Source organism: Glutamicibacter sp. V16R2B1, assembly GCF_005774635.1.
Taxonomy (GTDB): Bacteria; Actinomycetota; Actinomycetes; order Actinomycetales; family Micrococcaceae; genus Glutamicibacter; species Glutamicibacter creatinolyticus.
On record NZ_VATX01000003.1, the window covers coordinates 1 to 57671 of the forward strand.

Below are 57671 nucleotides of genomic sequence, written 5' to 3' on the forward strand. Positions count from 1 at the left end.
CGTCGCTGAATAACAGCACGAGTCATGAACCGGCCTGAAGGTCGGGGCTCCCGGGGAACGGCAAGGCGACCACGCGCCCATTCGGATGCGGGGTCGCCTTGTTCTGCCTATCTTGACAAAGTCAGCAACATATCAGTCGCGGGTCAATACTCCGCGCCCGACCAGGACCGCTGGGCCGCTGAGGATGACATCGTCGGTGCCATCCTCGTTCTTGCGGAAAGCCACCCCCACTTGTCCGCCGGGGATGTTCACCACCCAGTCATCGATTACCGTGGTCGAACCGGCCCAATAGCGGACCGCCGCCGCTGCGGCACAGGCTCCGGTGCCGCACGAGAGCGTCTCCCCGACCCCGCGCTCGTGAACCCGCATGGTCACGGCCCCAATCCCTTCGGAGACCAACGGCTCGGCCGGCACCACGAATTCCACGTTCGTCCCGTGTTCGGGCACCGGATCCACCGCGGGCGCGACGCTCAGATCCAGGGCCGAGAGCTCCTGCATCTCGGCCAGGGCCACCACGGCGTGCGGATTGCCCATGGTGATGGACAAGGCCGGGCGCCCCTGCTCCCAGCCGTGGGCTCGCACCAGGCTGTCCAGCGCGTTGTCGTTGGCCTGTTCGGAATGGATCAGCCCCCAGGGACCCAGGTTGACCGCATACCCGTCCTCCAGCCGGGTCACCTGCTTCACCCCGGCACGGCTGCCAATCTGTAGGGTGCTGCCCACCGGCAGGTCCACCAGCTGCTCCTGGATCAGGAAATGCACGAACAGGCGCACCCCGTTGCCGCACATTTCCGCGATGGACCCGTCGGCGTTGCGGTAGTCCATGAACCAGTATGCGTCGGGCTGCGCCTCCACCTGGTAGGCGTACTCCTCCACCGCTGCGGTGGGCACGGCACGTATGACCCCGTCACCGCCGAGCCCGAAGTGCCGGTCGGCCAGCGCGGCCACGTGCTCGGCCTGCAGCACCAGCTGGTCCTGGGGATCGGAAATAAGCACGAAGTCGTTGCCGGTGGCGTGGCCCTTGGCATAGGACAGGCCGGTGAGCTGATCAAGTGCATGAGCCATGGGGGTGTCCTTTGCTGGCGGTGGTTTCGCTAGTGCGCGGCGGCGTCGCTGGAGACAAGTTCCAGCGCCCGCTCTATGGTTCCATCCTCGGTGGGGTCCAGCCAAGTAACCCGGTCATCTGCCGAAAACCAGGTAATCTGGCGACGGGCGAACTTGCGCGTGGCCACAATGGTGGCGTCGATGGCCTGCTCGCGGGTGAGCTTCCCATCGATCAGGTCAATGTACTGCTGGTAGCCGATGGCCCGGGACGCGGTTTTCCCCTTACGCAGCCCCCGATCAAGCAGGCCACGCACCTCATCTTCCAGGCCCTGTGCATCCATGTGATGCACCCGGGCGGCCAGACGTTCATGCAGTGCCGGCCGGTCCAGGTTCAACCCGATTTGGATGGCCGGCTGGAAGTACTGGCGTTGGGGCATATAGGAGCTGAACGCACGCCCGGAGATCTCATGGACCTCCACGGCGCGGATGGCGCGGCGCAGGTCCAGGTTCCGAGCCGCCGAAACCGGGTCCACCGCGGCCAGGTGCGCGCGCAGCGGCGCTTCACCTTCGTGATCCACCTGCTCTTCCAGACGCCGGCGCACCTGCGGATCAGTGGGCGGGAAGTCGATGACATCCAGTGCCGCACGCACATAGAGCCCGGAGCCGCCGACCATGACCGGCACCCGGCCGCGGGAACGGATCTGCTCAAAGCAGATGCGCGCCTGTTCCTGGAAACGGGCCACCGATGCCTCCTCGGTGATGTCCATGATGTCCATCAGGTGGTGTTCGATGCCGCCGCGCCCCCCCAGTGGCAGCTTGGCGGTGCCGATGTCCATCCCACGGTAGAACTGCAGGGCGTCGGAGTTGACGATCTCCCCGCCCAGCTGTTGGGCCAGGGCGATCGCCAGATCCGATTTTCCGGTGCCGGTGGGCCCGACGACCGCGATCACCGGCAGGTATGCTGCATCCACGTCCCGGCTACTTGCGCACCATCAGGGTGGGCATGCCCAGGCTGGTCTTGCCCGGGGTGCTGTTGCCGCCGGAGGCCGGCACCCCGCAGCTTTCGGCCTGAGCGCGGTCCCATGCGTCCCCGGCCCGCGAACGGCGCAGCGAGTACTGTTCCAGGCTGGGGTCGGAGATCAGGTGGAATGCGGCGGCCTCGGTGATCGGCAGGGTCACCAAGTCGCCCGGGCGCGGGCTCTGGGCACCTTCGGGCACCGAGAAGTGCACCAGACGCTGGTCCTGGGAACGCCCGGCCAGACGGTGAGTTTCCTCGGACTTGCGCCCAGACTGTTCGGTGACCAGTACCTCCACGGTGCGGCCCAGTTGCTTGGCGTTCTCTTCCTTGGCGATGCGGTCCTGCAACGCGGTCAAACGTTCGAAGCGTTCCTGGACCACGGCCTTGGGCAGCTGCTCCTCCATGGTGGCCGCAGGGGTGCCCGGGCGCGGCGAGTACTGGAAGGTGAACGCGGAGGAGAACCGGGAGGCTTCGACCACGTCCAGGGTGGCCTGGAAATCCTCTTCGGTTTCACCGGGGAAACCGACGATGATGTCGGTGGTGATCGCCGCGTGCGGGATCCGCTCGCGCACCTTGTCCAGGATGCCCAGGAATTTCTTGGAGCGGTACGAGCGGCGCATGTCCTTCAGCACCTTGTCCGAACCCGACTGCAGCGGCATGTGCAGCTGGGGCATGACGTTCGGGGTTTCGGCCATGGCCTCGATGACGTCATCGGTGAACGCGGCCGGGTGCGGGCTGGTGAAGCGCACGCGTTCCAGGCCCTCGATCTCACCGCAGGCGCGCAGCAGCTTGCCGAAGGCCAGCCGGTCCCCGAACTCGACACCGTAGGAGTTCACGTTCTGGCCCAGCAGGGTCACCTCGATGGCGCCGTCGGCGACCAGGGCCTTGATTTCTGCCAGGATCTCCCCGGGACGGCGGTCGCGCTCCTTGCCGCGCAGGGAGGGAACAATGCAGAAGGTGCAGGTGTTGTTGCATCCCACGGAGATTGACACCCATCCGGCATACACGGATTCGCGGCGGGTGGGCAATGTGGAGGGGAAGACGTCCAGGGTCTCCAGGATCTCCAGCTCGGCCTTCTTGTTATGGCGTGAGCGAGCCAGCAGGGTCGGCAGTGAGCCGATGTTGTGGGTTCCGAAAACCACGTCCACCCAAGGCGCCTTCTTCAGGATGGTGTCCCGGTCCTTCTGGGCCAGGCAGCCGCCGACGGCGATCTGCATATTCGGGCGTTCGCGTTTCAGCGGGGCCAGGCGTCCCAGGTTGCCGTAGAGCTTGTTGTCCGCGTTTTCGCGCACGGCACAGGTGTTGAAGACGATCACGTCGGCCACGTCATCGACCTGCTCGTCGGGTTTGCGGCTCAACCCGGCATCTTCGAGCAGGCCGGAGAGCCGCTCGGAATCGTGCACGTTCATCTGACAACCGAAAGTGCGCACCTCATAGGTGCGGGGCAGGTTTTCGTCGTCAATCGGGGTCAGGGTTGCTTGCTCAGTCACCATTCAAGGTTACCGAATCTTACCGGTCTGGACATCTTAGCCTTGGCTGTTCTGAGCGCCGGCTAAGACGTCGGTAGCCGTCGGGGGCCGCGGCTGCGTATCCGCGCGTTGGCCCTAGTGTTCGCCGAAGCGGGCGTCCCATTCCTCACGCGCGACGCGGAAGGCCATGGATCCGTTGTAGCCCTTGCGCCCTAGCATCCCAACCAGTCGGCGCAGTGCCTTTGCGCGGTCTACCCCCATGGATGCCGGACGGAGTTTGGTCCGGGCCAATTCGCGGGCCCGCTCTTCCTCGTCCGCGTCATCCACTTGTTCCAGGGCCATCTGGGTGATTTCGTCATCGACTCCCTTGGACCGCAGTTCATGCTTCAGCGCCTGGCGAGCCAGCCCCCGGGTTCGGGTGCGGGCGCGGACCCAGGCGTCGGCGAACTTTTGGTCATCCACCAGGTCAACCTCGATGAAGCGTTCGATGACCTCATCGGCGATGGCCTCGGGACACTCCTTGTCCAGCAGCTTGTCCTTCAGCTGCTTCGCGGACTTGTCGCTGGCGGTCAGCTGGCGCAGCAGGATGGCGCGCGCCTTCTCCCGCCATTGGTCATCGCTGAGTTCTTCGGGTTCTTCGGTTTCCCGCTGTGCCGTGGACAGGCGCTTGGCGGAGCGCTTCTTTTTTTCGGCCTTCCGCGGCGGAGCGGGTGATTGCATGATCCGCTCCATGGAGGCACGCAGCTCCTCCACCGTGGCTGGCGACCCGTCCTCCGCACCAGCCACTTGCGCGGACGCGAGTGGACCGGACGTCGCGGTGGAAGGTGTGCCTGCGGAGGCATCCGCCGCAACAGAATCGTCGTCTACGTCCTGCTCGTCGGGGTCGGGTCTGGCCCAGTCGGGCATCTCCTGCGGGTCACCGAAGAACTCATCGGATACGCGCTCGGCGCCGTACCCGGAAGAGTTTCCGGGTACGGCGCCGCGTTTCTTGCGTGGGGGCACTGCTACTTACTCGCCTTCGACGACGCGCAGGCCTTCGGTGTCCTCGCCCTCGGCCTCTGGCATTTCCACAATGCCCAGCTTCTGCTTGATCTGCAGTTCCAGCTCGTTGGCCAGGTCCGGGTTGTCGCGCAGGAAGCGGCGGGCGTTCTCCTTGCCCTGCCCCAGCTGGTCGCCGTCATAGGTGAACCAGGCACCGGACTTCTTGACCAGCCCGTGCTCCACGCCCATGTCGATGAGGCTGCCTTCACGGGAAATACCCACACCGTAGAGGATGTCGAACTCGGCCTGCTTGAACGGCGGGGCCATCTTGTTCTTCACGATCTTCACGCGGGTACGGTTGCCGACCGGGTTGGCGCCTTCCTTCAGCGTCTCAATGCGGCGGATGTCCATGCGCACCGAGGCGTAGAACTTCAGCGCCTTACCACCGGTGGTGGTTTCCGGGCTGCCGAAGAACACACCGATCTTTTCACGCAGCTGGTTGATGAAGATGGCGGTCGTCTTCGAGGCGGAAAGGCGACCGGTGATCTTGCGCAGCGCTTGGGACATCAGGCGTGCCTGCAGACCCACGTGGCTGTCGCCCATTTCGCCTTCGATTTCAGCCCGCGGCACCAGGGCGGCCACCGAGTCGATGACGATGATGTCCAGGGCGCCGGAGCCGACCAGCATGTCCATGATTTCCAGGGCCTGCTCACCGGTGTCCGGCTGGGAGACCAGCAGGGCGTCGGTGTCCACGCCCAGCTTCTTGGCGTATTCGGGATCCAGGGCGTGCTCGGCGTCGATGAACGCCGCGATGCCGCCGGCCCGCTGCGCGCTGGCTACGGCGTGCAGGGCCACAGTGGTCTTACCCGAGGATTCCGGGCCGTAGACCTCCACCACGCGTCCGCGCGGCAGTCCGCCAATGCCCAGGGCCACGTCCAAGGCGACCGAACCGGTGGGAATGGCTTCGATGGGCGCGCGAGTGTCATCGCCCAAACGCATGACCGAGCCCTTGCCGAATTGCTTGTCAATCTGGCCGAGGACTGATTCGAGCGCCTTTTCCCGATCATTTTTTGCTGCCATGGTTCACCTTTAAGTCGTCGTGGCTACCTGGGTATGCCTATCGATATTTGTCTTACTGCTCTCCACAGTAGGACTGCGCTCCGACACTTTGGACTCGATGACGCCAAGTGTGGAGAAGTTTTGTGTTTTTCTGCGCTTGCGCGTGTGTACGAAAACAACGGTATCCGAACACGTGTTCGAAATCAAAGCTTCTGCCTTCGAACACGCCGGGAAGTTTATTCCTTGATTTCGATGTCCGGGCCCAGCCAACGGTCCGTCGGCACTTCCTGTATGCGGCAGACCGCTTCCCACACTGTTTTCGGGTCGATTCCGCGCTCCAGCGCCTGGGAGGCGTTCAGACTGCCCAGCTCGGTGAGCGCCAACGAGCCGGCCAGCACCCGGGAGTACCGGGGACCGAACTCATGCTCCATGTTTCGCCAAAAATCGCTTAATCGCACGTAGATATTCTTTCACGAAATACCGGCAGGACCCCCGCCCAAGGCGAAGGTCCTGCCGGTGTTTTAGAAGTTTGAAATGCCGGGATGTTGATTAGTTGGATGCCGAAGCCAGCGGCTTGTTGAAACGCTCCGGAAGATCGGTGGCGAATTCGCTGGACAGCTCGGAGGGGATGGTGTCCGGGATGGTGATGCCTTCAGCCAGTGCGATGCGTTCGGAAACCTCACGCAGCATCAGTGACAGTGGCACCTCCAGGGCGATGCAGATCGAGGACAGCAGTTCGCTGGAAGCCTCCTTCTGACCGCGTTCGACTTCCGAAAGGTAGCCGAGGGACACACGGGCACTATGGGAGACCTCGCGTAGAGTGCGGCCCTGACGCTGACGGACGTCGCGTAGGACATCACCGATTTCGTGACGGAGTACTACCATTTTGTGCTCCTCCTTCTCGTGCTGGACCTCAGCTGGTTGGCCCATGTCGCGCCAACGGACAACTCCATTGACTGTGACGGGTTGCTTAACCATGTGTGTTGCCTTTGCTCCTGGGTCCTAAATTCGGGTCTGAGACCCGGCCGAGATACCCTCGGCCGTTGTCTGTTTCAACGGTGCCACCGGGTCTTTTGTTCCCGGTACCCTTACCCTAATCAATACTTTGCGACGAACGCCACATCACCAGCCAATTAACGGGAACTGTTGCGATATGTGTTGCCGCTTCTAATTATTTCGAGCCAGCCTGTGAATTTTCTTGGCCGAGCATGGCAACTAGCTGTTGCAGCGCGGCCGTGGTGCTCTGCTCCCGGATCCGTTGCCGGCTGCCGACGAAGTGGTGGAGCACCGACCCGGCCTGCGTGGCGGTGGCCCAGCCGATGTAGACGGTGCCCACGGCCTTGCCGTCGTGCGCGGCCGGCCCGGCAACGCCCGTGGCCGACACCGCCACATCGGCGCCGCACGCCTGCCGGGCGCCGACGGCCATCAGCCGCGCGACCTCCGGGTCCACCGAGCCGTGGGTGGAGAGCAGCTCGGCCGGCACATCCAACAGTGAGGCCTTGACCTTGGAGGAATAGGAGACCACCCCGCCCTGCAGCACGGCCGAGGAGCCGGGCACCGAGGCGAGGGTGGCGCTGATCATGCCGGCGGTCAGCGATTCGGCCGTGGCGATCTGCCGCCCCGTGGCCCTGGCCAGCTCAACGACCCGAGTTGCTAGTTCCGTATGCATGCTCCTGCCTTCCCTCCACGTGTCCTACATGTTCTAATCCTTGGTCGGCCGGCGGCGGTGGGCCTGGCCGTATCCCTTGGCCGCCTACTGGGTCCGGCGCGCGTTTGAGCGCAGCTTCGCCGCCTTCACGACGTAGTCCAGTCCGGTCAGCACGGTCACCGCGACGGTGAGCAGCATGATGATCCAGGCGGTGGTGCCCAACCAGTCAATGGTGTGGGTGAACGGCAGCAGGTAGAGGATGATGGCCACGGTCTGCAGCACGGTCTTGACCTTCCCGCCCATGTCCGCCGCGATCACCCCGTAACGGATGACGGCGAAGCGCAGCAGGGTGATCCCCCACTCACGCACCAGGATCACGATCGTCACCCACCAGGGCAGTTCGCCGATGATGGAGAAGACCACCAGCGCGGAGCCGGTGAGCAGCTTGTCCGCGATCGGGTCGGCGATCTTGCCGAAGTTGGTGATCAGCCCGCGGCTGCGGGCCAGGTCCCCGTCCAGCTTGTCGGTGTACATGGCCACGGCGAAGATCGCCACCGCCACCCAGCGCCACACCCCCTGGGTGGAGTTGTCGGCCAGCAGCGCCCAGACGAAGAAGGGCACCATGATGATGCGCACCGTGGTGAGCACGTTGGCGATGTTCAGCGTGGGAACCGGGGCTTCACCGCTGGAGGGGTTGGTCATCAATTACCGTCCTGTCAGGTTCCAGGCGTCCTCGCCCGATTGGTCGTCACCGTCGTAGTAGTCCACCGCGGCCTCCCGGCTGTCCAGGTCCGCGGCCACCTCGTCAACCGGGCCAGCGTGGTTCACGTTGGCCTCGTCCACCAGCGCCTGCTCGGCGGCGGTGGCCTGGTGGCTGGCCGCCTCGTCTCCGCGCATGGCGGCGAGCACCGCCGGCAGGTCGTCCGGCTTGACCAGCACGTCGCGGGCCTTGGAGCCCTCCGAGGGGCCGACCACGCCGCGCGATTCCATCAGGTCCATCAGGCGTCCGGCCTTGGCGAAGCCCACGCGCAGCTTGCGCTGCAGCATCGAGGTGGAGCCGAACTGGCTGGTGACCACCAATTCGGTGGCCTGCAGCAGCAGCTCCAGGTCGTCTCCAATGTCCTCGTCGATCTTCTTCTTCTCGGCCGTGGGCACCACGTCGTCGCGGTATTCGGGCTGCAGCTGCTCCTTGACGTGCTTGACCACGCGCTGGATCTCCGACTCGGTGACCCAGGCGCCCTGCACGCGCATCGGCTTGGAGGAGCCCATGGGCAGGAACAGTGCGTCACCCTGGCCCAGCAGCTTCTCCGCGCCGGGCTGGTCCAGCACCACGCGCGAGTCGGTGACCGAAGAGGTGGCAAAGGCCATGCGGGAGGGCACGTTCGCCTTGATCAGGCCGGTGACCACGTCCACCGAGGGGCGCTGGGTGGCCAGCACCAGGTGGATGCCGGCGGCACGGGCCAGCTGGGTGATGCGCACGATCGCGTCTTCGACGTCGCGTGGGGCCACCATCATCAGGTCGGCGAGCTCGTCGACGATCACCAGCAGGTACGGGTAGGGCTTGAGCACGCGCTCGGATCCGGCCGGGACCTGCACCTTGCCCGCGCGCACCGCCTTGTTGAAGTCATCGATGTGCTTGAACCCGAAGTTCGCCAGATCGTCGTAGCGGGTGTCCATTTCCCGCACCACCCAGGCCAGCGCCTCGGCGGCCTTCTTCGGGTTGGTGATGATCGGGGTGATCAGGTGCGGCACGCCCTCATAGGCGGTGAGTTCCACGCGCTTGGGGTCAACCATCACCATGCGCACCTCATCCGGGGTGGCGCGCATCAGGATCGAAGTGATCATGGAGTTCACGAACGAGGACTTACCCGCACCGGTGGCACCGGCGACCAGCAGGTGCGGCATCTTGGCCAGGTTGGCGACCACGAAGCCGCCCTCGACGTCCTTGCCCACGCCCATCACCATCGGGTGGGCGGACTTCTTGGCGTTGTGGCTGCGCAGCACGTCGCCCAGCGCCACGATTTCCTTGTCGGTGTTCGGAATCTCGATGCCGATCGCGCTCTTGCCCGGGATTGGGGAAAGGATGCGCACATCGGAGGAGGCGACCGCGTAGGAGATATTCTTGGACAGGGCGGTGACCTTCTCCACCTTGGTGCCCGGGGAGAGTTCGATCTCGTAGCGGGTGACCGTCGGGCCGCGGGAGAACCCGGTGACCTGGGCGTCCACCTTGAACTGGGTGAGCGTGTTGGTCAGCGCCGCGACCACCGCATCGTTGGCCTCGGAGTGTTCCTTGGCCGGCGGGCCGGCAGGCAGGTAGTCGTTGGAGGGCAGCGTGTAGGTCACGTCGCCGGAGAGCTGCAGCTGTTCGGTGCGCTGCGGGATGGGACTCAGCGGCGGGGTCGGCTTGGTGCGGTCCAGCGCCACGGTGCTCATCGCATCGGTGGCCGCCTCCGGTTCGTCCTTGCCCAGGCCCACCTGGTTCATGATGGCCGCCATCTCGGCCTCGGCCTTGGTGGGGCGCTTAACTCCCGGCGGCGGGGTATCCGGGGCCGGGTGGCTGATCGCCTCGGTCGCCGGTTCGGCGTCCAGGCCGGCTTCGCCGTGCAGTTCGGGGATCTTGTCCAGGGAGACGGTGGCGGCATCGTCGATGACCGCCTTGTCGTAGGCCACGTCCCCGACGCGCTCGTGCTCCACTTCCCCGTCCACGTCGTAGACTTCGGTGGCCTTCTTGGCCTTGGGCTTGAAGAACGAGGACTTCTTCTTCTTGGGGGCCGGGGCGGGCTCGGGTTCCCCATACAGGTACGACTGGTCGTGCTCCTCAGCGTGCGGGTCCAGGTCGCTGACCTTCGGGGCCACCGCGGTGCGCGGGGCGTTCGGGTCCTGGCCGAGCAGCCGGTTGTAGCCTCCACGGATCCGCGTGGGGATCTGGGTGATGGGAGTGGCGGTGACAATCAGCAGCGACATGAACAGCAGGAAGATGAACACGGCCATGGCTCCGGGGACCGTGATCAGGGACGCCAGCGGAGGCCCGAGGATGGCTCCGCTCATCCCGCCGCTGGTCCACAGGGTCTCAAAGTCGGAGGACACCGCCGGGGCGCCGGCGGCCAGGTTCGCCACCGCGGCCCCGGATAGGGTCATCACCAGCAGGCCGATGCCGATGCGGTTGTTCGCCGCATCGTTCTGCGGGTAACGGAAGAGCCGGGCGGCGCCGATCAGCAGGATCGGGGGCAGCATGACGGCCATGAAGCCCAGCGAACCTCCGGCGACCGCGTGCACGCCGCGGCCAAACCAGCCGACATCGCGCAGTCCCCACCATTCGACGATGGCGACCAGGATCGCGATCAGGGTCAGGAACAGTCCCGTACCGTCACGGCGCACCTCATAGTCAGGGCGGACGTTGCGCCCGATCTTGCGGAACGCGCCGCCAACCACCCGGGCAATGCCCATCCAGAAACCGAGGATGGCGCGCAGCGGCAGCGCCAGCTCATTCTCTGGATTCTCGGGGGTCTTCTTCTTGGACGCGGCACTCGATCCCCGCGGTTTGCGCGTGGAGGAGGTCTTCGCGCCCTTTGATTGGGTACGTGGAGCCATATAACTAGGGTATCGCCCCAATTTGTGCGCTACCCGAATTTACACGGAACAGGCCTGTAACCCTGTGCTGGATGCTCATCACAGCGCCCCCACCGCGCACCTGCAAGACCTGCTCTTTCACGGCCAGGGCCATGACAGCTTTCACGGGCCATGGGTCTGTACCGCGTCACGTCGCGGCAGGTATTTCAGGATTCCGCAGGTGGCCACCCCCGCCACGAGCATGCTCAAGACAACAAACATCGCGGCAACCAGCAACGGCCAGGCCCCGTCGTTCACCGTCAGGGCTCCTGCGCCCCAATACAGTCCCGGCAGGACCGCCCCCAGTCCCGCGCCCATGGCCGAAAGACGGGCCTGGCGCCACCCGCTGCTTCCGGGGCGGCGTTTTTCGACGAAGCTCAGCAGCAGGGCTGCACCGAGGATCGGCGCCGCGGCAAGCAGGACCCCGAACACTCCCCCATACGCCAGGCCCACCACCACCGAGGCTACGGAGGCGGCCATCCCCTGCTCTATATTGCGGGCAGCATCAAATACGCGCCGAGAATGGCGCCCAGCAGCGCGCCGATCAGCACACCCACCACCAACTGGTAGCGAAAGAGCCGCCCGACAGGTTCGGCAGCAAGATGTTTCATGGACACATCCTATGAACTTCAGGATCGCTTTCCACACGGAGACCTGTTCGCCGCCGGGTTGTCGTCCGAAGAAATCAGCCCGAACCATTTTCCAAGGTGCTGCTACAGACACTGCTAGGAATGATTCACGCTGGGTTGGCACCACCCCGGTAGGGCTGTTCCCGCCACACGGATTCGGGCTGTTCGACATGATCGGCAATGTCTGGGTGTGGACCGCGGACTACTGGATATACCGCCACCTGCCGGCTCGCAGCCCGCTGGGCCGGTTGTTGGACCGGCATGCCGCTGTCACTTAACAACATCAGCCCCCACAATTTTTCCGAATCAACTCAGAAAAACGGCGGGGGCTCACGTTATGGGCAGCGTTTACGCTTCGAGCACGACCGGCACGATCATCGGGCGTCGGCGCAGCTTGCGCGACACCCAGGAACCAATGACGCGGCGGGTGATCTGCTGCAGCTGATGGGTGGTGTGCGACGGGTTGTTCGCCACCGCCTCCACGATTGCCGCTTCGATCTTCGGCTTGATCTCGTCAAAGACCTTGTCGTCCTCGGCCACGCCGCGGGCGTGGATGTCCGGTCCGGTGATCACGGTGCCGTTCTGGCGGTTGATCACGGTGATGACCGAGATGAACCCCTCCTCGCCGAGCACCACGCGGTCCTTCAGGTCATCCTCGGTGATGGTGCCGACCTTGGAGCCGTCCACGTACACGTAGCCGCAGTCGACCTGGCCGACCAGCTGGGCGACCCCGTCCTTCAGGTCGATGACCGAACCGTCCTCGGCCAGGATCACGTTCTCCTCCGGCACCCCGGACTGCGCGGCCAGCCGGCCGTTGGCGATCAGGTGGCGGGTTTCACCGTGCACCGGCATGACGTTCTTCGGGCGCAGGATGTTGTAGCAGTACAGCAGCTCGCCGGCCGAGGCGTGCCCGGAGACGTGCACCTTGGCCATGCCCTTGTGGATCACCTCGGCGCCCAGGCGCATCAGGCCGTTGATGACGCGGAACACCGCGTTCTCGTTGCCCGGGATGAGGCTGGAGGCCAGGATCACGGTATCCCCGGCGCCGACCTCGACCTTGTGGGTGCCGTTGGCCATGCGCGACAGGGCGGCCATCGGTTCGCCCTGCGAACCGGTGGACATCAGCACGATCTTGTGGTCCGGCAGCTGCTCTACCTGCTTGAGGTCAACCAGCACGTTCTGCGGCACATGCAGGTAGCCCAGGCGCTCGGCGATGCCCATGTTGCGCACCATCGAACGTCCAATGAAGGCGACCTTGCGGCCGTGAATCGCCGCGGCATCCAGCACCTGCTGCACGCGGTGCACATGCGAGGAGAAGGAGGCGACGATGATCCGGCGGCGGGCCTTGGCGAACTGTGCCTCGAGCACCGGGCCAATGTCCTTCTCGTGCACGGTGAAGCCGGGCACCTCGGCGTTGGTGGAGTCCGGCAGGAACAGGTCCACGCCCTCCTCGCCCAGACGGGCGAAGTGGCGCAGGTCGGTGATGCGCCCGTCCAGCGGCAGCTGATCCATCTTGAAGTCACCGGTGTGCAGCACGGTTCCGGCCTTGGTGCGGATGAACACCGCCAGCGCATCCGGGATGGAGTGGTTCACGGCCACGTATTCGCATTCGAACGGGCCGATCTGGGTGACCTCGCCCTCCACCACGACGGTGGAGTTGGCCTTCAGGCGGTGCTCGGCCAGCTTGGCCTCCACAAACGCCAGGGTCAGCTTGGAGCCGTAGATCGGGATGTCCTCGCGCAGACGCAGCAGGTAGGGCACCGCACCGATGTGGTCCTCGTGGCCGTGGGTGAGCACCATGCCCACCACGTCGTCCAGGCGGTCCTTGATGTAGGAGAAGTCCGGCAGGATCAGGTCCACGCCGGGCTGGTGCTCCTCGGGGAAGAGCACGCCGCAGTCAACGATCAGCAGCTTCGAGTCGATCTCGAAGACCGCCATGTTACGGCCGACCTCGCCCAGACCGCCGAGCGGGACCACACGCAGGGTGCCCTTCTTGAGTTTGGCAGGTGTCTGCAGCCGTGCAGTATCAGCCTTGCCGACAGAGGATTCGGTCATGAACGAAAACGCCCTTTCTTTTACAGATCCCAGCCGCCCTCACGAAGGTCGGAACGAATGGCATCGAGTTCGGCGTCCGACGGCGCGAACAGCGGCAGCCGGACGGTGTTGGTCGGCAGGACACCCTGCCAGTGAAGAATGTGCTTTGCCGCCACGGCCCCCTGGATGTGGCCCATGACGGCGCGCTGGATCGGGTCCAGCTCGAAGTGGGTGGCGCGCGCGGTGGCCAGGTCCCCGGCCAGCATGGCGTCCACCAGCTTGCGGTACTGGGCCGCGGCCACGTGGGCCGAGACCGAGACGACGCCCACGGCCCCGGCTGCCATCAGCGGCAGGGTCAGCCCGTCATCCCCGGAGTACACGTGCAGGTCGGTGTTGGCCAGCACGGTAGTCGTGGACTGGTAGTCGGCCTTGGCGTCCTTCAGTGCGATGACCTGCGGGATGTCGGCCAGGCGGATCAGGGTTTCGGCGGCGATGGCGATCCCGGCGCGGCCCGGAATGTCGTACATCATGATCGGCAGGTCCACCGCGTTGGCGATGGCCTCGGTGTGTGCGACGATGCCGGCCTGGCTCGGCTTGTTGTAGTACGGTGCGGTGACCAGGATGCCGTCCACCCCGGTCTTGGCGGCTTCGCGGCTGAGGTTGATCGAGTGCCGGGTGTCATTGGTGGTGGAACCGGCCAGGACCTTGGCCCGGTCCCCCACGGCTTCCACGACGGCGCGGAACATGCCGATGTTTTCCTCATCGGTCAGCGTGGAGGTTTCGCCGGTGGTGCCGGTGACAACCAGGCCGTCGCATCCGTCGTCCACGAGCTTGTTGGCCAGCTTGGCTGCGGCGTCATAGTCAACTTCACCATCGGTGGTGAAGGGGGTGACCATCGCAGTCAGTACGGTGCCAAACGGGTACGTGGAGAAATCGGATGCACTAGAAGCCATGATTCAAATCTACACGTCGCACCGTGCCGATAGCATCTTCTTGTTAATCTGTGATGCCATAAGGGCTATGCGACTGAGCACAACCGGCCGGCTGTCGGGTCTTGATGCGGCCCGCACCGCGGCCATCCTGGGCATGTTTGCCGCCCATGTTTTTCCGTTGTACCACCAGGATCCGCTGGTGGGCGGCTCTGTGCCGACGGTGACCGGGTGGCTGGCGGCCGGGCGGGCCTCGGCCCTGTTCATGGTGTTGGCCGGGGTGTCATTGGGCTTGTTTTGCCGCAGCCTGCAGCGCCGCGGCCTGACCCGCGGCCAGGTCACCACCGTGATCCTGCGCCGGGCCTTGGTGATCGCGGCGCTGGGCATGCTGCTTGGACCGGTCAATGAGCGGATCGCGAACATCCTGGTGCATTACGGGCTGCTGTTTGCGGTGCTTGCCGCCGCGGTGTTCCTGCCCGCCCGGATCCTGGGGCCGGCCGCGGTGCTGTGGCTGGCACTGACCCCGGTGGCCTGGCGGCCGTTGGCGGCATTGCTGGAGCCGAAGGCGCTCGGGCACAATCCCACGTTCGTGGATCTGGCCCACCCCGTGCTGCTGCTCCAAGACCTGGTGGTCACCGGCTACTACCCGCTGCTGGTGTGGTGCGGGTTTGGCCTGCTGGGTCTGTGGCTCTCCCGGTTCGGGCTGGGCCAGCCGCGCACCGCGTGGTGGTTCTTCGCTGGCGGAACGGCCATCGCGGCGGCAACGTTTGCCGCCGGTTGGTTCGCTGCCCAGCGCTTCCTTGGGGAGTTGGCCTCCACGTCCGGCATGAGCAGGAGAGATGCGAGCACCGCGCTGCTCACCGGACGCTCCGCTGGCGGGAACCTTGACGCGTTCCTCGGCGATCCGAGGTATCTGTGGCTTCCCACGCCGCACAGCACTTCACCGGTGGCCTCGGTGCACGCGGCGGCCTGCGCCGTGGCGGTACTGGGAATCTTCCTTCTGCTCACCGACCAGCTCGGATACGTGGGTCAGCTGATCGCCGCCGCGGGCCGGGCGCCGCTGACCCTCTATGCCGGGCACCTGATTCTCCTGCCCATCCTGCAGCTGTTCTTCCGGCCGACAACCTGCTGGTGGATTCTTTGTGCCGTGGTCCTGCTGACGGCGCTCACCCTGGCCCGTACGGGGCGCTCGACGCCACTGGAGGCTGGGGTGAGGTACCTGAGCGGCGTTGATTCAAGGTAGCGCGGCGGATTACCGCCGGTATGGCAAAGACTCGTGCCCCCGCTGGGAAGCGGGGGCACGAGTCTTTGTTGCCGGTTAGCTGTTGGTTTTCTGCTTGCCGAGCCAGAAGTTGATCGCCGTGCGCATTGAGGTGCGGGCCCGCTTGCGGTCCCCGCTGGCATCATAGGCCAACGCCAGGCGGTACCAGGACTGCCAGGATTCCGGATGCTCTTCGACATCGCGCTTGTGGTTCTCGAAGTCGGCGTCGGCGGCTTCGCGCACGAAGCGCCCCGAGGGCATGCGCGGCAGTTCCTCGGGCAGCCCGCCGGTTTCAGCCAGCTGCTGGCCCATCTTCTGGGTGCGCAGCCCGAAGAGGATTTCGCGGATCAGGATCCACACGCCCAAGGCGGGAATCACCAGGATCGCCACACCCAGGACCTTGGCCACCGGTTCGTCCGTGGACAAGAACCGAACCGCCTGGTTGAAGGCCATCAGCAGATAGAGGACAAACAGGAGCAGAATTCCGCCTACCCAAATCTTGGTTTTCATGCGCCCAACTCCAGGTATCCGTCCAACCCGTAGGTCAGTCCCGGCCGGCTGGCCACGGTCCGCAGCCCCAGCAGCACGCCGGGCATGAAGGAGGCGCGGTCAAAGGAGTCATGACGCAGGGTCAGCTGCTCCCCCGGTCCACCGAGCAGGACTTCCTGATGGGCCACCAGGCCGCGCAGACGCACCGAGTGGACGTGGACCCCATCAACAACGGCGCCCCGGGCACCATCCAGCTGGGTTTCGGTGGCATCCGGGCTTGGCGCGACCCCGGCGTCCTGCCGGGCGGTGGCGATCAGCTCCGCGGTTCGCACTGCGGTTCCGCTGGGGGCATCCACCTTGTTCGGGTGGTGCAGTTCGATGATTTCCACCGACTCAAAGTACTTCGCGGCCGTGGCCGCAAAGGCGCTGGTGAGCACGGATCCAAGGGCAAAGTTCGGGGCGATGAGCACACCCACGTCGGGTTTGGACTGCAGCAGTTCGCAGAGGCTTTCGCGCTTGTGGTCATCCCAACCGGTGGTGCCAACCACTGCATGCAGGCCGTTCTCGACGGCGAAACGCACGTTTTGCTCGGTGGCGGCGGGCACCGACAGATCCACAATGTGTGTTGCCCCGGCATCCAGTACGGCGCTCAGTTCATCATTGCGTCCCAGGGCCGCGACCAGTTCCATATCCTCGGCCGCTTTGACGGCGGTGACGGCTTCAGAACCCATGCGTCCGCCGGCACCGAGCACGGCCACCTTGATTTGTGCACTCATGCGTTTAAGCCTATCCCCTGCCCAGCGCTGACTCGTCGCTGGGTTAAGTGATCTGCACCTGGCATGACATCAAGGGTGCGCGTTGCGGCCTGCCCGGATTCTGTTCGTACGCACGGTGCTGTCCACTTCGTCTTGCCTTTGCCCTGTCAGTGGTGAAATGCTTTTCGCAGGATTGGATCTAGGAATGGAATACCGTGGCACGCACGAAAGCAGGGTTGGCCGTTGGGGCTTTGATGTTGACCCTGGCAACCATGATTTCCGGCTGCAGCGACGCAGTCGAACCACAGGCCATCAGCGATGATGAGAAACAGGATCTGGTAGCGCAGATTGAGGCCAGTACGTGGGTGGACGACCCGACGTGCAGCATCGAGGTATTCCGCCAGGACGGGGACACGACCTTTGGCTGGGCCGAATGCACCAACGCGTCAAACGTTGATTCCGGGCAAATCGAGCAGTCAGCGAATTACCCGTTCAAGGTTCAGGGTGAAACCGTGACGGTACCCCGTGAAGGCAAGCAGTACCAGGAAGACGTCAAGAAAACCTTCCCCGAGGATCTGTGGTCCACCATTGAGAAGTATGGCGGGGTCAGCTCGTCGGTGCCCGGCGAAGAGTAGTGGCTGCCCCTCTTCGCCGGTTGCCGGGTTTCGGACGGCCGGGAGGGGTTACAGCCCCAGCTCGGCCTCGGAGTCAAATGGCCCAACCACGGTGATGGTACGTGGCTTGGCCGCCAGTTCCCGCGCCAGTTCTTGAACGCTCTCGCAGGTCACTGCGGCCACCCGGGCCAGGGCTTCGTCCAGGTCCTGGAATTCACCGGTGATCATTTCGGCCCGTCCCAGGCGTGACATCCGGCTGCCCGGGTCCTCCAGCGCCAGCACGGTGCCGCCCGAAAGCTGCCCCTTGGCCTTGCGCAGTTCTTCCTCGGAGATGCCCTGCGCTGCCAGTTTCTCCAGCTCGGCTTCCAGTAGCCCGATCACTTCCCCGGCCTTGGCCGGAGTGCAGCCGGCGTACATGCCGAAATAACCGGCATCCGAGTAGGCGGCGGAGAAGGAATAGGTCGAGTACACCAGGCCGCGCTTTTCACGAATCTCCTGGAACAGACGCGAACTCATGCCCCCGCCGAGCACGGAGTTCAGCACGGCCAGGGTATGGCGGCGCTCGTCGTGGCCGGTGATGCTGGGGCAACCGATGATGATGTTTGCCTGCTCCCCCGGGCGCGTGATGACTTCAACGCCGGCGTGGCCGGTGATGTCTGCCGGGGTGGCGTCGCGGCGCGGTTCTGGCTCGGCCATCGGGTCCAGGTGCCAGCCGGCATCCTGCAGGGCCTCAAGCACCAGGCGGCACACCTCTTCGTGCTGCAGGGATCCTGCCGCGGTGATGATCAGCTCGCTGGGTCGGTAATGGGCGTGATAGTGCTCCATGACCGCTTCACGGGTGGTGCTGCGGATTTCCTCCGGCGTTCCGCCAATGGGACGGGCCAACGGGTGGTCCCCGAGGACGGCGGCGACAAACTTTTCATGGGCTACATCCATGGCGTCATCGGCGTCCATGGCGATTTCTTCGATGATGACCCCGCGTTCCTGCTCCAGCTCCTGCGGGTCGATGACTGCGGAGGTGACCATGTCGGCAATGACCTCCATGGCCATGGGCAGATCCGAGTCGAGCACCCGGGCGTAGTAGCAGGTCGATTCCTTCGCTGTGGCCGCGTTGGCTTCCCCACCGACCTCGTCAAAGGCGTGGGCAATTTCCAGGGCCGAACGCTTCTTGGTGCCCTTGAACAGCAGGTGTTCCAGGAAGTGGGTGGAACCGTGATGCCCTTCGGTTTCATCCCGGGAACCGACCGGCACCCAGAATCCAACCGTGGTTGAACGCTGCCCGGGCATGGCCTCGGTCAGGACCCGCACTCCGCCAGGCAGAATGCTGCGCCGAACCTCGGAACCGCCGTCCCCACGGTGCACCAAGGTGGGGTCGGCCGGATCCACCGAAGAGAACTCACTGGTTGACAGTGAATGCAACGGCAACGGAATCATGACCACTGAGGAACGTCCTTTTCTGGGAAGAAAACTTGGAATCTTGGGGTCTCGCCAACCCCAAAATAGCTTGAACTATTCTCGCATAGCGTCCTGTATTTCAGCTTTGCGTGGGAGCAAGCTCTCACCTCGGCTCCCATGACCATCACCGGCGCACGAGCCACCGCCGAACCGAATGCTACAGCCGTGGATCCAGCGGCTCGGATTCCAGGGCCAGCACCCCGAACACCATTTGGTGCACCTTCCACAGCGGTTCGTCCTGGGCGGTCAAGCGCAGGGCCTGAAGTCCAAGAATGTACTCCTGCAAGGCCCGGGATCGCTTGCGGTCCGTGGCCCGTTGTCGCAGGCGCTCCAGGTTTTCCGGCTCCAGGTAGTCAGGACCGTAGATCAGCCGCAGGTACTCACGGCCGCGCACCTTGATGCCGGGCTGCACCCAGCCTTTGGCTCCGCGAGTCAGGTTGCTCCACGGTTTGACCACCATGCCCTCACCGCCGCTCTGGGTGAGTTCCTGCCACCACTGCACCGCTTCCCGTTCGGAACGCGGATCCTCGAGGTTCACCTGCTGCCACCGGGTTGCGGCAAACACGTCCGGACCGGTCCGGGCCAAACGCCCGGCGATGTCCAGATGCCAACCGTGGTCCCGTTCCTCATGAGTCTGCCCCTCAGAGGCCAGTACCTGGAACGCAGCGAAACGCAGCTCATCGGGTGAACCGATGTATCGGCGGTAGGCTTCGCGGAATTGCACCACGTGCTCGCCACGCTCCCGGGTGCGTGACAGCAGATCCGTGACATCCAAGCCCGTGGCGGCTGCCTTCTCCAGCACCGAAACACCTGCGGCCATCGCGGCGATCCCGGCGGCGGCAACCGACGCGTAGGTGTCCTTGATCAGGGACGCTGCCTTGAGAGACCAAGGAAGCAGTTCACCGTCCAGCATCACCCAGTCCGTGTCCAGTTCCACCCATAACCCCGACTCGTCACAGATCTGGTGCGCCCGTTGCAGTAGCTCGCGCTCGGCGGCGCCCTCCAGAAACGATCGCCCGGTTCGGGTGTGCAGGGCCCCCAGCCACTCAGCCGGTGCGTTAAAGCGCTTGGGATTGCGGCTGAGCAACAGCACCGCCCGGGATCCCATGTGCTTCTCTTCGCACACCACCGTGGTGATTCCCTGCTTACGGAAATAGGTGAACGCTTCGGTCGGGTGCTCCAGGTATCCGGGACTCTTGGAGGATTCCGCCGGAGCCATGGTCGGTGGCAGGTAGCGCAACCAGCGCGGGTCAATGGCAAATCGGCTCATGGTCTCCAGCGCCCCGGCAGCCTGCTCTTGGCTAATCCGGATGGTGCCCAGCCCCTTGGCTTTCAAGTGCAGCGGGCCGGTGACATCCTCCATGGACAAAACGCCAGGTTCACGTTGTGGCCCATGTGGGGACTCCAGCGGACGTATCGGTTCGCTGTGTTTTCTGAGGGCATCCACGGCGACGACTTCTCGTTCCGGGTAGCGCATGGCACTGAGCTGTCCTCCAAAGACGCAGCCAGTATCCAGGCAGGCGGTATTGTTGATCCACGCCACCTCGGTCACCGGCGTGTGCCCGTAAAGCACCGTGGCCGGCCCGCGGTAGTCCCTGGCCCACGGATAACGCACCGGCAGGCCATACTCATCTTTCTCCCCGGTCACCTGGCCGTACAGGGCGAACGCACGGACCCTACCAGAGGCCCTGCCCTGGTACTGCTGGATCAGGCCGGCGTGGGCGATGACCAAGTTTCCGGCATCAAGCACCATGTGGGAAACCAGTCCGGAGCAAAAGTCGAGCACGTCTCGCTTGAAGTCGGGCCCCTCGGCTTCCAGTTGCTGCAGGGTTCCTTCCAGCCCATGAGCCAGGCTGACCTTTCGCCCGCGCAGAGCCCGCACCAGCTTGTCTTCGTGGTTTCCCGGGACCGCCAGGGCATGCCCGGAGGCGGACATCCCCATCACCAGCCGCAGCACGCCGGCCGAATCCGGCCCGCGGTCCACCAAGTCGCCGACGAAGATCGCCCTGCGACCCTCTGGCGGCAGCGCATCCACCGGACGGTTCAGCTTGTCGCGGCTGATCCGATACCCCAGCCGCTGCAGCAGCAGAACCAGTTCTTCCAGACAGCCGTGCACATCCCCAATGACGTCAAAGGGGCCATGCTGATCCCGGAAGTCGTTGAGCAGCTTGTGCCGCACGACCGTCGCCTGCGCAGCCTCCTCAGGAGTACTTAGAATATGAAGGCGCGCGTAGCCTTCCTTGCGCAGACCCTTCAAGGACTTGCGCAGCTGTTGATGTTGGCGCTCGATGGCCGCGGGCGGAACCCGATACTCGACCCGCGCCTCATTGCGTTCGAGACACAGCCGCAAAGGCATATCCAACACAATGGCTGAGACGAGCACGTCATGGGCGCGAGCGACCTCAATCAGCTGTTGGCGCGCCGAGTGCTGCACGCTGGTCGCATCAACCACCGTGAGCAAACCCGCTTCCAGCCGTTTGCCGGCCACGAAGTTCAGCGCTTCGAAGGCCGCGGCCGTCACCGATTGGTCGGTCTCGTCATTACCTACCAGTCCCCGAAAGTAGTCACTGGAGAGTACCTCGAACTTGCCAAAGTGTTCGGCAGCGAAGCGCGACTTCCCAGAGCCTGAAGCACCGATCAATAGAACCAGGCCGACCTCCGGGATCAATAACCGACTCATGCCTGCTCCTTTCGAAAGATTGCCATTTGGGTGGGTGTTCCGGCTCTTGGTGAGTTATCGCCTATCCCCCGGATCTCCACTGCGTAGCCGGAGCGTGAAGTGATCTCGGAGCACCACGTCGCGAACTGCTTGCGGGTCCATTCAAAACGGTGATCCTCATGCCGCATCGTGCCAGCCGCCAGCCGTGGGTACAGTTCATTGAATTCCGAATTTGGGGTGGTGACGATCACGACCGCCGCAGATGCCTCGGCAAAGACAGAGTTCTCCAATGCCGGAAGCCGCGACAGGTCGATGTGCTCAATGACCTCCATCAGCACGAGTGCGTCGTGATTCCGCAAACGTTCATCGGTGTAGAGAACCGAACTGTGCAGCAGGTCGATACGGCTTCGTTCACTGTCAGAGCGATCCTTAAGTTGAAGGTTGCGTGCTGCCTGTTGCAGGGAGCGGACCGAGACATCAGTTCCGACAATGCGGGTGAAGAACCGGTCCCGCTGCAGACGACGCAGCAAGGCTCCAGCACCGCATCCCACATCCACCACGCTTTGTGCGCCGCATTCCTTGAGGACGCTGAGAACGGTGTTGGCGCGGTGTACTCGCAACGGCGTTTGACCAGTGGCCGGTGACTCCCGAAGGTCATCTGCCGATTCCCCACCGAGTTCCGTAGAAGCGACGGTCAGTTGTTCCTGCGCCAGACCGACCAGAGCCTTTTGATGGGCGAGGTAGCGCTGCAGGATCAATTCACGTTCCGGATGCTGAGCGAGCCACCCTTCGCCCTGACGGGCAAGCTTTTCGGTTTCATCATCATTGACCCAATAATGCTTCGAGTCATCCAGTACCGGAAGCAGCACATAGAGTTGGCGCAGCGCGTGATCAAGACGGATCTGCCCCTCCAGCTTCAGGTGGTGATACCTGGATGCGCCCCAATTCTCGTAGTTGGGATCCAAGGGGAGGGTTCTAGTTTCGACCAACCATCCCAGTGGCTCAAAAAGCCGCTGAATCAAATCCACCTGCTGATTTCCGCGAGCCGAGACCACGGCCAATTCAAGCCTCAATGGCAAAGGTGCCTGCGCCAATTCCGGGTACATTTCACTCATGCCAGTCATGGCACTTCGAAGTACTTTTCCCAGCGCCACAGACATCAGGCTGGATGCGGCATAGGGCCGGTCGTTGACGTAGTAGTCCAGCACGCCGGAATCGCCGCGGAAACGTCGGTTGCGGACCAGCCCGATGGGGTCAACTTCGAGCAGCAATGCCGCGGTGGTGAGCTGGGCTGAGACCTCGGGGTAAAAGACGTGGGCCTGCCCGACGGGCAGGTTGAAGGACTGGACCTTCGCCGGATGCTTGCGTAGCAAGTGGGACAGTGCCGTCGCATCGATCTCGGTTTCGGCGTTCGACTCCAAAGTAATGGTCAACAGCACCTGTGGTCCTCTCGCCTGCGGCAGTTGAGCCTATGCTACTTGGCCTACGCCGATAAACGCCCAGTTGAACCGAGGATTCGTGGATATCGGCGTACTGCGTCAGTTCTGACTGTTTTAGTCGGCGCTAAAATGGATTGGATGCTCTGCGGCGCACGCCCGGAGACCACAGACGAAGGGAAATCCATGCCGGACCAGAAGTCCTTGTACGTGTTCGCCCATCCTGGAGAAGCTACCGCATTCAGCGATGTCGAGCATCTGGTCACTGGCATCGGGAAAATCAATGCGGCAACAGCGCTGGCCGGGGCACTCGCCCAGGGCGATATCCAACGAGTCGTCGTGCTCGGAACTGCTGGGGTTGTCGCGGACGGTGCGGATCGCCCCGACATGGACACTGTCTACCAGGTGACCAGGGTGCTGCAGCACGACTTTCCCTTGGAAACTGAGCCGCTTGCCCCCAGGGGTGAGCTCATCGTTCCCGAACACCAACTGACCATGGCCACCGGCGATGTCTTCGTCAGTGATGATCATCAGCGCTCTCGCATCGCCGGGTCGGGTGCCGCCCTGGTGGACATGGAAGGCTATGCCTACGCCAGCATCTGCCAACGCTTCAATGTACCGCTGCAGATCTTCAAGGTGCCTTCAGACTTCGCGGACAGCAGTACCACCATCGAAGACTGGTTGTCTGTGGTGTCCCGTAAGAGCGCACAACTGCGTACGTTCTGGGAACAGCACCTGGACGATGGCGCTTTAGTCGGTTAGTTTCCCGCCCAAAGTTGAATTTCCATTTCAGCCCTCGCCTCTTTGCCACCAGCGACGTACGCTGATGGTGTCGGTATACATCGATTTAAGGCGGGGATTGCTGTGGGCTTTGTCTTTCGTAAACGTAAGAAGCTCGGTAAGGGTCTGACGTTGAACGTGTACAAGTCCGGACCATCTGTTTCCAAGAAGGCCGGCCCGTTTACCCTGTCTTCCCGCGGCAATCTCAGTATTCGCCTGAGCCTGTCAGAGGGATTGTGTAAGACCTCTAGTCAATTGATAGAAACGACTAGGAAGAACACACGATGACCGTTGAGAAAGACCAGGATCAGACCCCGATGAAAAATGCCTCCGACGTTGCCGAGAAACTCGCCGCCCTGGGTTCCATGGACGCGGTCAAAGAGTCCGGGGCGTTCGATGAGCTCATGGGGTTTATCGACCGAGGAGAGATCCAGCTCGATGGCAAGGACGGGTTTATTCAGCAGATCATCCGCGCCGGACTGGAGCGCGGGCTAAAGTCCGAACTGACTGAACACTTGGGATACGAAAAGGGCGACGGGCAAGGACGGTTCGCCCCGAATTCCCGCAACGGTTCCTACCCCAAGACCGTATCCACGGTGGCCGGGGACGTGGACCTGCAGATCCCGCGGGACCGGGCCGGAACGTTCACCCCCACCCTGGTGCCCAAGGGGTCGCGGCGTACCGGTGGCCTGGATGAGATGATCGTGTCCCTGTACGCCGGGGGCATGACCGTGCGGGATATCGCCTACCACCTGGAAACCACCATCGGCACCGAACTGTCCCACGACACCATCAGCAAGATCACCGACGAGGTGCTGGATGAAGTCGCTGCATGGCAGGAACGGCCCTTGGAGGAGTTCTACCCGATCCTGTACCTGGATGCGATCGTCATCAAGGTCCGCGACGGGCACCAAGTACGCAATAAGGCCGCACACATGGCCGTCGGGGTGAGCGTGGAGGGCATCAAACACGTGCTGGGCATCTGGGTGACCGAGAATGAGGGTGCGAAGTTCTGGGCTCAGGTGTGCGCCCAATTGGCCAATCGAGGCGTGAAGGACGTGCTGATCGCCTGCTGCGACGGGCTGACCGGATTCCCCGAGGCGATCGAGGCGACCTGGTCCAAGGCCACGGTGCAGACCTGCGTGGTGCACCTGATCAGGGCGGCGAACCGGTTCGTGTCCTACACCGACCGCAGGGCGGTCAGTGCCCAGTTGAAGAGCATTTACACTGCTCCGAGCATCGAGGCGGCGCAGGCGGCGTTGGAGGACTTCGAGGCCAGCGAGTTGGGGCGCAAGTACCCCTCGGCGGTGGCGACCTGGCGCAACGCGTGGGAAAGGTTCACCCCGTTCTTGGAGTTCGCCCCTGAATTGCGGAAGGTCATTTATACGACGAACGCGATTGAGTCGATGAACTACCAGCTGCGCAAGGTCACTAAATCCCGAGGGCATTTCCCGTCCGATACGGCGGCGGTAAAGATGCTGTGGCTGGCGATCTGCAATATCGAGGATAAGCGGGCCCGTGAACGGTTCAAGGACGCTGCCAAGAAAGGCCGCACCCCGCGCGCTGGTGCAGGTACGCACCTGGTGGAAGGCGCTGGGACGAACGGGTGGAAACAGGCATTGCAGCAGCTGGCGATGGCTTACCCGGAACGTGTCGAGCCGTACGTGAACTGAGTATTACAAGCCCTGAAAACCAGAGGTGACTAGGGGCTTACACAATCCATCTGACAAGCTCATTCGCCTCGGCAAGGGCTTGGGATTCCGCAAGAAGATCTTCTAGGACCCTCTGTCTGCACGGGACGAGGCGTGGGTGAGCGGCCCGAGGTTTATTCGGCTGCTGCCGGGGGCTGGTGCGTGCGTCCATCAGTTGCATAGCTGGCTTCGAACCGTTCCATTTCCAAAATGAACGCGGCTACGTTAGCGGTTGAAGACTTTTTGGTATAACCGGTGATCATCAGCAGCAGTCCAATGGGAATTAGCCCCAACAGCACCGGGGAGCCGGAGGTCACCAACAACAGGATGCCCAGCACCGTGCCCAAACCCGAGACGACCAGACCTGTACGCTCTAGGCCATCTCCGCTGGTGAGCACGAACTCCGTGGACGGAATCGATGGCACTTTTTTGTTTGTCATCAGATGATCGTAGCCCGTCTCGGAGCTACGCGCCCTTCCCTGGCTTTCCTCCCCTGCCAAGGCGACGCGGGCACTGCTGCTCAATCTTCTTGTTATCCTTCGGCTCAGCGCCACCATTAAACGCCAGGCCCTGGCCCGCAAGTAGCGGGCCAGGGCCTGGCGTAATGAAGTGGGAAGCTTACTCGGCCGAAGCCAGTGCCTCTTCCTCCACGACCGGGGCGAGCGAGAGCTTGCCGCGGTCATCAATCTTGGTGATCTCAACCTGGATCTTCTGACCCACCGAGACAACGTCCTCAACATCTTCGACGCGCTTGCCGTCGTTGATCTTGCGCAGCTCGGAGATGTGCAGCAGACCGTCCTTGCCCGGGGTCAGCGAAACGAACGCACCGAAGGTGGTCAGCTTCACGACGGTGCCCAGGTAGCGTTCGCCCACCTCGGGAACCTGCGGGTTGGCGATCGCGTTGATCGCCGAACGGGCAGCCTCGGCGGCGGTGCCGTCGGTGGCGCCGATCAGCACGGTGCCGTCGTCCTCGATGGAGATGTCCGCGCCGGTGTCTTCCTGGATCTGGTTGATCATCTTGCCCTTGGGGCCGATGACCTCGCCGATCTTGTCAACCGGGATCTTCACCGAGATGATGCGCGGCGCGTTGACGCTGAGCTCATCCGGGGTGTCGATGGCCTGGTTGAGCACGTTCAGGATGTGCAGGCGCGCTTCGCGGGCCTGGGTCAGTGCGGCGCCCAGCACGGAGGCCGGCAGGCCGTCCAGCTTGGTGTCCAGCTGGATCGCGGTGATGAACTCGGAAGTACCGGCCACCTTGAAGTCCATGTCACCCATGGCGTCTTCGGCGCCCAGGATGTCGGTCAGGGCGGCGTAGCGGGTTTCCCCGTCCACGGTGTCCGAGACCAGGCCCATGGCGATACCGGCCACCGGTGCCTTCAGCGGCACACCGGCGTTCAGCAGCGACAGGGTCGAGGCGCAGACCGAACCCATCGAGGTCGAGCCGTTGGAGCCCAGCGCCTCGGAGACCTGGCGGATCGCGTACGGGAACTCCTCGCGCGACGGCAGCACCGGCACGAGCGCACGCTCGGCCAGGGCACCGTGGCCGATTTCGCGGCGCTTGGGCGAACCCACGCGGCCGGTTTCACCGGTCGAGTACGGCGGGAAGTTGTAGTTGTGCATGTAGCGCTTGGAGGTGACCGGGCTCAGCGAGTCGATCTGCTGCTCCATCTTCAGCATGTTCAAGGTGGTCACGCCCATGATCTGGGTTTCGCCACGCTCGAAGATGGCCGAACCGTGAACACGCGGCAGCACCTCGACCTCGGCCGAGAGCTGACGGATGTCGGCCAGACCGCGCCCGTCCATGCGCACCTGGTCGGTCAGGATGCGCTGGCGCACCACGTGCTTGGTGACGGCGCCAAAGGCCTTGGAGATTTCCCCGGCACGATCGGCGAATTCTGCGCCTTCGCCCGACAGCTCGGCGACGATTTCTTCCTTGTAGGCCGATGCCGCGTTGTCGCGGTCCTGCTTGCCGGCGATCTGGTAGATCTCGGTCAGCTTGGAAGTGGCCTTGGCCTCGACGGCTGCGAACACGTCTTCCTCGTAGTCGCGGAAGATCGGGAACTCAACGGTTTCCTTGGCGGCGCGGGAAGCCAGGTCGGCCTGGGCCTCGCACAGCACCTTGATGAACGGCTTGGCAGCCTCCAGACCCTCGGCGACGATCTCTTCGGTCGGGGCCTGGGCACCGCGCTCGTTGATCAGTTCCCAGGCGTGGTCGGTGGCTTCGGCCTCGACCATCATGATGGCGACATCGTCACCGGCGATACGCCCGGCAACCACCATGTTGAACACGGCGTTCTTCAGCTCGGAGTGGCGCGGGAAGGCAACCCACTGCGGGCCGTTGCCGTCGTCAACCAGGGCCACGCGTACGCCACCGATCGGGCCGGAGAACGGCAGACCGGAGAGCTGGGTGGACATGGAGGAGGCGTTGATGGCGACCACGTCGTAGAGCTCATCCGGGTGGATGGCCATGACGGTGACGACTACCTGGACCTCGTTGCGCAGGCCCTTGACGAAGGCCGGACGCAGCGGGCGGTCCATCAGACGGCAGGCCAGGATGGCCTCGGTCGAGGGACGGCCTTCACGACGGAAGAAGCTGCCCGGGATGCGGCCGGCAGCGTACATGCGCTCCTCGACGTCCACGGTCAGCGGGAAGAAGTCGAAGCCCTCACGCGGGTGCTTGCCGGCAGTGGTGGCCGAGAGCAGTGCGGTTTCTTCGTCAATGTAGACCATTGCCGAACCAGCGGCCTGCTTGGCAAGGCGGCCGGTCTCGAAGCGGATGGTGCGCTGTCCGAAGCGGCCATTGTCAATGACTGCCTCGGCAAATTGGATTTCTGGACCCTCCATTAAGGGGGTGCTCCTTTCGGTCGCTCCCAATGTTTGGGACATGGCGAACCGTGTAGCCCTACCCAGATCTGGTCTTCGATCGAGACTCGCGCTTCGGTGCGTTCCAAAGCGAAAGCCACTACCGAGGACCGCGATCTAGAAGCGGTCGGGACCTACGGTGTCGCAGTCTTGGGAGATATTTTTCATCGTGGGTTCCGGTACAACCTGGAGACCCACATATAAGCGTACCGTTTATTGCCCTCAGCCGCAGTTTTTCACGCCACACCCGGGCAAGTCCTAGGCATCGCTGCTACGTGCAACGGCCGAACCAGGAGAACAGTACCGTTTGCCCAGGAGGGCGGGCATGGCGAAAACACGCTCCGGTAAATCCGCGGTCTTGCCGGTAGGTGGGCCGGCGCAGTTCAGGCAGCGGCCGCCGGCTTCCCGGCGAGGAAAGACGGCGACCGCTTCTGCTTGTTTACCAGGCGTCGCGCGCACTTAGCCGGGCCGCGGCCATGGAGGCGCCAAGGATGATGGTGCGCATGAAGCGTTCGGCCGCTTCAACCAGCAGGCGCTCCCCGTCGTCAACGGCTTCGCGCAGCGTCATGGGAATCGGCACGATCGAGGCGATGGCGTCGATGCCGATATCGTGCACGTCGCGGCAGCCGCGGCCCAGGGTGCCGGCCAGCGCCACCACCGGTACGCCGTGCAGGGCCGCGCGCCGGGCCACCTCGGCCGGCACCTTGCCGCGCGGGGTCTGGAAGTCAATCGCCCCTTCTGCGGTGATCACCAGGTCCGCCCCGCGCAGCAGCCCGTCCAGGTCGATGCCCGCCAGCCCGGAGTCCAGCAGGGCCTCAAAGCGCGGCAACAGGCTGGCCCCAACGGCGGCCAGGCCGGCCCCCAGTCCCCCGGAGGCCCCGGTGCCCGGGGCGGTGGCGAAATCGGTGGTGCGCGCCGAGTCCAGGGCGTCGCGGCGCAGCACCGCGGCCCAGTGCTCGAACCCGGCCGACATGGCCTCCACCTGCTGAGGGGTGGCGCCCTTCTGCGGCCCGAAGACGCGGGCCACCCCGCGCGCCCCGGTCAGCACATTGTGCTGGTTCAGTGCCAGGGTGAGCGGAACGCTCCGGTCGGCGAGCGCCGGATGCAGGCCGGAAAGGTCCAGGCTGTCGATGCGGCAGAGGTGGTTTCCTCCGGCGGGAACCTCGTTGCCCACGGCGTCCAGGATCCGCACGCCCAGGGCCTGCAGGGCGCCCATGCCCCCGTCGGAGGTGCCCGAGTCCCCGCAGCCGACCAGGATCTGCTGCGCGCCGGCATCGATGGCCGCGGCGATCAGCTCCCCGACCCCGCGGCTGGTGGTGAGCCCGGGATCGCGCTGGTCGTGGGGCACCAGGCGCAGCCCAGCGGCTGCCGCCATTTCCACCACGGCGGTCCCGGACGCATCCCCTCCGAGCATCGCGTAGTGGGCTTCGACCGGCTGGCCGACCGGGCCGGTGACCGTGACCGGGATCAGCCGTCCGCCGGTGGCGGCGGCCAGGGTCTTGGCGGTGCCTTCGCCGCCGTCGGCGATCGGTACGGCCTTGACCATGGCGCCGGGCAGGGCGCGGCGCACCCCGGCGCCGATGGCGGCGGCGACAGCGTCGGCGTCCAGGGACTCCTTGAATCCGGACGGGGCGACAAGAATACGTTGGGGCAGTGCGTGAGCCATGGGGGAACTCCTTTGTTGAGCTGGGGAAGGTTGGATGGTGGGTGGATGGGTGAAAATGTTGGGACCGGGTGCCGGTCGGCGCTGGAGCTAGAGCATCAGCGGCAGGCCCATGGCCGGCCAGACCCAGAAGGCGAAGACCACGACCAGCAGCACCATCAGCGGGCCGAGCACCGCGCTCAGCCGTAGGAGGTGGGCCGGGGTGTAGGTGGGCACGTCCTCGATATCGGAGAACAGGTTCACCGGTTTGGCGCTGCTGGTCAGGGTGTGGCAGAAACCGGCGGCCGCGGTGGAGGCGAAGGCGATCGCCACCGCGTTGACCCCGAGCCCGGGCGCCAGGGAGATCACCAGCGGGATCAGCACCGCCGAGCGGGCCGAACGGGACTGGATGACCAGGTGGGCGGCGGCGGAGATCACGATGACCAGCACCGCGAACACCCACCCGGCGGCCTGGCCCAGGTGCTTGACCGGGGCCAGGGCGCTGTTGGCCAGCCAACCGGCGGCCCCGGTGTTGGCCAGCGCGGTGCCCAGGGTGAGGGTGGCGGCCATGAAGATCAGCATCGCCCACGGCACCGCCTTCAGCGCCTTGGCCAGCGGCACCGATCCGAAGCCCGGGCTGGTCACCAGCAGCGCGCCGAGCAGCGCCACGATCGCCGGGTGCAGCTGGTGCAGCGGTTCGGTGCACCACAGCACCACCACCGCGGCCACCAGCAGGGCCGCCCGGGACTGGGCCACGCTCAGCGGACCGGTCAACGGCACCGGCGAGTTCTGCTGCAGCTGCTCCAGGCTCACCGACAGCCGGGCCTTGCGGTCCTGGTGGCCGGTGAACATCCACAGGATCAGTTCGGCCGCCAGGTGGGATGAGACGAACGCCAGCGGCAGCCCGTAGAGCAGCCAGGAGGCGAAGGAGAATCCGCTGAACCCGGAGGCCTGCAGGATCTGGCTGGTGATCAGGTGCGCCCCGGCCCCCAGGTAGGAGCCGACCGCGGAAAGCAGGATCACCGAGGGGAAGACCAGGGACAGGGCCAGCACCACCCGCGGCCGGTCGCCCAGCGCCTTGGCCAGGGCCACGAACACCGGGATGGCCAAGGCGGCCCGTCCGGAGGTGGAGGGCACCGCAAAGGCGGTGGCCACCAGCACCCCGGTCACCAGGTGCACCAGCTGGCGCGGGGTGCGCGCCCCGGCCACGATGTAGGCCGCGGCCCGGGTGGCCAGCCCGGTGGCGGTGATCCCGGCGGCGATGACGAACGCGGCCAGCAGCAGCCAGATGGTGTCCTCCCCCAGGGAGGCGAACAGCTCGGCTTCGGGCAGCACCCCCATCAGCACCAGCACCAGGGCGGCGCCCAGCGCCACGTAGGTGTCGGAGACCGGGGAGAAGATCCACAGCCAGATCGCCACCGCGAACACGCCCAGGGTCAGCGCCCCCTGGGCCGGCAGCGCCGTGCCCGGATCCGCCGGCTGCTCGAACACGCTGAGGATGCACCAGGTGATGAACCCGGCCAGCAGCACGGCGGCGATGACCGCGGCCCAACGCTGCCGGCTCCACGCCCGGGCGGTGCGCGCCTCGGGGACCGGCCCGGCAACGGCCGGGGCGGTGCTGTAGCGGAAGCGCTCAGTGCTGCGGGTGCGCTGCCTGGTGCCGGTCATGACTCGGCTCCCAGGGTGCTGGCCATGCAGTCGGCGAAGCGTTCACTGCCGGCGGCGGCCGGGGCCAGGGCGTCGGCGCCGAAGCTGATTCCGAAGCAGGTGCCCTGCCCGGCGCTGGATTCCACCCAGGCGCTGCCCCGGTGGGCTTCGGCGACCGCCTTGACCACCGCCAGGCCCAGGCCCATGCCCGGCTGGCCGCGGTCCGCACCCTGGGTGCGGTAGCTTTCCAGCAGGCTGCGGGCCTGCTCGGCCTCCAGCCCCGCCCCGTGGTCCTGGACCCAGAAGCTGGCGGTGCCGCCGGTGACCGCCGAACCCAGGTGGATGGTGTCCCCCGGGCCGGTGAACTGCACGGCGTTGCCGATCAGCTGGCGCAGCGCGTCGGTGATGCGCGCCGGATCCAGCCAGGCCTTGGTGGCGGAGGTGGCCTCGATCGCCAGGTGGCGTCCGGCCAGCAGGTCGCTGCCCGAGGCCTGCGCGGCGATCTGGGCGGTCACCTCCCCGACGGACGCCCACTGTGGGGCAACGAAACCGGGGTTCGTGCTCTGGGCCAGGATTTCCAGGTCCGCCAGGCACTGGCCCATCTGCCCAATCAGGTCCTGCGCCTGGGCGGCTATGTGGGAGCGCTTGGTGGTGGACAGCTCCACGCGGGCCAGTTCGCGCACCGCAACGGCGAGGCGGTGCTGCGGTTCGGACAGGTGTGCCCGGGCCTCGGCGATGAAGTGGCGTTGGGCCAGGTGGGATCCCTCCACCCGGTCCAGCATGGCGTTGACCGTCTCGGCCAGCTGCGCCAGGTCATCCCGGCCGTGCACCGGGATGCGGGCCGAGAGGTCCTGGGCTGTGATCTGCTCGGCGGTTTCGCGCACCGCGCGGATCGGGCGCATGATGTGCCGGGCCACCAGCCAGGCGATCCCGGCGGTCAACGCCAGGCCGCCGGCGGCGATGGCCAGCAGCAGCACGGTGTGCCGGTCGGCCTGCTCCTGTGCGGCCCCGGTGAAGTGGGCAACCACCAGGTGCGCCTCGGTGGACGGGTCGGCGACCGCGGTCCCCTCACCGGTGGCTTCGGCCTTCGCCCAGCGCACCGGCCCATGGCTGGTGTCGTACACGCCGGAGGACTGTGGGTCCTGCACGATGCGCTGCAGCAGGGCGTGGTCCGCGGCCAGGCGGTCCCCGGCCTGGTCCAGTGCGCCCTGGGCGGTGTACACCTGCTGCCCGGCCTCACCGATGATCGCTTCACCGGCCACCGGCTGCTGGCGGGCGACGTAGCGTTCCATTAGCTCATCCATGGAGGTGAACGGCTTGGCGGTCTGCGGGTCCAGTCCCTCGGCGGCGAAGGTGCGGAACTCCTGGATCTCCTGGGTGATGCCGGCGTTCGCGGCCTCGGCGATCTGTCCGGACATCACCGAGCGCATGGTGGTGGTGACGGCCAGCAGGGTCAGCGCGGTGGTGACCACGATCCAGCCAACGATCCGCCAGCGGGCGGAGACCGCCGAACCCTGGCCCTGGACCGGCTGCTTCGCCGCGGCCGTCTCGGTGCCGCCGTCCGGGGTCTGGCGCCGTGGGTGCCCGGCGGGGGTTTGCGTGTCAATGGTCTTAGTCATCGTCCTCACCGCCCCGGTCATCCGCAACGTCATCGTCAGAATCGGATTCGGTTGTGGGAGTGGTCCCCGGGTTGGCTGAGGGCGGGATGGAAGTCGGCTCCTGCCGGGCCGGTGGCACCGGCTCGGCCTCCCCCGGAGCTTCGGTACCCGGCGCGGAGGTTCCGGGTTTGGCAGTTTCCGGCTTGGGGGTGTCCGGCTTGGGGGTGTCCGGGGCTGGGGAGAGTTCGACAACCACCGGCTCTTGGGGCGGGGTCGGTGGATTGGCGGTGTCGGCCAGCAGCTGGCTGGCCGTCGCCAGACCGGCCGGAACGGCCAGCACGACGAGAATGATAAGTATGCGTCTGATCATGTCCCCAACACTAGAAATCCCTTGTGAGACCGTAATTAGACGTTCGTGAGACTCACATGACGGGTGCACGAGAGCTTTATGAGAAAAACCGGCGCTGACCTTGCCGCTTAAGGTGCTCTTCAGCCTTGCCAAGGGACGCCTGCCGAACGCTGGCCAGCGCGGCCCGGGCATTGCACAATCAGGTATGGGCAACTCTGTGCAATCGTTCTACGGCCGCGATACTCTGCGCTATGTGCGCCTGATGCTGCTGGTCGTTCCGCTGCTGCTGGTGGTGGCCATCATCGTCTACGGCGTCGTGAACCAGCGGATTGAATCATCCATCAGCTCCTACTATCTGGGTCCCGCGCGCGACCTGTTCGTGGCCATGCTGGTCACCACCGGGGTGCTGCTGGTGGTATATAGCGGCCCGCCCCTGGAAGACCTGTCGCTGAACCTGGCGGGGTTCTACGCCATGTTCGTGGCACTGGTGCCCACGAAGCTCGGGCAGACGCTGCAGGAGCTATCGCAGGGCGAACGGGTGAAGCTGGTGCTCTCGGTGCGCGTGGCAATCATTGCCATCCTGGTGGTGACCGCAGTTTTCGCGTGGCTCGGCTGGCGCACCAAGCGGTGGCCGCGCCGGGAGTTCATGCACAACCTGCCCACCACCGTGCTGACCCTCATCGGGGTGGTGCTGCTGACCGGATTTCTGGTGCTGCTGACCTGGAGAACGATCGGGGGGGCAGAATTTGCCGGGGTGCATGCCTCGGCCGCGGCCTTGATGATCGGCAGCATGGGCATCGCCATCGCCAGCCATGTGGGCCCGGCCCGGCTGTGCCCGGGTGGCGGGGCCGGCGAGCGCAGCTGGCATTACGCGGTGCTGGTGGGGTTGATGGCCGCAGGGCTCATCGCCTGGCCCGTCCTTGAGGCGTTGGGGATCTCCCAGGCGCTGTTCATTGTCGAATGGTTCGAGATCGGGCTGTTCTCATACTTCTGGTACCTGGAATCCCGTCGCCTGTGGCACGAGCCGGAACGCATCGCGCCGATCCTCGGCTAAGGGCACCGGCCCGTGCGGTGTCCCCGATCGTGGGACCCGGGCGCCTTTGGCCTACTGGCCAGGGGCGGTTGCCGGACCGGCGGCCGCGGCTCCGGGTTCCGGGGCGGTCGAGGTTTCCACGAGCAGCGCGGCGGCGATGGCGTCAAAGGCACCGAGCGTGGCGAAGAGCTTGGCCGGTTCCTGCGGCAGCGGCCAACTGGAGAGCTTGACGGCCACGACTTCGGCCGGACGGTTGATGTAGACCAGCTGGCCGTGGATCCCCATGCACAGGAACACGTCATTGCCCGAGTAGGGGAACCAGAGCTGGTTGCGGTACATGCCGCCGGGCATCCGGTAGTCGCCGAGGCTGGTGGCAAAGGCGTCCCGCGAATCCGGTGCCCCCGCCAGGGTTTCGGCCATCCACGTCGAGGAGAGCACCCGCTGCCCGCTCAGGGAGACACCGTCGTTCAGCAGCATGGACCCGAAGCGGGCCATGTCCCGCAGGCTGGCGCTGATCCCCCCGTCAAAGGTGCCGGTCCCGAACTGGTCAATGTCAAGGACGGCGTCCGCCTCGGCGCCGATCTTGCCCCAGAGCACCGCGGACATCAGCTGCGCCATGGGTTGCCCGGCGGCGGCCTCGCACACCCACCCCAGCATGTCGGTTTCGCAGGAACGGTATTCAAAGAATCCACCGTGCGCGGTCTTGCGCTGCAGCGTCTTCAGGAAGGGGTACATTCCCGTGGGCCCGGGTGCGAGGGTGGGGGCCCAGCCAATGGCCTGCTCCAGCAGCCGGATGCCCGAGAGCGGGTCCAGGTAGTTCTCGGAGAAGTTGATGCCCGAACGCATGTCCAGCAGGTGGCGGATCGTCGCCCCGGCGTACCCTGTGCCCTCCAGTTCGGGAAGATAGTCGGTGAGCTGGGCATCGGCATCCAGCGTCCCGGCGTCGCAGAGCGCGCCGGCCACCACCCCGATCAGGGATTTGCTCACCGACATCAGCAGGTGGACCGAGTCTGCGTTCATCTGCCCGAAATACTGTTCGGTGAGCACCTGGCCGCGGTGCAGCAGCATCCACCCGTCGGTGTTGGTCGAGGCCATGACCGCTCCCACGCTGACCGGTGCCTGCCCGGGCACGGTGCCCGGAACCAGCACCGAATCCAGGTCACGGTGCGCGGCCGGCAGCTCGGCCACCGGCCCGGACCCCCGTGCGATGGGCGCGGTGGGCAGGAAGTCGGCCATGTGCTGGAAGGACCAGTGCAGGTTCTGCGGCTGCTTCCAGTTCGTGACGTCCACCATCACGGCATTGCCCTGTTGATCCATGGCGTCCATGGCAGTTCCTTCCCAAGAAAATGTCGCTGTACCCATACCGTGTTGCTCCGATAGTACGACGGAGACTACCACTGCCCAGGTGATTGCCGGGCGCTTCTGCCAGTCCCCCATCAGGCTGGTGCCCAGAACCGTGCCGGGGCCACGCCCACGCACCCACTGCATGGGCGTGTAGCAGGACTGGCCGAAAGGCGGGTGAGTCACACAGAAACCTATGAATGATCCAGATTTTTCCTGCTATTCGCTGAAAACTTCGCTTTCGCTTATGCGCTGGCCCACAGGAAGGAATACGGTAAGAACAGACTATTCTCCGTCGGCGACCCTGCGGAACCGGCGACCATTTTTCGGTGCGGGCCCCAAAGGGTCCGCGTCGGCACGACACGAAGGCTTGATATTGAACGGCAACGCAACGTTTAGGCATCACAACGTGGCCCTTTTGGCCGTCAATAGGGTGCAGGCACCGGTGGTGCTCAGCTCCGCCGAATTCGACGAGCGACTTGCTCCCAGCCTGAAACGTTTGCGACTGTCCAAGAAACTGCTCGAACGCGCCTCTGGAGTGAAGGAACGCCGCTGGTGGTCGGAGGGCACCGGTTTTGACGACGCCGCGGTGGAAGCCGGCGGCAAGGCCCTGGCCGAAGCCGGCATCGAGCCGGGGCAGATCGGCCTGCTGATCAACACGTCGGTGACCCGGCGCAACCTGGAACCCTCGGTGGCCTCCAAGATCCACCACGACCTGGGGCTGCCCTCCTCGGCGATGAACTTCGACGTGGCCAACGCCTGCCTCGGGTTCGTCAACGGCATGTCCCTGGCGGCGAACATGATCGACTCCGGACAGATCAAGTACGCGCTGATCGTGGCCGGGGAAGACGCCCAGCCCACCCAGGAAACCACGTTCCAGCGGCTGAATGCGGAAAATTCCACCCGCGAAGACTACCTGCGCGAATTCGCCACCCTCACCCTGGGGTCGGGGGCCGCCGCCGCAGTGGTGGGCCCCGCCGACGAACACCCCGGCGGCCACCGAATCGTGGGCGGAGTTTCCCGAGCCGGCACCCAGCACCACGAATTGTGCGTCGGCGGGCCGGCCGGCATGTACACCGACACCAAGGGGCTGCTGGATAACGGGCTGGACCTGGTGGTCAACGCCTGGCAAGAGGCGCACCAGTCCGGCTGGGATTGGCGTTCAATGGACCGTTACGTCACCCACCAGGTCTCCAAGTCCTACACCAACGCCATCATCAAGGCGGTGGGCCTGATCCGTGACCGGGTGCCGGTCACCTTCCCCAAGTGGGGCAATGTCGGCCCGGCCTCGCTGCCGATGACCCTGTCGCAGGAAGCCGAAACCCTCAAGCCCGGCGACCGCGTGCTGTGCATGGGCGTGGGCTCGGGACTGAACACCACCATGATGGAGCTGGCTTGGTAACTGAGATTTTTCCCGGTGTCGCTGCACGGTACTCGGGCTATCTCGAAGTGCCCTCCACCTCCGCGGTGGATCCGGCCGGCACCACGCACCGGTGGCACCTGCTGGACAACCATGGCGAACTGGAAGAACGCGAAATCAGCCCCGTGGGCACCTTGCTGTGCGTGCACGGCAACCCCACCTGGTCCTACCTGTGGCGCGAGCTGCTCAACCACGTCTCGGCCCATGCCCTGCCCTGGCGGGTGGTGGCAGTGGACCAGCTGGACATGGGCTTCTCCCCGCGCACCGGGGTCCTGCGTCGGTTGGCCGACCGGGTCAACGACCTCGGGGATCTGACCGCTGCCTTGGGCTTGGACGGCCCGGTCATCACGGTGGGACACGATTGGGGCGGCATCATTTCCCTGGGCTGGGCTTTGGAACACCAGCAGCAGCTGGCCGGGGTGGTGCTGACCAACACCGCGGTGCACCCTGCGGGGTTCCAGATGCCTGCCGCGCTGCGCCTTGCCTCCCACCCGGCCGTGCACGGCTGGGGAACCAAGAGCACCGACGCGTTCCTGCGGGTAACCCATTCGCTGGCCCACCCCAAACTGGATCCTGGCACCCGTGAGGCGTTCATGGCACCGTACACCAGCGCCGAGCGGCGCGATGGGGTGGCGAACTTTGTTGCCGACATCCCCTTCGCCCCGGACCACCCCAGCCGCTCCACCCTGGAGTCCATTGCCGAATCCCTTCGCACGCTCTTCGTTCCGGCCCTGCTGCTGTGGGGGCCCAAGGACCCGGTCTTCTCCGACCGCTACCTGCGGGACTTGATGTCCCGGCTCCCCCACGCCCAGGTGCACCGCTTCGAAGGCGCGGGACACCTGCTGCCCGAGGACCGCGACATTGCCACCCCCATCTTCGACTGGTTGGACAGGCAGAACCGGCAGGACGGGTCTGCGGGGCGTGCCGAACCGCTGAACGGCTACCGGCCCATGCTGGCCGAACTGGATGCCCGCACCCAGGACAACACCGCGGCAGTGGTGGACGTCAGCCCACCACGCACCCTGTCCTGGGCGGACCTGGGCCACCGGGTGAACACCCTGGCCGCCGGGCTGGCCAGCATCGGGGTCCGCTCGGGCAGCCGGGTCAACCTGCTGGTGCCCCCGGGCATCGAACTGACCTCCCTGATCTACGCCTGCCTGCGGCTGGGCGCCGTGATCGTGGTCGCCGATGCCGGTTTGGGAACCAAGGGGCTGGGCCGGGCCATCCGCGGCGCCGGGCCGGACTACCTGATCGGCATTGAACGCGCCCTGACCGGGGCCCGGGCGCTGGGCTGGCCTGGCACCAAGGTGGCCGTGGATGACCTGCCGTCGGCAAAGCTCAAAATGTTGGGCGTGGCGCACACGGTGCCAGAACTGCTGCTCACCGGTGCCGCCACCAAGCCCACCGCCGACGATTTTACGGCCGCCGATCCGGACGCGGACGCCGCGGTGCTCTTCACCTCCGGCTCGACCGGCCCGGCCAAGGGCGTGGTCTACACGCACCGGCAGCTGGCCGCCATGCGCGACACCCTGGCCGAAACCTACGACCTGAAGGCCGGCTCCGCGCTGGTGGCCGGGTTTGCGCCCTTCGCGCTGCTCGGCCCGGCGCTGGGTGCCACCTCGGTCACCCCGGACATGGATGTCACCGCGCCGCGCACGCTCACCGCCGCCGCCCTGGCCGATGCCGCCGCGGCGGTCAACGCAAGCACGGTGTTCGCCTCCCCGGCCGCCCTGGCCAACGTGGTGGCCACCAGCGGGCGTCTGGATGCCGGGCAACGCCAGGTCCTGGAGCAGGTCACCCTGATGCTCTCGGCCGGGGCACCGGTGCCCGAGCCCCTGTTGGCCAAGGTTCAACAGCTGGTCCCCCACGCCGGGGTGCACACCCCCTATGGGATGACCGAGGCCCTGCCGGTGACGGACATTGACCTGGACGAGATCCGGGCGGCCGGCAACGGCAATGGCGTCTGTGTCGGCACCCCCGTCGCCGGGGCGCAGATCGCTGTCGCTGCCCTGGACGCCTCCGGGAACGCGGCGGATGAGCCCACCACGACCCCGGGGCTCACCGGGGAGATCCTGGTTCGGGCTCCCCACGTCAAGGACCGCTACGACAGGCTCTGGATCACCGAGCAGCAAAGCGTCTCCATCCCCGGATGGCACCGGACCGGGGACGTTGGCCACCTGGATGCCGAGGGACGCCTGTGGGTCGAAGGCCGCCTGGGCCACGTGGTGCGCACCGCCCGCGGGCCGTTGACCCCGGTCGCCGCGGAGCAGGCGGCGGAGTCGGTGCCCGGCGCCGGACGTACCGCCCTGGTCGGTGTCGGACCGGCCGGCACCCAGGTGGCCGTGGTGGTCATGGAAACCCAACCGCCCGCCAAACGGCCCGGCCCGGCCTCCACGGCCCTGGCCAACGAGGTCCGGGAGGCGGTGTCCGCCGCCGGTGTCGAGGTGGCGGCGGTGCTCGTGGTCCCGGATCTTCCCACCGACATCCGGCACAACTCCAAGATTGATCGTGCCGCCCTGGCAGCCTGGGCCGAAAAGACCCTGGCCGGAGGAAGGATCCGCAAACCATGAGCACCCCTGAATCCCCAGCAACACCGCGCCGGGTGCTGGTCACCGGCGCCAGCGGCCTGCTCGGCGGAGCCGTCGCCGAATTGTTGCGCACCAAGGGGCACCATGTTCGCACGTTCCAGCGGCGTGCTTCGAACGGCGCCACGGATGAAGTCCTGGGCTCGCTGACGGACCAGGGAGCGGTCAATCGTGCCGCCAAGGGCATGGACGCGGTCATTCACCTGGCGGCTAAGGTCTCCTTCACCGGGGACTGGGACGAGTTCGTCTCCACGAACATCGTCGGCACCAGGAACCTGTTGCAGGCCGCCCAGGAATCCGGGGTTTCGGATTTCGTCTTCGTCTCCTCCCCCTCGGTAGCGCACTTCGGCGCAGCCCTGGCCGGGGAGTCGGCGGGCACCGCCGACCCGGAACGCGCCCGCGGGTTCTACGCCCGCTCCAAGGCGGCCGCGGAGCTGATCGCCCTGTCGGAGGACCAGCCCGAATTCCGGGTGACGGCCATCCGGCCGCATGTTGTCTGGGGCCCGGGTGACACACAGTTGGTCGAGCGTGTCATCCAGCGCGCCAAGGCGGGCCGGCTGCCCCTGCTGGACCGGGGTGCAGCACTGATTGATACCACCTACATCGACAACGCCGCCGCCGCGATCGTGCGAGGGCTGGAACGCATGGATCATGCCCACGGCCGTGCCCTGGTGGTAACCAACGGGGAACCACGTCCGGTTGGAGAACTCATGGCGGGAATCTGCCAGGCCGGCGGCGCACCGGCCCCCAAACTGAACGTGCCGGGCTGGTTGGCCCGCGGCGCGGGATCGGTGATTGAAAAAGCGTGGCTGGCCGCCGGCCGCCGCAACCTGGTGACCGACGAACCTCCAATGACCCGATTCCTGGCCGAGCAGCTGTCCACCGCCCACTGGTTCGATCAACGTCAAACGCACGAAATCCTGGACTGGAAGCCGGAAGTCAGCATCGATGAGGGAATCGAGCGCCTCCGTGCCCACTACAGTGGCTCGCCGGTTGGCTAGCAACGCGATCTTGTAGCCCCACAGCACAGGAGCCGGGGCAGGCCGCAGTTGATTCTCAGCTTCCTTACATTCGGTGCGGCCTGCGGCCCCAGGTAGTAGAGACTTGATGCCATGGACAAGCCCGAAGCAGTCACCACCCAGGACTCAACCGTCGAACAGTGGACGGCGGCACTGGCCCAGTCCACCGGTTCGCCCGGTGGCGGCGCCGGTGCCGGATTGATGCTGGCCATTGCCGCCTCCCTGATCTCCATGGTTGCCGGTTACACGGATGCGCAGGAACCGCAGGCCGCCCACGTGCAGAGCCTTCGACGCCGTGCCTTGGAGTTGCGGCAGACGGCGCTGCGCCTGGCGGACGAAGACGCCTCCGCGTCCAAGGCCTTCGGCGCCGCGTTCCACCTGGAGCCTGGAAGGGAACGTGAGACCGCGATCAAGAAAGCCAGCATCAACGCTGCCCGGGCCTCGGCGACGCTGGGCAAGCACGCCGTTATGGCCATTGACGACCTTGAATGGCTGGCCCTGAACGGCAACCAGGCGCTGATTTCCGATGTGGTGGTCGCTTTGGGCTCATTGCGCGCCACGCTTGCTGGCGCCCGTACTAATGTCAGCTTCGACCTGGCCAGCTCGACAACCGACGATTCATCGATGGCCGAACTGCGCCGGCAGCACCAGGACCTCTTCGCTGCACTGCGTGAATTTGAAGCGGCTATCGAACGCCTGGATATGATCGCCTCCGGGATTGACCGGCGCGCTGCCCCAACCAGAGCCTAGACGTACCCGAAACGAAAATACGGCGGTGCGCGGTGCAACCCCTCCTAGCGCTGCCGGGCTCTCCGCGTTGGTCAGTCGTTTCTTCCGGCCAGCTTCCGCGGTAGTCCCCGCTACGACAAACCCACTGCGCGCCCTTGGTCATCGACATTCATGTGCATGGCGGCCGGCGCCTTGGGAAGGCCAGGCATGGTTGTGATCGCCCCGGTGATGGCCACAATGAAACCGGCACCGGTCTTGGGAACGATCTCGCGGACCTGCAACGTGAATCCTTCAGGGGCTCCCAGGAGCGTGGGGTCATCGGAGAACGAATACTGGGTCTTGGCCATGCACACCGGCAGGTCGTCCCAGCCGTTGGCGTGGATCTGCTCGAGCATCCGCCTTGCCTTGGCAGAATATTCAATGCCCACTCCGCCATAGAGCTCGCGCACCAGGGTTAGGATCTTCTCCTCAACCGGTTGCGTCAGCTCGTACAGCGGAAGGAAATTGTTCGGTGGTTCAATGGCCCGCAAGACCGCGGCGGCCAGCTCCCCGGCCCCGGCACCGCCGCGGCCCCAGACATCGGCCACGGCGCATTCAATGTTGTTCGCCGCGGCCCATTCGGTGACCACCGCCAATTCCGCTTCGGTATCCGTGGTGAACCGGTTGATGCCGATGACCGGCTGGATACCGAACTTCGAGATGTTCAAGGCATGCCGGGCGAGGTTCGTCAGGCCTGCGCGCACTGCGTCAATGTCTTCTTCACGCAGCTGCTCCGGGGACACTCCCCCGTGCATTTTCAGGGCACGAATGGTGGCCACGATGACGACGGTGTCCGGGTCGCACCCGGCATAGCGGGCCTTGATGTCCATGAACTTCTCGGCACCCAGGTCGGTGCCGAAGCCGGCCTCGGTCACCACGATGTCGGCCAGCGTGCGCGCGGTATTGGTGGCGACCGCCGAGTTGCAGCCATGCGCAATGTTGGCGAATGGCCCGCCGTGGATGAGGGCGGGGGTACCGCCTATGGTCTGGACGAGGTTGGGTTTGATCGCCTCCTTGAGCAGCAAGGCCATGGCACCGGCGGCCCCCAGGTCATCCACGGTGACCGGAGCGTTGTCGCGGGTATAGCCGATGGTCATGCGGCCGAGCCGGGCGCGCAAGTCCTCCAGCCCGGTGGCCAGGCAGAATACCGCCATGACCTCGGAAGCAGCGGTGATCTCGAAACCGGTTTCCCGCGGCATCCCGTCGGCCGGTCCGCCAAGGCCGATGACCACGTTGCGCAGCGCCCGGTCGTTCATGTCCACCGCGCGTTTGAAGGTGATGCGCCGCGGATCAATGCCCAGGGAATTTCCCTGGTGCAGGTGGTTGTCGATCAGTGCCATCAACAGGTTGTTCGCGCTGGTGATGGCATGGAAATCCCCGGTGAAATGCAGGTTGATCTCATCCATCGGGAGCACCTGCGACTTGCCGCCGCCGGTGGCCCCACCCTTCATGCCGAAACTCGGGCCCACAGAGGGTTCACGCAGGGCGATCATGGTTTTCGTTCCCGCGGCCGCCAAGGCATCACCCAAGCCCACCACCATGGTGGATTTCCCTTCCCCCGCGGGTGTCGGGGACATGCCGCTGACCAGGACCACCTTTCCCAGACCGGAACCGCGAGCAGTCAGCAGGGCCGGGTCGATCTTGGCCTTGTACCTGCCGTAAGGCTCCACCGCAGTCTCCGGGATCCCGGCCGACCGGGCGATCTGCGAAATTGGCTTGAGCACCGCTCGCGAGGCAATGGCAAGATCACTCATGTCGGTTTCTGGCTTGGAAGTCATCGTGTGCCCCTATCTGGCTTCCCTAGTCGGGGGAAAATGAACCCCAGGGTCCTTGGTTTTCCTCGATTCACCTTCAAGCTACCACTGAGGAGGTCGCGGGCGGTGGGATGTCCCCGCCAAATTCTCATCTACTGAGAACCGCCAGACCATGGGCCGTGATTGGGAAAACCGGGGATTGCGTGTGGTTGGCGCTGAATCCCCGGGCCTTCTGATCCCGGTTTGGCGCATGCCTGCGCCCATCCCCGCCCCCAGCGACTGCTCCGACCGGTGGAAGCGTCATCCCGGATACAACGGCTTTTCAGGCAGACGCGTATCGTCGTTCCGGGCGGCCCACTCCCCCGTACTTCAGGTTCACCTGCACCAGCCCTTCCTCCGCCAAATACTCCAGGTACCGGCGAGCGCTGACCCGGGAAATGCCGAGTTGTTCTGCCGTTTCGGTGGCTGAGATCGGCTGCGGCGCCTGCTTGAGGATCTTCTCCACGAGCTCCAGCGTTTCGATGCTGCAGCCCTTGGGCAGTGGCCGGTGTTCCTGCCCCTTTCCCAATCCGAAGAGCCGATTGACGTCCTCCTGCTGCAGCTGCTGATCCGAGGTTTGCAGGGGCGCATAGGAGCTTCGGTAATGCTCAAGCCGTTCATTGAGATCGTCCCGGGAGAACGGCTTCATCAAGTAGTGCACGATTCCCCCGCGCAAGGCCCTGCGGACCGTGTCCATTTCCCGGGCGGCGCTGATGACCAGTACGTCCAGGTCGGGTTTGATCGTTCGCAGCTGCTGCAGCAGATCCAGCCCATTGATGTCCGGCAGGTGGATGTCCAGTAGCACCAGTGCCGGGTTCAGTGATTCGACGGCCTTGACGGCCTCGGCCCCGTTATGCGCGACCCCCACCACGGCGAACCCGTCGATGCTGTTCACGAAGCCGGAGTGAACCTTGGCGACCATGAAATCGTCGTCGATCACCAGTACCTTGATCATCTGGCGTGCTGTCCTTTACTTTGCGAGTGTGGCGGTGAAGAGCGCACCGTTGTCGTTCCTGGCCATCACGCGCCCGCCGTGGCGCTGGCAGACCAGGCGGGCCAGCGCCAAGCCAAAACCGCGCCCTCCCGCGGCGTGGTGGTCCTTGGTCGAGAACCCCTGGGCGAAGATCTCCTCAATGACCCCGTCGTCAATTCCGGGGCCGTTATCCGCGACGGTGATGGCTATTTGGGAATCCGTGTCTTCGATGGTGATCTGGATGTGGGCGTCACTAATCTGAGTCACGGCTTCTATTGCATTATCCGTCAAGTTGCCAACCACCGTGGTCAGGTCGCGGGCCAGTGCGTCTTCGCACCGGCTGAGGCGGGATTCCTCGTTCAGCTCCAGCTGGATGCCACGTTCCGAGGCGACACTGGCCTTGGCGATCAGCAGTGCTGCCACCGTGGGATCCTCAATCGAGGTCGACACGCTGTCGAACAACTGGCTGCGGCTGAGGCTGACCCCTTCAATGAAACGCTCCACTTCCCCATATTCTTCGAGTTTGATGAGTCCGGAAATCGCATGCAGCTGGTTCGCGAACTCATGGGTTTGGGCGCGCAACATGTCGCTGGTGGCCTTGGTGTTACCCAGTTCCTGTTCCAGGCGGCTTAGCTCCGTGCGGTCGCGGAACGTGGTCACCGATCCCAGATCCCGTTCCCCGCGGCTGATGGGCATGCGGTTGAAGACCAGAACCCGCTCCCCGATCAGGAACTGCCGGTCAGCTTCCTCCTGCTGGGTGAGAAGGGCACGGGTCACCTGCGGGGCGACGTTCAGCTCCTCCAATGTGCGCCCCACACAGTCTTCAGGCAGGCGCAGCAGTTCAATGGCCACATCGTTGGCCAGGGTGATCCGGTGGTTGGGGGAAACCGAGATCACGCCCTCCTTCACCCCATGCAGCAGCGCCTCGCGATGTTCAAAGAGCTTGGTGATGTCCCGCGGCTCCATTCCCCTGGTCTGGTGCTTGACCTTTCGGGCCAGCAGGACTGAGCCTCCGGCTCCGAGCAGGATGCACACCAGCAGGGTGAACAGCACGCTGGGCGCGATCTCCCGGAGCAGCTCGGCGGTATTGGGGTAGCTTTGCCCGGCCCCCACGATCCCGATCAGCTTTCCCTCCTCGTTCAGCACCGGGATGTGGGCGATCAGTTCATGCTTCCCGTCATGGACGCGTTCTCCGCGCCACGCGCGGCCCTGGGTCACGGTGCTGTCCGGGGTGAGGATGGAGGAGTTGACTTCATCGGGGTAGCTGGAGGTGATGATCGTGCCCGCAGCGTCGGCGATGGCCACGAAATCCAGGCCCGAGATGCTGCGCGCGGACTCGGCCATGGCAGGCAGGGCCGAACCCATCTCCGGGGCCGCATCGGGCAGGAGCGCGCGCAGCAGGGGATTGGAAGCCAGGGATTCAGCCGCGGACAGGCTTCTGCGGGTTTCGGACTTCTCAAAATTGTTGGTCGCCTGATTCACCGATACGGCGATGACCCCGGTGAGAACGACCCCGATGATCAACAGCTGCATGATCAGGTATTGCCCGGCCAAAGTCAGTTGCCGACCGGGCTTTCGTCCCCTCGCGGCATGGGCCGTTTTCATGTGTCCCGTTCTCCTCTTGCCGCCATTGATGTTGCGGCGTTCTCCACCCTTTAGCGTACCGAAGCGACGCGAGAGCGGGATCACATTTTTTGGTTACACAATGAACAATATCTACTCTGCTTACGCAAACGTGACGCGCAGCACCGCGGGCCATAGTGTCTAAAGCACTCGCCCAACAATGAAGGTAGTGAGGCACGAATCCGATGAAAACTTTCAAATCCCTGCGCAAGGTGGCCACCGTTGCCGCCGCCGCGGCACTGGCACTGACCGCCACCGGCTGCGGTGTCACCTCCGAGAACTCGTCCGAAGGCCAGTCGGCGGACAGTGGACCGGTGGCCGGACTGCGCATCATGGTTCCCAACACCGCCGGTGGCGGTTATGACACCACCGCCCGCGTGGCCGCCAAGGTCATGGATGAGGCGGACATTGCTTCGAACCCCGAGGTCTTCAATCTGGCCGGTGCCGGGGGCACCGTGGGGCTGGCCCGCCTGGTCAATGAAAAGGGCACCGGGGACCTGTCAATGCTGATGGGTCTGGGCGTGGTGGGCGCCAGCTACACCAACGAATCCGATGCGAAGCTGACCGAAACCACCCCGATTGCCAAGCTCATCGAGGAGCCGGGAGCGATCATGGTCTCCAAGGACTCCCCGTACAAGACCATCGACGATTTGGTTCAGGCCTGGAAGAAGGATCCGGGCAAGCTTTCGGTCGGCGGCGGCTCCTCGCCGGGCGGCCCGGACCACTTGCTGCCGATGCAGCTGGCCCAGGCCGTGGGCATTGACCCGAAGAAGGTGAACTTCGTTTCCTACGACGGCGGCGGGGATCTGTTGCCGGCCATCCTGGGCAACAAGCTGGCGTTCGCCGCCTCCGGCGCCGGTGAATACATGCAGCAGATCGAAGAGGGCTCGGTGCGCGTCCTGGCCACCAGCGGCGAAGAGCGCCTGGAGGGCGTGGATGCCCCGACACTCAAGGAGTCCGGCATCGACCTGGTCTTCTCCAACTGGCGCGGCATTGTCGCCCCGCCGGAGATCTCGGACGCCGACAAGCAGAAGTGGATTGACGTCGTCACCAAGATGCACGACTCCGAGCAGTGGAAGGAAGCACTGGAGACCAACGGCTGGAGCGATGCGTTCATGACCGGTGAGGACTTCTCCAGCTTCCTGAGCGAACAGGATGAGCGCGTGGCCAACGTGCTCAAGGCCCTGGGGCTGGCGTGAGCGAAGTAGCCACAACCAGGAAGAAGCGCGTCGAACTGCTGTTCGCCGCGTTTCTTCTCTTGGTGGGAATCCTGGTGTTCGTTGACGCGTCGCAGCTTCATGTGACGTATTCCCAGGCCGACGTGGTCGGGCCCAAGGCCCTGCCCTACGTGGTCTCGGTGATTCTGGTCCTCTCCGCCGTGGCGCTGGCCATCACCGTATGGCGTGGCAACCTCGCCCAGGGCGAGGAAGGCGAAGACGTGGACCTGAGCCAGCCCTCGGACTGGAAAACCCTGCTGCCGCTGATCGGGGTGTTCGTGGTGAACATCCTGCTGATCAACTGGGCCGGCTGGGTCATCTCCGGCACGCTGCTGTTCTTCGGTTCGGCTCTGTGCCTGGGTGCCCGACGCTATGTCCTGACCCTGGTCATCTCCCTGGTCATGGCGCTGGGTTCCTTCTATGGTTTCTACCTCGGTCTGGGCATCAAGCTGCCGGCCGGGATCCTGTCGGGGGTGTTGTAGTTGGATACGCTCAACCTCCTGATGGACGGCTTCGCCGCCGCCCTGACCCCCATCAACCTGCTGTTCGCGTTCGCCGGGGTCATCCTGGGCACCGCGGTCGGTGTACTTCCGGGCATCGGTCCGGCCATGGCAGTGGCGCTGCTGCTGCCTGTCACCTACGGAATGGAGACCTCCAGTGCGCTGATCATGTTCGCCGGCATCTACTACGGCGGCATGTACGGCGGTTCAACCACCTCCATCCTGCTCAACACCCCCGGTGAATCCGCAACGGTGATCACCGCCATCGAGGGGCACAAGATGGCCAAGGCCGGCCGTGCCGCCCAGGCGCTGGCCACCGCAGCCATCGGCTCCTTCGTGGCCGGAACCATCGGCACCGCCCTGCTGGTGACGGTGGCCCCCTTCGTGGTGAAGTTCGCGGTGAGCCTGGGCGCCCCCAGCTACTTCGCGATCATGGTGCTGGCACTGATTACCGTGACCGCGGTCCTGGGTTCCTCCAAGATCCGCGGTTTTGCCTCCCTGGGCCTCGGCCTGGCCATCGGTTTGGTGGGTATGGACCCGGTCTCCGGGCAGAGCAGGCTCACCTTCGGCTTCGCGCCGCTGGTGGACGGGTTGGACATTGTGGTGGTGGCCGTCGCGATCTTCGCGATTGGCGAGGCCCTGTGGATTGCCGGGCACCTGCGCCGCACCCCCACCCGCACCATTCCGGTCGGCGCCCCGTGGATGGGCAAGGAAGACTGGAAGCGGTCCTGGAAGCCGTGGCTGCGCGGCACCGCGTACGGCTTCCCCTTTGGCGCCCTGCCCGCCGGCGGCGCCGAGGTGCCAACCTTCCTGTCCTACGTGACCGAGAAAAAGCTGTCCAAGCACCCCGAGGAGTTTGGCCACGGCGCCATCGAGGGTGTGGCGGGCCCGGAGGCGGCGAACAATGCCTCGGCTGCCGGCACCCTTACCCCGATGCTCGCCCTGGGCCTGCCGACCAACGCCACCGCCGCGGTCATGCTCGCCTTCCTGGTCATGAAGGGCATCCAGCCCGGTCCGCTGCTGTTTGAAAATGAGCCGGCACTGGTGTGGGCGCTGATCGCGAGCCTGTTCATCGGCAACACCCTGTTGCTGCTGATCAACCTGCCACTGGCCCCGGTCTGGGCGAAGCTGCTGCAGATCCCCCGCCCCTACCTGTATGCCGGGATCCTGTTCTTCGCCACGCTGGGCGCGTTCTCGGTAAACATGCAGACCGCGGACCTGTGGCTGCTGCTGGTCATCGGGCTGCTCGGCTTCGCACTGCGCCGCTTCGGACTGCCGGTGTTGCCGCTGATCCTAGGTGTCATCATCGGGCCGATGGCCGAGGAACAACTGCGCAAGACCTTCCAGCTCAGTGCCGGTGAAGTTTCCGGGCTGTGGAGCGAGCCGGTGGCGGTGACGATCTACATCATCATTGCCATCCTGCTGCTCCTGCCGGTCGTCTTCATGGTGATCCGCCGTTCCCGCGGCGGCTCCTCCGAACTGGCCCAAGGGCTGGCCGGGGGCGGCAACCTCACCGAGAATGAGCTCTCGCCCCTGGACCACCAGCACCTGAAGGGCGGAAGCCATGTGGCCGAACAGAGCCGGCCGCATGGGGAAGATACAAGGAAGGATCACTCATGAGCATCGTGGTCGGATACATCCCTTCCCCGGAAGGAGAGGCGGCACTGCAGCGGGCCATCTTCGAAGCCGAGCGTTCCCAAAGCCGGCTCACCGTCGTCAACGCGTCCAAGGGTGATACCCCCATCGACAACCGGCTGATTGATGCCAAGCAGCATCATGAGCTGGAAGAACGCCTCGCCGCGTCGGGAGTGGACTTCTGGATCGAGCGCTCGCCGCTGGGCTCCGACCCGGCGGACAAGATCCTGGGTGTGGCCCGTGCCCAGCGGGCCGAACTCATTGTCATCGGCATGCGCAAGCGCTCGCCGGTGGGCAAGTTCATCATGGGAAGCACCGCGCAGCGGATCCTGTTGCAGGCCGAATGCCCGGTGCTCTCCCTGAAGGCCGAGTACGCCTGGTAGCCAAGGCACCGGTTCACCACCCCAATACAAAACTGCCCTGCGGCAACTGGTTCTCCAGTTGCCGCAGGGCAGTTGCAGTTCCGGCTGAAGGTCCAGGACCTACTGCTGGTACGGGTTGGTCGGGGCTGCCGGTCCGCTTCCGGGCTGGGGCGTGTTCGGCATCTGCGGGTTGGTCGGAGCCGACGGGCCCGCCGGGGACTGCGGCCCGGCCGGGAACTGCGGATCAGTGCCCGGGGCGTGGCCGCCAGCCAGACGCACCAGTTCCGCGGTGTTCTCCGCGGTGCGAATCGCGGCCAGCAGCGATTCAAGGCTGGCGCGGGCCAGGACCAGGTAGAGCAGGACGAAGAGCGGTCCGAGGATCAACAGCGTGAAGATGCCGAAGCCGGTGCTGGCCTGGAAGCTGCTGAACACGGCCACGAGGTAACCGATACCCAGCATCACCATGATCAGGATGTAGACGATCTTGATGATGGTCGGGGTGACGAACCGGCGGAAGTCGAGATCGAAAAGCGCCTTCATGTTTCTCTCACTTTCTTGGGGGCTAGTGACAAACGAGACGTTACCCGATCTTGTGGACAAAAAGGTAGCAGCATGACGTGGAGTGTTTTTGATACACACAAGTTAGACAGACCTCGTTGCCGCGGCCCTCCTGCACGGTCACGGCTCCCCCACCAGGATGACTCCTTGGAAAAGCGCAAAACCCGGTATTCACCAGGGAAAGATCATCCCACCGGTGAATACCGGGCTGCACAGCCACGAACCAGGCCGAAAACGTTCACGGCACGCCAGCGCGAAGCGGAGCTGGCGCTCTGGCGCTCCTTCGGTCAGCAGCGCTGCCCAAGCGCCCAGGCTAGGTCCGCGTGCGGAACATTGGGGCAGGACTTTATGACGCGTCCAGGGCTACCCGGACCTGGTGCACCAGCTCAGCGCTGGTGGCATCGATGTGCCCGCTGCCGCCGCCGGGACCGGCCGCTCCCCCGTTGACGCTGTGCCGGGCGGAGAGGTGGACCCCATCCAAATGGCGCAATCTGGGAATGTCGCCAATGCGTACTCCCCCGCCAGCCTGGATCTGCACGCGCCCTTCTGCCAATTGGTGAAGCTGGGTCAACGTGTCCACGCCGTCGATGGAACGCGTCGCTCCCCCGGAGGTCAGTACCCGGGTGGCGCCGAGCTCGACGAGATCCCGGATGATCCGCTGCGGTTCGATGCCGCGCTCCAGCAAGACGTCCACACAGCGGTGCACGGTGATTTCGGCATCCGGGTTCACGCTGCGTGCGGCGGTGGCCAGCTGGCCGAGCACCGGCAGGTCCAAGGCGCTCTCTGCACCGTCCAGTGCTCCGATCACCACGCCCTGCGCGCCAAGCTCCATGCTGCAGACGATGTCCGCGACCATTGCCTCAACCTCGGTGACATCGTAGACGTATCCGCCGGGCCTGGGACGGATCAGCACGTGAACCGGCAGGCCCACCTCGATGGTGGTGCGCAGGATCCCCACCGAGGGGGTCAGCCCTCCGGTGGACAGTGCCGAGCACAGCTCCACCCGCTCGGCCCCCTCACTGCAGGCGATGCGGGCACCGGCAGCGTCCTGGACCGCGATTTCCAGTACGGGCATGGCTAGGCTCCGTGCGGGCGGGCTGCGAACAGCTGGGCGCCAAGGTCCGGGTCTTCCATGTCCTGGTCGAACGGGAACATGGGACGCTCGATCTTTCGGTGGCCCAGGCGCAGCAGGTCCTGGTCCACGCCGCCGGGGGTCAGTGCGAGCATCCATCCTTCAGCCAGGTCGAACAGTTCCGGTTCCAGGTAGCCGATCTTGACCACGACGAGGTCAAAGTCGGTGGCCTGCAGCCCGGCGGCGGCGAAGTCGGAACGGGTGTGGTAGGGCTTGCGCCGTTCGGTGATGATGGCGTGCACCCCACCGACCCGCACCACGGCGACCCGCCCACTGGTGGCATCCCCGTCGGTAAGGCTGTGCACGACGCCGATGAGCTCTGCGGGACCGGAATGCACGTGGTCCACCCGCGCCCCGGCCTCCAGGCTGATCTCGGCACCCAGCCCGGCCTCGAAGCACGCGGCCACGGCCGGGGCATCAAAGACCGAGGCGACCACGACGCGCGGGGAATCCTGCCCGGTGAGCCGTTCATCGGCCAGCAGTTCGCGCAGCGTCCAGGTCACGTCCCCGGATCCGCCGGCGGTCGGGTTGTCCCCGGAATCGGAGATCACGTAGGGGCGCGGCGCGTCTTCGGCCAGCGCGGCGGCCAGGCATTCCTCCAGGGAGGCGGCCGGGGCCACGAACTTGAAGTCCGCGCGGGCCTGCCAGTAGCGCTTGCCCAGCTCGGTGGCCTGCTGCCCGATCAGTTCGGCGTCATCACCGGTGACCACCACGGTGGCGTAGCAGCGCGGTTCATCGGCCCAGGCGTAGCCCACCCAAATCGAGGCGTCGGTGACCCCGTCCAGGGCTTCAATGCCCGGGATGGCGGCATAGATGCCCTTGGCCGGTTCCAGCCGGGTGGAGGTCTTCTCCCCGGGCAGCAGCACCGGGATCCGCACGAACGCCTTGTGCGGTGCCCCGGCACCGGATTGCAGCCGATCCACCAGGTTGCGCAGGGCGCGCTGCTTGGTTTCCTGCTCATCCTCGTGCGGGGCCATGCGGTAGCAGGTGATCAGGTCGCACTGCTCAACCAGATCGGCGGTGACGTTGCCGTGCAAGTCCATGGTGGCCGAAACCAGGCAGCGCGGTGTACCGGCCTTCTGGCTTTCCTCATCCAGGGCGCTGCGCACGGCGCGGGCCAGGTCCGCCTCCGCGTCCTGGCGCCCCAGCACGGTCATGGCGCCATGGATGTCAAAGAAGAAACCATCGAACGGGCCGTGCTCGTGGATCATGGCGATCAGATCGCGCTTGAGCGTCTCATACACTTCAGGCTCAACCATGCCTCCGGGCAGGGAGCGGGCGTGGACCAGCGGGATGGCGGTGAACGCGGCGTCCAGGGCGGCGTCATAGTTCTCGTGCTCAGGCTGCAGGAAACTGTACCGGCCCATCAGCGCGTCATCGGGGGTGAAGTTGAAGGCCTCGAATCCCGAACGGTGCGGGGAGAAGTTCGAGGCTTCAATCGACATGCCGCCGAAGCCGATTTTCAGTGCTGCAGGGGTTGGGTTCACGAGACGGTTTCCTTTCATGGAGGGTCGTGGCGCCTGAGCGCCGCCCACCGGCTAGGCCGGCGGGTCTGAAAATTCTGCGGGGAGGCTGGGCTGGCTCAGCAACTCGATCAAGGCGATCTCCGCGGCGCCAATCAGCCCGGCGTGTGCCCCGGCCATTGCCGCTTCCACGCGCAGCCCGGAGGTGGCCATGGGCAGGCAGCGTTCATAAAGCTGGGAGCGCACCGCAGCCACGTAGACGCTGGCGCTGGACAGGGTGCCGGTGAGGTAGACGTCCCCGGGATTAAAGAAGTTCACTACGGTGCTCAGCGCGAGCCCGAGTTGCCGGCCGGCCTCGCGCACCACTCCATTGGCGGCCGGGTGCCCGTCACGCACCAGCTGGATCACGTCGTGGATGTCATCGACATGGGTGCCTACCGCGGCCAGGTCGCGCACGATGGCCGCGCCGGAGGCAATGGTTTCCAGGCAGCCGCGGTTGCCGCAGGAGCACAACCGGTCCCCGGCGGCCTCGACCTTGGTGTGCGTGATGTCCCCGGCGGCGTAGGAGGAGCCGCGGAAGAGTTCGCCGTTGGCCATGATGCCCGAGCCGATGCCGGATCCGGCGATCAGCGTGATCGAGTTGGCGGCGGCGTCATCGCCCCGGGTCAGGTACTCCCCCAGCGCCGCGAGGTTCGCATCGTTGTCCATGTTCACCGGTATGCCCATTTTTTGCCGGGCCATCTCGGCCACCGGCTGGTTGTGCCAGCCGGGCATGCGCGAGGGCGAGACGACCACGCCTCGCTCCACATCCACCGGTCCGGGCAGACACAGGCCCACCGCCAACAGCTGTCCGCCATCCTCGGCCGCCACCTGCCTCAGCGCAGCCCAGAGAGTGTCCAAGGTGGCATCCACGCCCTGACCGACATCGATCCGCACTTCGCGGATGGACAGGATTTTGCGGGACATGTCCGCCACCCCAACCCGCGCGTGGCGCGAACCCATGGAGATCACCCCAAGGCGTCCGGACTGGTAACGCAAGGTCAGCAGCTTGCCGGGGCGTCCGCCACGGGAGAGCGCGGCACCGCCTTCAACGATGAGCCCGGCCTCGGTCAGTTCATTGACTTTTGCCGAGATCGTGGAGGGGGCCAGTTCAAACTCGCGGGCCAGGGCCGAGCGGGTGACTGGTTCAACAGCGATGCGATGGATGATGTCCGCCGCCAGGTTTCCTGAAGCCATGAACACATCCTCTCATTGGGCGCATACGACGCTTTCTATTACCAAGATTCGCAAAACTTTTTTCGATTCAGGTGCAAGTCCTAGCTCTCGTGACCTATACTACACATAGTTTGATCATAAGTATCAATACTTTGTTCGATGTTGAATAAAGGTTGGCGGCGGATCGTCAGCCACTCACACCGTTAGCGAGGAACTCATGGCTTTCGACCAGAGACGCATGAAAAAGTCCGTCACCGCCGGCCTGGCAGCGCTGGCGCTGCTGCTCACCGGTTGCGGCGGGGCAAACAGCAACACCAACTCCGCCACCGACGGCGACAGCGATGCCGCGGCCAAGACCGTGCCGGCCGGCGTGGACACCAACACCGTGAACTACGCCCTGCCGCCGAACGCCACGCCAAACTGGATCCTGCCGATCGGCGTGGCCGGCAAGATGGCCACCCACAACTCCTCCATCCACCAGGCCCTGTGGTCCCCGATGTTCACCTTCGACGGCTCCAAGGGCGAAATGGCCATGGACACCGAAACCGGCATCGCCGACAAGGTGGAATACTCCGAGGACGGCAAGCAGGTCACCTTCCACATGCGTGACATGCACTGGTCCGACGGAGAACCGATCACCACCCGCGACGTGGAATTCTGGTTCAACCTGATCAAGGCGAACAAGGAACAGTGGGGCGGGTACAAGGAAGGCCGTCTGCCGGACAACATCACCGACGTGGAGTACACCGACGAGAAGACCTTCACCGTCACCTTCGACAAGGTCTACAACCAGGACTGGCTGAACTCCGGCCAGCTGGCTTCCGTGCGCCCGTTGCCGCACCATGCCTGGGCCAAGACCAGCCAGGACGGCAAGGTCGGGGACGCGGACCGCACCGAGAAGGGCGCCAAGGAGATCTTCAAGTTCCTGATGAAGGAATCGGAGAACATCTCGGACTACGTGGAGAACCCGCTGTGGAAGGTGGTCTCCGGCCCGTTCACCCTCGGCGGCTTTGACAACTCCGGCAAGGTCACGCTGGAGAAGAACGAAAACTACGACGGCAAGGACGCCGCCCAGGTCCAGACCGTGAACCTGCTGCCGTTCACCTCCGCCGACGCCGAAGTGAACCTGCTGCGCTCCAAGGGCATTGACTACGGCTACATTCCCACCTCACTGCTGAACCAGCAGCAGCAGTTCCAGGCGAACAACTACAACATGGACCCCTGGGAAGGGTGGGCCATCACCTACATGCCCTACAACTTCAACAACCCGAAGATGGGCGATGTCTTCAAGCAGCTCTACGTGCGCCAGGCGCTGCAGTCCTCGGTGGACCAGAGCACCATCTCCGAAAAGGTCTGGATGGGCGGGGCCAACCCGGTCTATGGCCCGGTGCCGCAGGACATCGAGTCCCACTACCTTTCCGACACCCAGAAGAACAACCCCTACCCGTACGACATCGAAAAGGCCAAGCAGCTGTTCGCCGACCACGGCTGGAAGGCCGGCAGCGACGGCATCCTGGTCTGCGAGTCGGCCGGCACCGGGGACTCGGACTGCGGCGAGGGCATCAAGGAAGGCACCAAGATGGAGCTGACCATGATGGTGCAAAACGGTTCGGAGGAGGCGGACAAGCAGTTCGCCGCCATCCAGTCCTCCTTCCGTGAGGCCGGGGTCGCGGTGAGCTTCGACCGCGCGCCGCTGAACTCGGTGCTCAACCGCACCGTGCCGTGTGAGGCCGACTCCTCGGACTGCAACTGGCAGTTCTCCTACTTCGGTGCCGCCGGCTCCTGGTACTTCCCGGCCTACCCGACCGGGGAGCGCATCTTCGCCACCGGCGCCTCGGTGAACTTCGGCAACTACTCCAACCCGAAGGCCGATGAGCTGATGACCAAGGCGCTGGAGAGCAACGACCCGCAGATCATGCAGGACTACTCGGCGCTGCTGGCCGAGGACCTGCCGGTGATGTGGCTGCCCAACCCGGTCTACCAGGTCTCGGTGATCCGCGACGGCATGACCGGCACCACCCAGGACCCGACCGGGAACTTCTTCCCGCAGCGCTGGGGCTGGAACAAGTAATACCTGCGGTGTGTCCGTGGCCCGGCGCCGTTGCGCGGGGCCGGGCCGCGGGCAGGCACACAACTTTTGAAAGGACTATCGCCGATGACGACTACCGCCGTCCGGGATAATTCGAATATCCGCCTCTTCGGGCTGTTCATGATCAAACGCCTGGTGCAGGCCGCGGTGGTGATCGCCATTGTGTCGGTCATCGTCTTCCTGCTGCTGCAGGCACTGCCCGGGGGCCCGGCCCGCGGCATTCTGGGCCAGGCGGCCACGCCCGCCCAGATCGAGGCCTTCAACCATGAGATGGGCTTCGACCTGCCGCTGATCCAGCAGTACTTCAACTACGTCAGCCAGTGGCTGACCGGGGACCTGGGCCGCTCGTTCGTGATGAACGAGGACGTCTCCTCGCTGATCGCCCAGCGCCTGCCCAAGACCCTGATCCTGGCGATCGCCGCCGTGGGCGGGGCCCTGCTGGTCTCCATCCCGCTGGGGATGGCCCAGGCGCTGCGCCGCAACAAGCCCTTTGACTACATCATCACCGGCATCAACTTCGTGGTCTACTCCACCCCCAGCTTCTTTCTGGGCCTGCTGCTGATCATGTTCTTCGCCCAGCTGCTGGGCATCCTTCCGGCCAGCGCCCCGCAGGGCAACACCGTGGGCGAAATCCTGGCCCAGCCCAAGGAAATGGTGCTGCCGGTGCTCACCAGCGGGCTGGCCGGGGTGGCCACCTTCTCCCGCTACATGCGCTCCTCCACCATTGACAACCTGCACGAGGACTACGTGCGCACCGCCCGGGCCAAGGGCACCGCGATGAAGCGGGTCGTGGCCCGCCACGTGCTGCGCAACTCGCTGACCCCGGTGGTGACCATGCTCGGCTACTACCTGCCGGTGATGTTCGGCGGGGCGCTGGTGGTGGAGCAGCTGTTCAACTACCCGGGCATGGGCCTGCTGTTCTGGAATGCGGCACAGACCACCGACTTCCCGGTGCTGCTGGGCTGCATCCTGGTGATCTCCCTGGCCACCGTGATCGGCTCGCTGCTGGCCGACATCACCCAGTTCATCCTCGATCCGCGTTCCCGTGGAGGCGTCAAATGAGTGAGACAACCAAGAACCCGACGGCCCCGGCCACCCCGGCGCGCAGCTCCGAGGCGGCGATGAGCCCGACCAGGCGCGCGGTGCGCCAGTTCTTCTCCAACAAGCTCGCGGTGCTGGGCACCGCCATCCTGGTGGCCCTGGTGCTCTTCAGCTTCCTGGGACCACTGTTGTACCCCACCGAACAGGTCTCCACGAACCTGATGGCCTCCAACCTCACCCCCGGGGAGC

The 57671-nt window shown here is 65.1% G+C and carries 51 protein-coding genes (1 of these 51 running past the window's edge); 18 read left to right on the top strand and 33 right to left on the bottom strand.

Features of this window, described 5'->3' with window-relative positions; genetic code table 11:
- Positions 1 to 132 precede the first annotated feature (132 nt).
- The 12 genes from dapF to FDN03_RS16895 form a co-directional block, all read right to left on the bottom strand.
- The gene (gene dapF / locus FDN03_RS00875; RefSeq protein WP_138173206.1) at positions 133 to 1062 is read right to left on the bottom strand and encodes a diaminopimelate epimerase; all 930 of its coding nucleotides are present in this window, start codon (positions 1060 to 1062) and stop codon (positions 133 to 135) included.
- Between the two features lie 29 nt (positions 1063 to 1091).
- Complete coding sequence (gene miaA / locus FDN03_RS00880) at positions 1092 to 2012, bottom strand: tRNA (adenosine(37)-N6)-dimethylallyltransferase MiaA (RefSeq protein WP_138173208.1); 921 nt, start codon at positions 2010 to 2012, stop codon at positions 1092 to 1094.
- A gap of 7 nt (positions 2013 to 2019) precedes the next feature.
- Positions 2020 to 3549, bottom strand: coding sequence for a tRNA (N6-isopentenyl adenosine(37)-C2)-methylthiotransferase MiaB (gene miaB / locus FDN03_RS00885; RefSeq protein WP_281283957.1), 1530 nt, complete (start codon positions 3547 to 3549; stop codon positions 2020 to 2022).
- 114 nt (positions 3550 to 3663) lie between these two features.
- Entirely contained in the window at positions 3664 to 4530 is an 867-nt protein-coding gene (locus FDN03_RS00890) for a regulatory protein RecX (protein WP_246049776.1), read from the bottom strand.
- A 6-nt stretch (positions 4531 to 4536) separates the two neighbouring features.
- The gene (gene recA / locus FDN03_RS00895) at positions 4537 to 5589 is read right to left on the bottom strand and encodes a recombinase RecA (protein WP_138173212.1); all 1053 of its coding nucleotides are present in this window, start codon (positions 5587 to 5589) and stop codon (positions 4537 to 4539) included.
- Between the two features lie 215 nt (positions 5590 to 5804).
- Positions 5805 to 6026, bottom strand: a complete 222-nt coding sequence (locus FDN03_RS00900) for a DUF3046 domain-containing protein (protein ID WP_138173214.1) — start codon at positions 6024 to 6026, stop codon at positions 5805 to 5807.
- A gap of 91 nt (positions 6027 to 6117) precedes the next feature.
- Positions 6118 to 6546, bottom strand: a complete 429-nt coding sequence (locus FDN03_RS00905) for a helix-turn-helix transcriptional regulator (protein WP_054821044.1) — start codon at positions 6544 to 6546, stop codon at positions 6118 to 6120.
- Positions 6547 to 6739: 193 nt separating this feature from the next.
- Entirely contained in the window at positions 6740 to 7237 is a 498-nt protein-coding gene (locus FDN03_RS00910; protein ID WP_138173216.1) for a CinA family protein, read from the bottom strand.
- Positions 7238 to 7321: 84 nt separating this feature from the next.
- Positions 7322 to 7918 carry a CDP-diacylglycerol--glycerol-3-phosphate 3-phosphatidyltransferase gene (pgsA, locus tag FDN03_RS00915; protein WP_138173218.1) on the bottom strand — a complete coding sequence of 199 codons (597 nt, stop codon included), beginning with the start codon at positions 7916 to 7918 and terminating at the stop codon, positions 7322 to 7324.
- A 3-nt stretch (positions 7919 to 7921) separates the two neighbouring features.
- A complete protein-coding gene (locus tag FDN03_RS00920; RefSeq protein ID WP_138173220.1) occupies positions 7922 to 10807 on the bottom strand; it encodes a DNA translocase FtsK in 2886 nt (961 codons plus the stop codon).
- Between the two features lie 141 nt (positions 10808 to 10948).
- Entirely contained in the window at positions 10949 to 11305 is a 357-nt protein-coding gene (locus FDN03_RS16685; RefSeq protein WP_249354151.1) for a hypothetical protein, read from the bottom strand.
- A gap of 8 nt (positions 11306 to 11313) precedes the next feature.
- Positions 11314 to 11436 carry a hypothetical protein gene (locus FDN03_RS16895; RefSeq protein WP_283205470.1) on the bottom strand — a complete coding sequence of 41 codons (123 nt, stop codon included), beginning with the start codon at positions 11434 to 11436 and terminating at the stop codon, positions 11314 to 11316.
- Between the two features lie 11 nt (positions 11437 to 11447).
- Between FDN03_RS16895 and FDN03_RS16690 the strand changes: the two genes are divergently transcribed.
- A complete protein-coding gene (locus FDN03_RS16690; protein ID WP_249354154.1) occupies positions 11448 to 11732 on the top strand; it encodes an SUMF1/EgtB/PvdO family nonheme iron enzyme in 285 nt (94 codons plus the stop codon).
- A 70-nt stretch (positions 11733 to 11802) separates the two neighbouring features.
- On the opposite strand, the gene FDN03_RS00930 is transcribed toward FDN03_RS16690, so the two are convergent.
- On the bottom strand, positions 11803 to 13509 hold the full coding sequence (locus FDN03_RS00930; RefSeq protein WP_054820580.1) for a ribonuclease J: 1707 nt from the start codon (positions 13507 to 13509) through the stop codon (positions 11803 to 11805).
- 20 nt (positions 13510 to 13529) lie between these two features.
- Positions 13530 to 14441 carry a 4-hydroxy-tetrahydrodipicolinate synthase gene (gene dapA / locus FDN03_RS00935; protein WP_054820581.1) on the bottom strand — a complete coding sequence of 304 codons (912 nt, stop codon included), beginning with the start codon at positions 14439 to 14441 and terminating at the stop codon, positions 13530 to 13532.
- 67 nt (positions 14442 to 14508) lie between these two features.
- Here dapA and FDN03_RS00940 point away from each other — a divergent pair, with 67 nt between their 5' ends.
- Positions 14509 to 15660, top strand: coding sequence for a heparan-alpha-glucosaminide N-acetyltransferase domain-containing protein (locus FDN03_RS00940; protein WP_171021080.1), 1152 nt, complete (start codon positions 14509 to 14511; stop codon positions 15658 to 15660).
- A gap of 75 nt (positions 15661 to 15735) precedes the next feature.
- Here FDN03_RS00940 and FDN03_RS00945 read toward each other — a convergent pair whose 3' ends face one another.
- Together FDN03_RS00945 and dapB are read right to left on the bottom strand one after the other, a co-directional pair.
- Complete coding sequence (locus tag FDN03_RS00945; RefSeq protein ID WP_138173224.1) at positions 15736 to 16188, bottom strand: hypothetical protein; 453 nt, start codon at positions 16186 to 16188, stop codon at positions 15736 to 15738.
- Positions 16185 to 16943 (bottom strand): 4-hydroxy-tetrahydrodipicolinate reductase, encoded by a 759-nt coding sequence (gene dapB / locus FDN03_RS00950; RefSeq protein ID WP_138173226.1) that lies wholly within the window; start codon positions 16941 to 16943, stop codon positions 16185 to 16187. Before dapB ends, FDN03_RS00945 begins: the two co-directional genes overlap by 4 nt.
- A gap of 233 nt (positions 16944 to 17176) precedes the next feature.
- Here dapB and FDN03_RS00955 point away from each other — a divergent pair, with 233 nt between their 5' ends.
- Positions 17177 to 17557 (top strand): hypothetical protein, encoded by a 381-nt coding sequence (locus FDN03_RS00955; RefSeq protein WP_054820585.1) that lies wholly within the window; start codon positions 17177 to 17179, stop codon positions 17555 to 17557.
- Between the two features lie 48 nt (positions 17558 to 17605).
- On the opposite strand, the gene FDN03_RS00960 is transcribed toward FDN03_RS00955, so the two are convergent.
- The 3 genes from FDN03_RS00960 to FDN03_RS00970 all read right to left on the bottom strand — a co-directional run bounded on the left by FDN03_RS00960 (position 17606) and on the right by FDN03_RS00970 (position 23089).
- Positions 17606 to 18970: a pitrilysin family protein gene (locus FDN03_RS00960; protein WP_138173228.1), complete on the bottom strand. Its 1365-nt coding sequence runs from the start codon at positions 18968 to 18970 to the stop codon at positions 17606 to 17608.
- 178 nt (positions 18971 to 19148) lie between these two features.
- Positions 19149 to 21671, bottom strand: coding sequence for a polynucleotide kinase-phosphatase (locus FDN03_RS00965; protein WP_138173230.1), 2523 nt, complete (start codon positions 21669 to 21671; stop codon positions 19149 to 19151).
- Positions 21668 to 23089, bottom strand: a complete 1422-nt coding sequence (locus tag FDN03_RS00970) for a 3' terminal RNA ribose 2'-O-methyltransferase Hen1 (RefSeq protein WP_138173232.1) — start codon at positions 23087 to 23089, stop codon at positions 21668 to 21670. The genes FDN03_RS00965 and FDN03_RS00970 overlap by 4 nt, the downstream gene beginning before the upstream one ends.
- A gap of 138 nt (positions 23090 to 23227) precedes the next feature.
- On the opposite strand from FDN03_RS00970, the gene FDN03_RS00975 reads away from it, so the two are divergent.
- The 3 genes from FDN03_RS00975 (at position 23228) to FDN03_RS00985 (ending at position 25539) form a co-directional block, all read left to right on the top strand.
- Positions 23228 to 23848 carry a purine-nucleoside phosphorylase gene (locus tag FDN03_RS00975; RefSeq protein ID WP_249354156.1) on the top strand — a complete coding sequence of 207 codons (621 nt, stop codon included), beginning with the start codon at positions 23228 to 23230 and terminating at the stop codon, positions 23846 to 23848.
- A gap of 102 nt (positions 23849 to 23950) precedes the next feature.
- Positions 23951 to 24154, top strand: coding sequence for a DUF4236 domain-containing protein (locus FDN03_RS00980; protein ID WP_138173236.1), 204 nt, complete (start codon positions 23951 to 23953; stop codon positions 24152 to 24154).
- A complete protein-coding gene (locus FDN03_RS00985) occupies positions 24151 to 25539 on the top strand; it encodes an IS256 family transposase (protein WP_138173238.1) in 1389 nt (462 codons plus the stop codon). Before FDN03_RS00980 ends, FDN03_RS00985 begins: the two co-directional genes overlap by 4 nt.
- A gap of 152 nt (positions 25540 to 25691) precedes the next feature.
- Here FDN03_RS00985 and FDN03_RS00990 read toward each other — a convergent pair whose 3' ends face one another.
- The 6 genes from FDN03_RS00990 to FDN03_RS01015 form a co-directional block, all read right to left on the bottom strand.
- Positions 25692 to 26081 carry a hypothetical protein gene (locus tag FDN03_RS00990; protein WP_138173240.1) on the bottom strand — a complete coding sequence of 130 codons (390 nt, stop codon included), beginning with the start codon at positions 26079 to 26081 and terminating at the stop codon, positions 25692 to 25694.
- A gap of 94 nt (positions 26082 to 26175) precedes the next feature.
- Positions 26176 to 28401 carry a polyribonucleotide nucleotidyltransferase gene (locus FDN03_RS00995; RefSeq protein WP_138173242.1) on the bottom strand — a complete coding sequence of 742 codons (2226 nt, stop codon included), beginning with the start codon at positions 28399 to 28401 and terminating at the stop codon, positions 26176 to 26178.
- Positions 28402 to 28858: 457 nt separating this feature from the next.
- Positions 28859 to 30085 carry a glycerate kinase gene (locus tag FDN03_RS01000; RefSeq protein ID WP_138173244.1) on the bottom strand — a complete coding sequence of 409 codons (1227 nt, stop codon included), beginning with the start codon at positions 30083 to 30085 and terminating at the stop codon, positions 28859 to 28861.
- 87 nt (positions 30086 to 30172) lie between these two features.
- The gene (locus tag FDN03_RS01005) at positions 30173 to 31729 is read right to left on the bottom strand and encodes an SLC13 family permease (protein WP_138173246.1); all 1557 of its coding nucleotides are present in this window, start codon (positions 31727 to 31729) and stop codon (positions 30173 to 30175) included.
- Positions 31726 to 33327 carry a HAMP domain-containing sensor histidine kinase gene (locus tag FDN03_RS01010; RefSeq protein ID WP_171021081.1) on the bottom strand — a complete coding sequence of 534 codons (1602 nt, stop codon included), beginning with the start codon at positions 33325 to 33327 and terminating at the stop codon, positions 31726 to 31728. The genes FDN03_RS01005 and FDN03_RS01010 overlap by 4 nt, the downstream gene beginning before the upstream one ends.
- Complete coding sequence (locus FDN03_RS01015; protein ID WP_138173250.1) at positions 33320 to 33676, bottom strand: hypothetical protein; 357 nt, start codon at positions 33674 to 33676, stop codon at positions 33320 to 33322. The genes FDN03_RS01010 and FDN03_RS01015 overlap by 8 nt, the downstream gene beginning before the upstream one ends.
- Before the next feature lie 184 nt (positions 33677 to 33860).
- Here FDN03_RS01015 and FDN03_RS01020 point away from each other — a divergent pair, with 184 nt between their 5' ends.
- On the top strand, positions 33861 to 34709 hold the full coding sequence (locus FDN03_RS01020; RefSeq protein WP_138173252.1) for a hypothetical protein: 849 nt from the start codon (positions 33861 to 33863) through the stop codon (positions 34707 to 34709).
- Positions 34710 to 34760: 51 nt separating this feature from the next.
- Here the strand turns inward: FDN03_RS01020 and FDN03_RS01025 are convergent, their stop codons facing one another.
- Entirely contained in the window at positions 34761 to 36014 is a 1254-nt protein-coding gene (locus FDN03_RS01025) for a serine hydrolase (RefSeq protein ID WP_212743847.1), read from the bottom strand.
- 391 nt (positions 36015 to 36405) lie between these two features.
- Here FDN03_RS01025 and FDN03_RS01030 point away from each other — a divergent pair, with 391 nt between their 5' ends.
- The 4 genes from FDN03_RS01030 (at position 36406) to FDN03_RS01045 (ending at position 41803) form a co-directional block, all read left to right on the top strand.
- Positions 36406 to 37431, top strand: a complete 1026-nt coding sequence (locus tag FDN03_RS01030) for a 3-oxoacyl-ACP synthase III (protein WP_171021082.1) — start codon at positions 36406 to 36408, stop codon at positions 37429 to 37431.
- Positions 37425 to 40019 carry an alpha/beta fold hydrolase gene (locus tag FDN03_RS01035; protein WP_138173256.1) on the top strand — a complete coding sequence of 865 codons (2595 nt, stop codon included), beginning with the start codon at positions 37425 to 37427 and terminating at the stop codon, positions 40017 to 40019. Before FDN03_RS01030 ends, FDN03_RS01035 begins: the two co-directional genes overlap by 7 nt.
- Positions 40016 to 41035, top strand: a complete 1020-nt coding sequence (locus FDN03_RS01040; RefSeq protein ID WP_138173258.1) for an NAD-dependent epimerase/dehydratase family protein — start codon at positions 40016 to 40018, stop codon at positions 41033 to 41035. Before FDN03_RS01035 ends, FDN03_RS01040 begins: the two co-directional genes overlap by 4 nt.
- Positions 41036 to 41146: 111 nt before the next feature.
- Positions 41147 to 41803 carry a cyclodeaminase/cyclohydrolase family protein gene (locus FDN03_RS01045; protein WP_138173260.1) on the top strand — a complete coding sequence of 219 codons (657 nt, stop codon included), beginning with the start codon at positions 41147 to 41149 and terminating at the stop codon, positions 41801 to 41803.
- Positions 41804 to 41913: 110 nt separating this feature from the next.
- Here the strand turns inward: FDN03_RS01045 and FDN03_RS01050 are convergent, their stop codons facing one another.
- From FDN03_RS01050 to FDN03_RS01060, 3 genes are all read right to left on the bottom strand, one after another.
- Positions 41914 to 43599: a formate--tetrahydrofolate ligase gene (locus FDN03_RS01050; protein ID WP_138173262.1), complete on the bottom strand. Its 1686-nt coding sequence runs from the start codon at positions 43597 to 43599 to the stop codon at positions 41914 to 41916.
- A gap of 298 nt (positions 43600 to 43897) precedes the next feature.
- Entirely contained in the window at positions 43898 to 44569 is a 672-nt protein-coding gene (locus tag FDN03_RS01055) for a response regulator (RefSeq protein ID WP_054821038.1), read from the bottom strand.
- Between the two features lie 15 nt (positions 44570 to 44584).
- Entirely contained in the window at positions 44585 to 46192 is a 1608-nt protein-coding gene (locus FDN03_RS01060) for a sensor histidine kinase (RefSeq protein ID WP_249354159.1), read from the bottom strand.
- A 203-nt stretch (positions 46193 to 46395) separates the two neighbouring features.
- Between FDN03_RS01060 and FDN03_RS01065 the strand changes: the two genes are divergently transcribed.
- Genes FDN03_RS01065 through FDN03_RS01080 form a run of 4 tightly spaced genes read left to right on the top strand, consistent with a single transcriptional unit; the run spans position 46396 to position 49945 of the window.
- Positions 46396 to 47409, top strand: a complete 1014-nt coding sequence (locus FDN03_RS01065; RefSeq protein ID WP_138173264.1) for a tripartite tricarboxylate transporter substrate-binding protein — start codon at positions 46396 to 46398, stop codon at positions 47407 to 47409.
- Positions 47406 to 47909 (top strand): tripartite tricarboxylate transporter TctB family protein, encoded by a 504-nt coding sequence (locus tag FDN03_RS01070; protein ID WP_138173266.1) that lies wholly within the window; start codon positions 47406 to 47408, stop codon positions 47907 to 47909. The genes FDN03_RS01065 and FDN03_RS01070 overlap by 4 nt, the downstream gene beginning before the upstream one ends.
- Entirely contained in the window at positions 47910 to 49547 is a 1638-nt protein-coding gene (locus tag FDN03_RS01075) for a tripartite tricarboxylate transporter permease (protein ID WP_249354161.1), read from the top strand.
- Entirely contained in the window at positions 49544 to 49945 is a 402-nt protein-coding gene (locus tag FDN03_RS01080) for a universal stress protein (RefSeq protein ID WP_138173268.1), read from the top strand. Before FDN03_RS01075 ends, FDN03_RS01080 begins: the two co-directional genes overlap by 4 nt.
- A 99-nt stretch (positions 49946 to 50044) precedes the next feature.
- Here the strand turns inward: FDN03_RS01080 and FDN03_RS01085 are convergent, their stop codons facing one another.
- The 4 genes from FDN03_RS01085 to FDN03_RS01100 all read right to left on the bottom strand — a co-directional run bounded on the left by FDN03_RS01085 (position 50045) and on the right by FDN03_RS01100 (position 54313).
- Positions 50045 to 50464, bottom strand: a complete 420-nt coding sequence (locus tag FDN03_RS01085) for a DUF4282 domain-containing protein (RefSeq protein WP_138173270.1) — start codon at positions 50462 to 50464, stop codon at positions 50045 to 50047.
- 364 nt (positions 50465 to 50828) lie between these two features.
- Positions 50829 to 51557 carry a copper homeostasis protein CutC gene (locus tag FDN03_RS01090; protein ID WP_138173272.1) on the bottom strand — a complete coding sequence of 243 codons (729 nt, stop codon included), beginning with the start codon at positions 51555 to 51557 and terminating at the stop codon, positions 50829 to 50831.
- Positions 51558 to 51559: 2 nt separating this feature from the next.
- Positions 51560 to 53101 carry a M81 family metallopeptidase gene (locus FDN03_RS01095; protein ID WP_283205471.1) on the bottom strand — a complete coding sequence of 514 codons (1542 nt, stop codon included), beginning with the start codon at positions 53099 to 53101 and terminating at the stop codon, positions 51560 to 51562.
- Between the two features lie 51 nt (positions 53102 to 53152).
- Positions 53153 to 54313 (bottom strand): ROK family transcriptional regulator, encoded by a 1161-nt coding sequence (locus tag FDN03_RS01100; RefSeq protein WP_138173276.1) that lies wholly within the window; start codon positions 54311 to 54313, stop codon positions 53153 to 53155.
- Between the two features lie 196 nt (positions 54314 to 54509).
- Here FDN03_RS01100 and FDN03_RS01105 point away from each other — a divergent pair, with 196 nt between their 5' ends.
- From FDN03_RS01105 to FDN03_RS01115, 3 genes are all read left to right on the top strand, one after another.
- The gene (locus tag FDN03_RS01105) at positions 54510 to 56363 is read left to right on the top strand and encodes a peptide ABC transporter substrate-binding protein (RefSeq protein ID WP_138173278.1); all 1854 of its coding nucleotides are present in this window, start codon (positions 54510 to 54512) and stop codon (positions 56361 to 56363) included.
- A gap of 84 nt (positions 56364 to 56447) precedes the next feature.
- Positions 56448 to 57443, top strand: coding sequence for an ABC transporter permease (locus FDN03_RS01110; RefSeq protein ID WP_138173280.1), 996 nt, complete (start codon positions 56448 to 56450; stop codon positions 57441 to 57443).
- Positions 57440 to 57671 carry the beginning of an ABC transporter permease gene (locus FDN03_RS01115; protein ID WP_138173282.1) on the top strand. It continues 677 nt past the right edge of the window, so 232 of the gene's 909 nt are visible here — the first part of the coding sequence; its start codon is at positions 57440 to 57442; its stop codon lies off the right edge, out of view. Before FDN03_RS01110 ends, FDN03_RS01115 begins: the two co-directional genes overlap by 4 nt.

Coding starts and splice junctions, on each gene's coding strand:
- dapF (WP_138173206.1), bottom strand. CDS start 1,062: ATGGCTCATGCACTTGATCAGCTCACCGGCCTGTCCTATGCCAAGGGC.
- recA (WP_138173212.1), bottom strand. CDS start 5,589: ATGGCAGCAAAAAATGATCGGGAAAAGGCGCTCGAATCAGTCCTCGGC.
- FDN03_RS00905 (WP_054821044.1), bottom strand. CDS start 6,546: ATGGTTAAGCAACCCGTCACAGTCAATGGAGTTGTCCGTTGGCGCGAC.
- FDN03_RS00910 (WP_138173216.1), bottom strand. CDS start 7,237: ATGCATACGGAACTAGCAACTCGGGTCGTTGAGCTGGCCAGGGCCACG.
- pgsA (WP_138173218.1), bottom strand. CDS start 7,918: ATGACCAACCCCTCCAGCGGTGAAGCCCCGGTTCCCACGCTGAACATC.
- FDN03_RS00920 (WP_138173220.1), bottom strand. CDS start 10,807: ATGGCTCCACGTACCCAATCAAAGGGCGCGAAGACCTCCTCCACGCGC.
- FDN03_RS16685 (WP_249354151.1), bottom strand. CDS start 11,305: ATGGCCGCCTCCGTAGCCTCGGTGGTGGTGGGCCTGGCGTATGGGGGA.
- FDN03_RS16895 (WP_283205470.1), bottom strand. CDS start 11,436: ATGAAACATCTTGCTGCCGAACCTGTCGGGCGGCTCTTTCGCTACCAG.
- FDN03_RS16690 (WP_249354154.1), top strand. CDS start 11,448: ATGAACTTCAGGATCGCTTTCCACACGGAGACCTGTTCGCCGCCGGGT.
- FDN03_RS00930 (WP_054820580.1), bottom strand. CDS start 13,509: ATGACCGAATCCTCTGTCGGCAAGGCTGATACTGCACGGCTGCAGACA.
- dapA (WP_054820581.1), bottom strand. CDS start 14,441: ATGGCTTCTAGTGCATCCGATTTCTCCACGTACCCGTTTGGCACCGTA.
- FDN03_RS00940 (WP_171021080.1), top strand. CDS start 14,509: ATGCGACTGAGCACAACCGGCCGGCTGTCGGGTCTTGATGCGGCCCGC.
- FDN03_RS00945 (WP_138173224.1), bottom strand. CDS start 16,188: ATGAAAACCAAGATTTGGGTAGGCGGAATTCTGCTCCTGTTTGTCCTC.
- dapB (WP_138173226.1), bottom strand. CDS start 16,943: ATGAGTGCACAAATCAAGGTGGCCGTGCTCGGTGCCGGCGGACGCATG.
- FDN03_RS00955 (WP_054820585.1), top strand. CDS start 17,177: ATGTTGACCCTGGCAACCATGATTTCCGGCTGCAGCGACGCAGTCGAA.
- FDN03_RS00960 (WP_138173228.1), bottom strand. CDS start 18,970: ATGATTCCGTTGCCGTTGCATTCACTGTCAACCAGTGAGTTCTCTTCG.
- FDN03_RS00965 (WP_138173230.1), bottom strand. CDS start 21,671: ATGAGTCGGTTATTGATCCCGGAGGTCGGCCTGGTTCTATTGATCGGT.
- FDN03_RS00975 (WP_249354156.1), top strand. CDS start 23,228: ATGCTCTGCGGCGCACGCCCGGAGACCACAGACGAAGGGAAATCCATG.
- FDN03_RS00985 (WP_138173238.1), top strand. CDS start 24,151: ATGACCGTTGAGAAAGACCAGGATCAGACCCCGATGAAAAATGCCTCC.
- FDN03_RS00995 (WP_138173242.1), bottom strand. CDS start 28,401: ATGGAGGGTCCAGAAATCCAATTTGCCGAGGCAGTCATTGACAATGGC.
- FDN03_RS01000 (WP_138173244.1), bottom strand. CDS start 30,085: ATGGCTCACGCACTGCCCCAACGTATTCTTGTCGCCCCGTCCGGATTC.
- FDN03_RS01005 (WP_138173246.1), bottom strand. CDS start 31,729: ATGACCGGCACCAGGCAGCGCACCCGCAGCACTGAGCGCTTCCGCTAC.
- FDN03_RS01010 (WP_171021081.1), bottom strand. CDS start 33,327: ATGACTAAGACCATTGACACGCAAACCCCCGCCGGGCACCCACGGCGC.
- FDN03_RS01015 (WP_138173250.1), bottom strand. CDS start 33,676: ATGATCAGACGCATACTTATCATTCTCGTCGTGCTGGCCGTTCCGGCC.
- FDN03_RS01020 (WP_138173252.1), top strand. CDS start 33,861: ATGGGCAACTCTGTGCAATCGTTCTACGGCCGCGATACTCTGCGCTAT.
- FDN03_RS01025 (WP_212743847.1), bottom strand. CDS start 36,014: ATGGACGCCATGGATCAACAGGGCAATGCCGTGATGGTGGACGTCACG.
- FDN03_RS01040 (WP_138173258.1), top strand. CDS start 40,016: ATGAGCACCCCTGAATCCCCAGCAACACCGCGCCGGGTGCTGGTCACC.
- FDN03_RS01045 (WP_138173260.1), top strand. CDS start 41,147: ATGGACAAGCCCGAAGCAGTCACCACCCAGGACTCAACCGTCGAACAG.
- FDN03_RS01050 (WP_138173262.1), bottom strand. CDS start 43,599: ATGACTTCCAAGCCAGAAACCGACATGAGTGATCTTGCCATTGCCTCG.
- FDN03_RS01055 (WP_054821038.1), bottom strand. CDS start 44,569: ATGATCAAGGTACTGGTGATCGACGACGATTTCATGGTCGCCAAGGTT.
- FDN03_RS01060 (WP_249354159.1), bottom strand. CDS start 46,192: ATGAAAACGGCCCATGCCGCGAGGGGACGAAAGCCCGGTCGGCAACTG.
- FDN03_RS01065 (WP_138173264.1), top strand. CDS start 46,396: ATGAAAACTTTCAAATCCCTGCGCAAGGTGGCCACCGTTGCCGCCGCC.
- FDN03_RS01080 (WP_138173268.1), top strand. CDS start 49,544: ATGAGCATCGTGGTCGGATACATCCCTTCCCCGGAAGGAGAGGCGGCA.
- FDN03_RS01085 (WP_138173270.1), bottom strand. CDS start 50,464: ATGAAGGCGCTTTTCGATCTCGACTTCCGCCGGTTCGTCACCCCGACC.
- FDN03_RS01090 (WP_138173272.1), bottom strand. CDS start 51,557: ATGCCCGTACTGGAAATCGCGGTCCAGGACGCTGCCGGTGCCCGCATC.
- FDN03_RS01100 (WP_138173276.1), bottom strand. CDS start 54,313: ATGGCTTCAGGAAACCTGGCGGCGGACATCATCCATCGCATCGCTGTT.
- FDN03_RS01105 (WP_138173278.1), top strand. CDS start 54,510: ATGGCTTTCGACCAGAGACGCATGAAAAAGTCCGTCACCGCCGGCCTG.
- FDN03_RS01110 (WP_138173280.1), top strand. CDS start 56,448: ATGACGACTACCGCCGTCCGGGATAATTCGAATATCCGCCTCTTCGGG.